Here is a 56370-nt window from a genome sequence, read left to right as displayed (position 1 = left end):
GACCTGGTGACCGCCGCCGTGAAGACCGGCGCCGTCCGCGACGACGTGGATGCCGGCGCCGTCATGATGGCGCTGCACGGCATCGGCGCGGCCCATGACCGCCCCGATTGGCGGGCCGAGGCCGACGGTGTCATCACCCTCCTGCTGGACGGGCTGCGCCGGTCGTACTCAGGCGACGGTCCGCGGGAGCGTGAACAGGAGAGCGCCGACGAGTTGAAGTGAGGCCACTCCGCGATCGGCCGTCAGGTGCCGGCCCACGTCCGCCGGGTTCGTCATGAAGGCTCGGACACGGGGCGCCCGAGCCGACGGCACGCGGCTAGCACGATCACCGGCAGGAGCAGGCACTGGGCGGCGATGGCCGACCAGAATCCGGGAAGATACCCCGCGCTCTCGAACAGCTGGTAGAGGCTCCCGCCGACGAGGCCACTCAAGGACGCGCCGACCCCTTCGGCCAGCCGCTGGTGACCGAAGACGACCGCCGGTGACCGCTTCGTACGGCTGAGCATCTCAAGGACGTTCTTGAGGAAAAGCACCGAGTTGCCCACGCCGATGACGAGGATCCCGGCGGCGACCGTTATCACGTTCCCGCCGGTGAACGCGATCATGCCGACGGCGAGGCAGCAGAAACCGACCGCCATCGCGTGGGTGTAGCGCATCCGCTCGACCCGTCGCGTGAGGAGCGGTTGCAGTACGGCCAGCACCAGCGAGTAGCCCATCATCGCCGCGCCGTAGAACACGGTGGGCAGCCTGCCCTCGGCGTAGGACGACAGGAACTGGTAGAAGTGCATGTACAGATAGAGGGTCATGGCGGTCACGACGAACGGCAGGATCGCGAGGCCGGCCAGTGCCCGGCGCAGTGGCTCGATCACCTCGCCCTCTTCCCGCCGCTCTCGCGGCAGGAGCGCGTGCCCGATCGCCATCGCCGCGTGCAGCACCGTGGCGACGACGAACATCCCGCCTGGGTCGTGAATGAACAGCGCCCCCACCACCGGCCCGACCGCGATGCCGACGTTGCCCGTGGCGTAGCTCGCGGACATCAGCCGCGGCCGGTCGCCGGGACTCGCACCGTGCACGGTGTAACCCCGGACGCTGGGTGAGTAGAGCCCGGTGGCCGCCGATCGCAGGAACAGCGCGGCGACCGTCACCGCCGGCCAGGTGCCGCCGGCGAGGAACCCCAGCGACGCGACGGTCTGCAGGACCATCGCGATCACCAGGCTCCTTTGGAGTCCGATCCGTTCGGCGAGGGCCGCGCCGGGCACCCCTCCGGCGAACTGCACGAATGTCGCCACCCCGAGGATGAGGCCCACCTGATCCATGCCAAGGGCCATCCGGTCGCGGAGCAGGACCGCCAGGTAGGGGTACACGGAGAAGCTGATGAGATTGACGAGGAACCCGCTCCCGAACAGGGCGAGCTGCGTGCCGGTGAACGAGCGGACGCCGGATCGCGCGGGAGAGCCCGACGCCTCCCGGTCGGTGGGTGTCATACCGATCGCGCCTTGGTCTCGATGTCCATGGTGGGAGTGGCCGCGAGCAGGGTGCGAGTGTAGGGGTGGCGCGGGCGGGTGGTGACGTCCCCGGTCGGCCCCTGCTCGACGATCCGGCCATGCCGCATGACGGCGACGCGGTCCGCGAGCTGGGAGATGACGGCGAGGTCGTGGGTGATGAACAGGCAGCCGAACTCGAGCCGGTCGCGCAGATCGCACAACAGGTTGAGCACCGTCGCCTGGACCGACACGTCGAGCGCGGTGACCGGCTCGTCGCAGATCAGCAGGCGCGGCTCCAGAGCCAGTGCCCGGGCGATCGCCACGCGCTGCTGCTGCCCTCCCGACAGCTGCCCGGGTCGGCGATCGCCGACCTGAGGGTCGAGCCCGACGAGGTCCATCAGCTCGCCCACCCGCGTGGACCGGGACCGGGTGTCGCCGATCCGGTGGATGTGCAGCGGCTCGGCGAGGGCCTGGCGTACCGTCTGCCGCGGGCTGAGCGTGAGGTAGGGGTCCTGGAAGACCATCTGGACCTGTCGTCGATGTGCCCGCAGGGCCCGGCCACGGAGCGCGTGCACGTCCGCCCCGGCGACGCGTACCACTCCCGCGCTGGGCCGGTGCAGCCCGGTCACGACCCGCGCCAGCGTCGTCTTGCCGCAGCCCGACTCGCCGACCAGTCCGACGATCTCACCCGCCGCCACGCGCAGCGTGACGTCCTCGATCACCGCCGTGACGTCCCGGCCACCGTAGCCCGCGCTCACCCCGACGATCTCTAACACGGGCCGGTGCTCCTCTCCCCCGCCTCCGCGGGGCGGCTGGGGTGGCGCAGGCAGGCCGACCGGTGTGCGTCGACGCGAGGCGGCGCGTCCAGGACCGGGGCCTCCAGGGCCGGTGGTTCGGACACGCAGGCCACCGCCACGAGCGGGCAGCGGGACGCGAACCCACATCCCTCGGTCTCGTCCGGGCCGATACCCGCCCGGCCTGGCATGGTGCGAAACCGGGTGCCCGGTGCGGCCCCGGGCCGTGGTACGGCGTCCAGCAGGCCACGCGTGTAGGGGTGGTCGGGATCGGTGATCACCGTGGCGAGCGGGCCCGACTCCACGATCCGGCCGCCGTACACGACGGCCACGCTGTCGGCCAGGCGCGACACGACCGCCAGGTCGTGGCTGACGACGACCATGGCCATGCCCAGCTCGTCACGCAGACGCGCCAGCAGCGCGAGCAACTGCGCCTGCACGGTCACGTCGAGGGCCGAGGTGGGTTCGTCGGCGACGAGCAACTCCGGCTCGCCCGCGAGGGCGATGGCGATCTGCGCCCGCTGGCGCATCCCGCCGGACAGCTGGTGGGGAAACTCGCGGGCGACCTTCGCCGGGTCCGGCAGACCGGCCAGGCGCAACAGTTCCTCGGTGACCCGGCGGGTCACGGCGCGGCGGCCGCCCCGGCCGGTGTTGCGGACCGCCTCGTCGACGTGCGCGCCGATCGTCCGCAACGGGTTGAGTACGGAGGCGCTGTCCTGGAAGACGACGCCCACCCGATGCCCGTTGATCCGGCGCCGCTCGCCCGGGGAGAGGTCCACCAGCTGACGGGCGCCGGCACCGGTGCCCAGCACCGCCGATCCGGTGACCGCCGCGTTCGGGTCCAGCAGGCCGAAGGGGGCGAGCGCGGCCGTGGTCTTGCCGCTTCCGCTCTCGCCGACGAGAGCGAGGATCCGCCCGCGCCGCACCTCGTAGGACATCCCGGCGACGACGCGACGGCGCCCGCCGCCGTCCGGGTAGGAGACGGACAGGTCCCGCACGCGCAGTACCGCGTCGTGCTCGGAGGAATCCCGCGCCACCTCCGGCGGGGTGGACGCCACGGGTTCCTTCGTGGTCGCGGCCGCGTGGGCGGGCCGTGGGGCCCGCGCCGGGCGACTCCATCGTGGACGGACCAGGCGCAGGATCGACGGCCGTTCCTCACCGGCCGCCAGTCGCTCACCGAGCAGGTTGGCGGCGAACACCACGGCCGTGATGGCGATGCCGGGCGGGTACGCCAGCCACCACGCCGAGTCCAGGAACGGCCGCCCTTCGATGAGCATCTGGCCCCACTCGGCGTGCGGCGGGGCGACCCCCAGGCCGAGGAAGCTCAGGGTGGCGACACTGAGGACGATCATGCCGATGTCCGTGCTGGCGTAGACCAGGCAGGGTGCGAGCGCCGGGGGCAGCAGGTGCTTACCGATGATGCGCCCGCGCCCCGCGCCCAGCAGGCGCAGGGCGTCCAGATGAGGGCTGCTTCGCATGCCGGCGACGCGGGCACGCGCGATCCGGGCGTACGGTGCCCACGACCACAGCGAGAGCGCGAGGACGAGGTTCTCCACCCCGGGTCCTCGTACGCCGATCACCGCGAGCGCCACCAGCATCCCTGGCAGCGAGACGACGACGTCGATCACCCGGGAGACGAACCGGTCGACCCATCCGCCCAGGTAACCGGCGAGGGCGCCGATCACGGTGCCGGCCGTCAGCGCGATCGCCAGCACGGTCGCGGTGACCGTGAGGGAGATCCGCGCACCGTAGAGCATCCGGCTGAGCTGGTCACGGCCGATCTGGTCGGTGCCGAGCGGGTGCTCCGGCGACGGCGGCAGCAGCCCCGCCGTCAGGTCGCCCACGGTGGGATCGGCCGGGGCGATGACCGGTGCCAGCACCCCGACGACCGCGAAGAGGATCAAGGGCGTCGCGACCAGTGCCGTACGCGTCCACGCCCTGCCGCCCCGCCGGCCGGTCACGTCGTCCCCCGTCGCGACCGGGCGGTGAACCCGCCGACCCGCTCCCGGAGCGGCCTGCCCCGCCCGGAAGGGCTCTTTCCCGAGGGGATCCGGTCTCGCCGGGAGCGGGGGTCGATGAGCCCCTGCAGGACATCGGCGCAGCGGTTGGCCAGGATGAAGCCACCTCCCATGACGAGCGTGCCGGCCTGCAGCGCCGGAACGTCCCTGGCCCCGGCCGCGTGCACGAAGTAGGCCCCGATACCTGGCCAGCCGAAGATCTGCTCCACCACGACGGCACCCACCAGCAGACTCCCGATGCCGAATCCGGCGACCGACAGGATCGGCCCGGCGGCGTTGGGCAGGCCGTCGCGCAGCACGATCGACAGCGGTCCGCTCCCCCTGGCCTGCGCCGCGCGCACGTACGGCCGGTCCAGGGCCTCGCGCAGCGTGACGGCCACCACCCGGCTGAGCACACCGGCGACCGGCAGCCCGAGCACCGCCATCGGCATCACCCACGTCGAGAAACCCGCCATCCCCGACGTCGGAACCACGCGCAGACGCAGGGCCAGGGCCAACACCAGCAGGTAGCTCAGCCAGAACGCCGGCACCGAGGTGATGAGCAGCGCCGCGATTCGCAGGGTTCCGCGCAACAGGCCACGCCGGAGCACCGCCCCTGCGACGCCGACGCTCACCCCGATCACGAGGGCGACCACGGTGGAGCCGGCTACCAGCCCCAGCGTGACGCCCAGCCGGTCGGCGACCTCGGGACCGACCGGCGTGTTCGTCCGCAACGACAATCCGAAGTCGCCGGTGCACACGTCGGCGAGCCACCTCAGGTAGCGCACCGCCGCGGGATCGTCGAGGCCGAGCTCGACGCGGACGGCCTCGATCTGCTCGGGCGTGGCCGGCCGACCGGCCCGGGTCGCCGCGAGCATCGCCGCGGCGTCACCACGGGCGAGCAGGACCAGCGCGAAGACGCCGAGCGACATCGCGAGCAGCACGCCGAAGACGTCGACGGCCCACCGCAGGAGGTAACCGCCCGCGGTGACGAGCCGTCCGCGTGACCTCATTCGACGGTGACTCCGGTGAGTTCCAGATCGACGTCTGTGGGGGGCATCGTGAAGCCTTTCACCGCGGCGCGGGCGGCCCACATCCGTGGGCGGTAGGCCAGCGGCACGAAACCGGCGTCGGCGACGACCGCGTCGTAGAGCTCCTGGTAGGCCGCGCTGCGGGCGGCGGGGTCGTGGGCGAACAGCGCCTTGTCGACCGCCTTTTCGGTGGCCGGGGTCGCCCAGAGGGGGGCGCGCGCTCCGGAGGTGAACAGGGACACGATCGAACTGGAGGGGTCGTAGGGCGCGCCGAGCCCTTCGAAGAAGGTCAGGTCGTAGGTGCCCTCCGCCCGCTCGTCGTAGTACGCGGCGGCGTCGACCGGGGAGATCTCGACGGTGATCCCGACCGTCTTGAGGGAGCCGGCGATCGCCTCGGCCATCGTGCGGGGGTCGAGTTGGCCCGCGGCCGGTTTGGCCGGGACGAGCAGTTTGAGGGAGAGCTTCTTGCCGTTCTTGACCCGGCTGTCGCTCTCGAGCGCGTATCCGGCGGCGTCCAGCGTGGCGCGGGCGCCGGCCTGGTCGAAGTACGGCGGCAGGTCGGTGCCCGAGTCGGGCACGTCCGGCGGGAACACCCGCCGTGCCGGCTCGCCATAGCCCTGGAACAGCGCGCCGACCAGGGAGGTGGTGTCGATGGCCTGACGCACCGCCTCGCGGACGGCCCGGTCGCCGGCCGGGCCGTCGGGGTTGAACCCGAGCATGATCGAGACGTCCGACGCGCCGGTGAGCAGGGTGACGTCGCCGTGCTCGCTCAGCGATTTGGCCTCCAGCGGTGTGATCGGGGCCAGGTAGGAGCCGCCGATGAGGTCGATCTCGCCGTTGGCGAGCGCGTCGACGCGCGCCTGGGAATCGGGGATGACCTTGAACTCCAGCCGCTCCAGCTGTGGCTTGGTCCCCCAGTGGTCGTCGTTGCGTGCCAGTGTCGCGCCGGTGGCGGAGTTCGACACCAGCTTCCACGGCCCGGTGCCGACGGGGGTGGTGAACTCGCCGCCGGTGGCGGACTTCGGGCTGAGCAGCCGCACCGGCCGCACGATCGACATCTCCTGCAGCAGCGGCTCGTACGGTTCCGACAGCGTCAGCCGGACGGTGTCGGAGTCGGGGGTGTCAACGGCGGAGATGACCTGAGAGGCCCGGAAGAAGGTGAACTTCTTGTTGCCCACCCACCGGTCGAAGTTCCACTTGACGGCGGCGGAGTCGAGCGGGGTCCCGTCGGTGAAGCGGACGCCGTCACGCAGGTCGAAGGTGACCTGCCGACCGTCCTCGGCGACGGTCCACGACTCCGCGAGCCCCGGTGCCGGCTTGCCGCCCTCGGTGTAGGCGACAAGCGGCTCGTAGATCGCGTCGAGGAGCAGGAAGTTACCGGTGAAGGCGTGGGGGTCCAGGGCGCCGGACTCTTCGCTCAGGCCGATGCGCAGCACAGGGGTGGGGGCTTTCTCGTCGACCTCGGAGGGGGCGGAAGCACACGCACCGACCAGCATGATCGAGGCGACGAGGATGGTGAAGAGGCGCGATCTTGACACGAACACTCCGGGCAAGTGATAACCATCGACAAGAGGGCGATCGATCGCCCACCCTCAGGTAGTCGGTGGCATCGCGTGCCTGGTTCCCAGCGATATCGAGGAATTTGCCGCACATTACGACACGACGCTGGGCCGGTGAGGGGCCACCGTGATTTCGGACGTTGACCCCTGCCCCGGCGGTGCCGGTGGTGGTCTTGGTGGTGAGGAGATCGTCCTTGTCCCACCCGTAGACGATCTTCGACAACTCGGTGCCGGGGCTGGTGGTTCTTCGGCGGTGATGATCTCACCGCCCTGCTTCACAGCAAAAGGACCCATATATCTGTTTCTTGCAGAGAAAGACAGAGAGTGGTCAGGCCGAGATCCGGACCAGATGGGCCCAGGCGTCGGCAAGTTGGCGAGGCCCATAACAGCGCTCGCGTTTGGCCAGCGCCTCTGCCTCGCCGGACCAGGTGTAGGCGGCGCCGGTGGCCGCCGCCGCCAGCTGCATCCGGCACGCCTTCTCCAGGAAGACGGCCATCATGACCGCGGTCGGCACGTCGGGGCCCACGGTCACGAAGCCGTGCTGCTGCAGGAGGATCGCATTGCGGCCGCCGAGCGCTTCGGCCAGCTGCTTGCCCAGCTCCGCGGTGTGGATGAGGTCGCCGGTGGCGGTGAATCTGGCGACGTCCGGCGGCCAGAACAAGGTTCCCTCGTGTCCTAGGGGCAGCAACGCGAGACCTGTCGCGGCGAAGGTGACGACCGACTCCGCGTGGCTGTGCACGATCGCGCCGACGTCGGGGCGCGCGGCCATGATCTCGGCGTGGATGGGGTATTCCAGATGCACCCGGCCCTGGCCGCTCAGCAGGCGTCCGCCCCGATCGATGTGGACGACCCGGTCAGGGGTGATCTCCTGATATCCGTAGCCGGCCTCCTTCAGCCACAGGCCCCGCCCCTCGGGGTCACGCAGCGACAGGTGACCCCAGACGAGGTCGGAGTGTCCGTGTGCGGCGAGGACTCGGCAGCCGGTGGCGACTTCCTCGGTGGGGTTCACGCGTCCTGCTCGGCCAGGAAGTCGCCGACGATCCGGTTGAACTGCTCGGGCTGCTCGAACATGGGCCAGTGACCGGCGTCGGTGATGAGGTCATAGCTGCCGTTGGGCAGGATCTCGCTGGCCCGCCGTCCGACCTCGGCGGGAGTGGTCGGGTTGTGGTCCGTCCACAGGACCAGCGTCGGGTGCGTGATCTGGGACAGGTCGGACTCGGTGAGCATGTGTTTCCTGTTCTCCTCGCCAGGCTGTTCGGACACGAGCTTGGCCTGGGCCTTCTCGGCCCCCGGCAGGGTGTAGTAGCGGTAGCGGCACTCGACGAGCTCGTCGGTGACGGTGGCCGGGTCGTGCATGAGCCATTCCAGGCGCGCGCGGACACTCTCCCTGGTAGGAGCCGCAGCGGCCTTGGCAGTGACGGCCTTGACCTGCGCGTGGACGCGTTCGCTCTCGTCCTTGTCGCCCTCCCCGTTCAACAGCAGGCCCGCACCGGTGACGGACACGATTTGGCCCACCCGGTCGGGATGCTTCAACGCGGTCTGCAGAGCGGTCCAGCCGCCGAGGGATTGACCGACGAGGTGCGCCCGGTCGGCGCCGATCGCGTCGAGGAAGCGGAGCAGGTGCTCGGTGAACAGGGGGGCGTGGTAGGTGACGTCCGTCGGGCGGGCGCTGAGACCATGCCCGATGGCGTCGATGGCGTACACGCGCAGGCCCCGGGCGGCGAGTGGCAGGACGTTGCGTACGAACGCTTCGGCATGGCCGGTCAGGCCGCCCATCATGACGACGGGCTCGCCCTCACCGGCCTCGATCGAGCGGGTGCGCCAGCCGCCGGCATCGCGAAAACGGATCTCGGCGCCGAGTGTCTCGGTCCAGAAGGTGTTCATAGACTGGTCTCCTTGCGGGTGAAAAAGCGGATGAGAGCGTCCCCGACGTGGATGGGTTGCTCGTATTGGGGCCATTGCCTGGCGTCGGCAATCGTGATGAGGCGTGCGTCGGGGATGGCGGTCGCGGCGGCCTGGACGACTGTGAGCGGGGTGTGGCCGTCGGCACCACGGATCAGCAGGGTGGGCACGGTGAGCCCGGCCAGGACTTCGGGGGTCAGCAGCAGGTCACGGTTGTCGGCGGCGCGCACCAGGCGGTGAACCTGACGTGCCTCGGCGGGCCCGTACAGCCGGGTGCGCACGGCGACCAGTTCGGGATCCACCTGCTCGGGGTCGCTGAGCAGGCCGGCCAGGCGCGCGCGTACGGCCTCGTGGGTGGGAGCGTCGTAGGCCTGGCCGCCGCGTTCGTAGGCTGCGCGTACCCGGTCGTCGGCGAGCCGCTCTTCTTCGGACTGCAATCCGGCGGGTTCGATCAGCGCCAGGCGGCGAACCCGTGCGGGTGAGCGCAGGGCGAGCAGGGTCGCCACCCATCCGCCCAGGGACTGGCCGACCAGGGCGACCTGGCCGAGTCCGAGAGCGTCGAGCACGGCGGTGGCGTGAGCGGTCAGCCGCTCCACCCCGTAGTCGCCGGGGACACGTTCGGTGAGGCCGTGCCCGAGCAGGTCGACGGCGACGGCCTCATAGCCGGCGCCGGCGAGCACCGGCAGCGTGCGCGCGAAGGTCTCGGTGTGCCCGCCGCGCCCGTGGAGCAGTACGACAGGGTCTCCCGAGCCCAGCGAGATGACCCTGGTGGGAACACCGTCCGCGGTGATGCGCCGGACCTCGGCGCCCAGCAGGTCGGTCCACAGTGTCACAGGTAAGCCTTCAGGAAGGCCATGGTGCCGTCCCAGGTCTTCTTCGCGGCCTCGGGATGGTGGTTGGGGTGCGTGTCGTCGTGGTAGGCGTGTCCCGCACCCTCGTACACGTGCACCTCGATGTGCTCGCCGCTGAGCTTGAGCGCCTCTTCGAGCCTGGCGACCTGGTCGAGCGGGATGACCTCGTCCGCACCGCCGAAGTGGGCCTGGATCGGGCAACGCACCTGGTCGGCGATCTCGATGCGGGATCGGGTGGTGCCGGTGGGGCTGTAGGAAGGCGGCAGTTCAGGCAGTCCATAGAGCGGAACGGCGCAGGCCAGGCGGTCTGTCATGGTCGCCCAGGCGAGGACGAGACCGCCGCCGAGGCAGAAGCCGACGGCGGCCGTTCTGGCTGTGTCCACGTCGCCGCGACCAGCCAGGTAGTCGAGGCCCGCCGCCAGGTCGGGGATGGCCTGCTCGTCGCGGGCGGCCAGGAACGCCTTGGCGCGCCGTTCGTCCGCGGTGGTGTAGTCCTGCGGTGGACGGCCGCCGATGCGGCTGTAGAGGTCGACGGTGAGGCAGGCGTAATCGGCTGCGGCGAACAGTTCGGTCACTGCTTGGCGGTGTGAAGTGACGCCGAGATTCTCATGCGCCATGATCACGGTCGGCGGGCGCTCGATATGGGCCGGCCGCGCCAGGTAGCCGCGGATCTCGTCGTCCCCGCTGGGAAATGTCACCCATTCGGCATGGACCTTGGGGGCCATGATCTTCATCCTCCTGATACGGCTTTGTGGGTATGGGGTGGCAGCGCCCTGCTGATCAGCTGCTTGAGGTCGAGGGCGAGAGCGTTGAGCCTGCGCCGGGGCAGGTGAGCGGTCGGGCCGCAGACGGCGACGGCGCCGATCGGGCGCCCGGCGGACATCACCGGTACCGCCACTCCGGCGATGCCGGGGAGGAACTCCTCGATCTCGGTGGCGTGCCCGCGGTTGCGCGCCGCCTCGACCTCCCTCAGGAACTCCTCCGGGTCGGTGATGCTGGCCGCCGTGCGCTGCGCCAAGCGCAGATGGGGAAGCAGCCTTCGCACCTCGTCCATGGGCAGGCCGCTGAGGATGGCCAGGCTGACGCACCCGTTGGCCAGGACGGAGCGGCGGCCGACCGGCGACAGCGCCGCGGGACTGTGTGGGGCCTTGAGCTTGGTCGTGATCATCAGGCTTTTGTCGAGCCAGTCGACCTCCGCGACGAGCAATGCCTCTCCGCCTGCCAGCGGGAAATCCGCTGCCGCGGCTGTCAGCCGGGCCACTTCGGTGGTCGTGGAGACCAGGCTGCCGAGTTCGAGCAGTATGCGGCCGAGAGTGTAGGCGCCGTCGTCGTCCTGGCGGAGAAAGCCACGTTCGACGAGCGTCACCGCGATGCGGTGCGTGCTCGTCTTCGGCAGCCCTGCCGCCTCGGCCAGCTCTGAGAGCTGCAGGCGGGGGTGGGCAGCGCTGAAGGCGGTGAGCACGTCGAGCGCGCGGTCAACGGCGCGTACGCCGCGGCGGCGGGAGGGCATCGTGGTGGGTGTGCGGTCGGCGAATTCTGCGGCCATGGCGTCCCTTACAGGCAGTATGGTGGCGCTTTGTCGGTATTGTCCTGAGTGACCAGCATGTCAGGAACTGTGGCGATTTTCGGCACCCCTTCTGTTTTTTTGAGCAGCCCCACGACGTTGTCGATCGCCATCTCACCGACGCTGCGCGGCGTGTTGCTGACCGTTGCGGCGAACTCGCCGGATTCCACGGCCTTGATCCCCGCCTCGCTGCCACCGTTGGTAACGATCTTGATGCCCGTACGCCCGGCGCTCTTGAACGCCGCCAGCGCACCAAGGGCCATGTCCTCGTTGTGCACGAAGACGTACTTCACCTTGGGGTAGGCCTGGAGCAGGTTCTCGGCGACGTCCTGGGCCTTGGCGCGCTGCCAGAGCGCCGGCTGGTCGAAGACGAGCTTCGCGTGCGAACCCAGACTGGTCTTGAAGGCGTCGTTCATCAGGTCCGCGGCGGCACCGGGGGCGCCGCCGATCACCGCCACCTCGGCAACCGAGTCACCGGTGTCCTCGACGATCCACTCGCCCAGTTCCTGCCCGACCTTCTTGACGTCCGTGATGACCGCACCGAGGATCTTGCTCTGGTCGACCGCTGCGACCGAAGTCAGGAAGATCGGGACGCCGGCGCGGTTGGCCCTCGTCACGCCCCCCTCCAGCGCGTCGATGTTGACGGTCTGCACGATGATCGCATCGACCCGCTTGGCGATCATGTCGTCGATGTTGGAGAGCTCCTTCGCCGGATCCATGGCCGACTGCGCGATCAGCAGGTCGACGCCCGCGCTCTTGGCTCTGGCCTGCATCGACTTCTGCAGGCAGGTGTGGAATTCGATGGTGTTGCCGTTGACGAATCCGATGGTCAGCTGCTTTTCCGGAGCCACGGCCGCCGACTCGGCCCCCGTTGTGGAGGTGCTGACCGAGCAGGCGCCGAGCAGAAGGGTGGACGCGGCCGCTGAAGTGAGGGCCGCCAAGACGCGGTGACTGGGCATGGGAATTCCTTCCGGTGGGGGGTGAGGCTCAGGTTCGCCGGGCGCGCAGGTGGTTGGCGATGGCGGCGACGGCGAGGACGGCGCCGAGCGCGACGTCCTGGTAGTAGGGGTTGATCTGGAGCAGGTTGAGGGAGTTGGCGACCACTCCCAAGAGCAGCACCCCCAGGACGGTGCCGACCATGGTGCCGCTGCCGCCGTGCAGCGCTGTGCCCCCGATGACCACGGCGGCCACGACGGTCAGTTCCAGGTGCAGGCCTCCGGCGCCGGGACTGGCCGCACCGAGCCTGGCCACGAGCATCACGCCGCCCAGGGCGGCAAGCAGCCCACCGAGGGTGTAGAGCAGCAGCTTGGTGCGGACGACCGGGATGCCGGACAGGCGGGCCGCGCTCTCGTTTCCGCCGATGGCGAAGGCGTTACGGCCGAAGGCCGTCCAGCGCATGAGCGCTCCGACGGCTGCGCAGACGGCCGTGGCGATGACGACGAGCACAGGGATGACGCCCAGCACCTCACCGAATCCGATCATCAGCAGGTGGTCGCCGATCGAGACGCTCTGCCCGTCGATGATCAGGAGGGCCGTCCCGCCGAGCGCCGTCGAACTGGCCAGCGTGGCGACAAAGGGTGTCACATTGAACAGCGTTATCATTGCGCCGTTGGCCAATCCGATCACAGCCCCCATGGCGAGCACGAGCACTACCGCCAGCCCGTCGGACAGCCCTGCCACGATGAGCTGCGCGGTGACCCCGTGGGCGACGGCAGCGATGGCACCCAGCGAGAAGTCGATGCCGCCCGCGGTCATCAGCAGCGTCAACCCCGCGGCCAGGACGGCGACGACCGCGATCTGCTGGGACACGTTGAGCAGATTGGGTCCGGTCAGGAAGACGTCGCTGCGGGCGGTCGTGAAAAGGCCGATCAGCAGCAGCACGGCCAGCACGCCCGCGTGCCGCACGAGCCAGGTTGGCGCGGCGAGGCCTACCCTGCGCCATGAGGTGGAGATGGCGGTCATGATGCGGTTCCTCCAACCGTGAGCGAGACGAGGGCGTCCCGGGAGATCCCGTCCACGGGGAGGTCGGCGACGACCCGCCCGGCGCGGACGACGACGACGCGGTCGGCCAGGCGCAGCACTTCTTCCACGTCGGTGGAGGCCAGCAGTACGGCGGTGCCGCGCTCGGCCAGATTGTCGATGAGGTGGTGAATCTCGGACTTGGCGGCCACGTCGACCCCGTTGGTCGGCTCTTCGAGCAGACATGCCCGCACCGACGAGTCCAGCCATTTCGCCAGCAGCACTTTCTGCTGGTTGCCACCTGACAGAGCTGATACGGGCGGGTTTGCCTGGATCGTGGTGACCCCGTAGCGAGAACGCGCCACGGAGGCCTCCCGGTGCAGCCGCTTCCAGCGCACGAGCCAGGGACGATCCAGGCCGCGCCGGGTCAGATCCAGGTTCTCGTCGACGGTGAGGCCGGACACCAGGCCGTGCGCCAGGCGATCGCCGGTGATGCAGCGCAGGCCGGCGCTCAGCGCCGCGCCGACACTGCCGGAGGCGACCTCCGTGCCGGCGATCCGGACGCGGCCGCCGGAAGGACGGCGTTGGCCGCTCAGCAGGGGGAAGAGTTCGGACTGACCGTCACCGGCGGGCCCGAGGACAGCCACCACTTCGCTCGCGCGGACCGAGAGCGTCAGCTCGGCCAGACGCCTGCCCGAGGCAAGGCCGTCGATCTCGATGACGGTCTCTCCAGCGGGGGCGACCCGCTGCGGGCGCTCTTGGTTGAGCCGCTCCCCGGTCATGGCGCGGACCAGCTTCGGCAGGTCCATGTCCGCTCCGGCGACCGTGGTCACCCTGCGGCCGTCACGCAGCACGGTGATCCTCTCGGCCAAGCCGAGGACCTCGTCCAGGTGGTGCGAGATGTAGATGACCGAAATGCCGGTGGAGCTGAGCTTGCGGACCAGATCGTGCACGGTGACGGCGTCCGCGCCGCCGAGGCTGGCGGTGGGCTCGTCCAGGATGAGCACTTTGCCGCCGGTCGCCACCTCACGCGCGATCTCGACCAGGGTCTGCTGGGCCTGCCCCAGCTCACCGGTGATGGCCCGGGTCGATACCTCAACGCCCAGCGTCGACAGAGCCATGGCGGCCTCGGTGTGCGCCCGGCGCCAATCCACCGCGCCCATTCGCTTGGGCAGGCGTCCAAGCAGCATGTTCTCCGCGACCGTGAGCTGGGGAACGAGGGTCCGGTGCTGGTACACGATGCTGACGCCGAGCGTACGGGTACGGCGCGGGGTGAGTGCCCCGTGCCGGCCGCCGTCGATGAGTACCTCGCCCGAGTCGGGGGTGAGCGCGCCCGAAAGGATCTTGACGAGCGTTGACTTGCCCGCTCCGTTCATGCCGACCAGCGCGTGCACCTCACCGCTTCGCACCGCGAAGTCGATCTCCTGGAGCGCGGCGGCACCGCCGAACGACTTGCTGACGCCGACCAACTCGATCCTGGTATCCATGGGAACCCTTTCTCCCCGGCTCATTGGCGGACGGCGGGCAGATCCAACCCCAAGCGGAGCCGGTTGAGATGGTCGATGAGGACTCTCAGCTCGCCGTCGCGGTAGCCGCCGAACGCCCCGGCCATCCGGACGGCGAAGCGTGGCAGCAGCTCGTCCAGCAGTTCGTCGGCGGCGGCCGTTTTGGTGACCCGGACGATGCGCCGGTCCGACGGATCGGCGGAACGGCTGACCAGGCCCCGCTGTTCGAGCAGGTCCACCAGCCCTGTGGCGTTGCGAGCCGTGGTCATCACGTGCGTGGCCAGCGTCCCCATGGCGATCCCGGCGCCCTCGGGGTCGATGCTGCGCAGCACCATGAGGATGTTGAACCGCGGATGGCTCAGGCCATAGGCCATGAGCTCGGCGTCGACGGCGGCCTCCATCGCCGCAGCTGCGGCGAAGAAGGCCAGCCTGGCCTCCATCTGCAGGGGGTCGATACCCGGCAGCCGTAGCCCTTCGCCTTCGGCCATGCGGACGTGGGCTTGGTCGCGGTATCCGCCGGGGCCGTGAACGATGAATCCGGTGGTGCTCATGTCAGACGCCCTCGGAGTACATCTCACGGTGTGCGACACCGAGAGTGACCATGAGATTGCGCAGCGCCACAGGGTTCATGCCGGCCTGCAGGAGCCAGGCCGCGTCCTTCCGCACTACGGCGGTGCGCTCCTGATCAGCCAGCGGGTAGTCCGCAAGGACCTCGGCCGGATCGGAGGCGAACCGCTCACACAACCCCGGAATGTGTTCGAGATCCCGTGCAAGCCGGTTGAGCTCGACGATGCTCATGAGGAACCCTCCACGATGTCGAAGGTGGCGATCCCGATGCCGACCGTCCACGCCGCCATGGGCTCGTACGCCAGCACGCGGGCCGGACCTCCCGCCGCGGCGGCGGTGATCAACCACGTCCGCAGCTCCAGCGCGCCGTTGCCGGCCTCCTCTTCGACCCAGGCGTCGTCCCACCCGGCGATCTCGCCGAGCCGGCCCTGACCGAAAGCCTCCAGGAGCGCATGATCGAACGCCTCGTTGATGTCGCCGAAGCGAGGGAGGCCGACCCAGTGCGAAAGCCCGCCCGTGCCGATCACGCCGATCCGTTGTTCACCCGGCAGGTCGCGGATGCTCTCCCGCAGGGCCCTGCCCAGGTCCAGGCAGCGGCTCAGACTGGGCAGCGGAGGGGTGTTGCAGTTGACGAAGAGCGGGATGACTCCCGCGGCCGCCGCGGACGGCAGCTTGGCGAGCGGCACCATGAAGCTGTGGTCCAGCGCCATGGTGTGCGAGCGAGCCAGGTCGAAGCCGCGTGCGGTGAGGCCCTGGAGCAGATGGGCGGCCGGTTCGGGACGCCCCGCCACGACGCCCGACGGGTTGCCGAACTCGCCCCACGCCTTGTGCTCGGCGGCCAGCCCGAGGCAGAAAACCGGATAGTTCTCCAGCCCGAAGGTCTCATAGTGGTCGGTGGCGATGACGACGACCGCGTCCAGCTCCAACCCGGCGATCTCCTCGTCCAGGCGCTGCCAGGCCCGATGGAGGTTGCCGGACTGCTCGGGAGCGGCGTCCGGGTTCTTGACGATGGCGCCCACGTGGGACGTCGCGGCGCACAAAGCGAGGTGGGCCACGTCAGACCTCCGCGTCCAGAAGCCGGATGTCGTCCAGGTGAGCGGCGTCACGACGCACGACGTCGGTGGCGTGCAACCGGCCGCAACCGGGGCAGGCGTACAGGCGCAACTCCAGTTCCTGATCCAGCCGCGTGGCGTGACCGAGCGCGTGCACGTCCCACACCACGCTCATCCCGGCGTATCGGCGCCATTCCTCCGCGATGGGCGCCAGCACGACGCCGCACTGGCAGGCGACCCAGCGGGCGTCGTTCACCGCGATCACGTCGAGGCCGTCGCCGAGCGGATGGAGCCTGGTCCGGGGCCCCTGCGGTTGCGCGGGCAGCGGCCGTTCCGCCGGCCACGCGCGCCGTTCGCCCCGGATTTTCGCGCGGCGAATCTGCGTCGCCGCCTCGTCGATGCGGTCCTCGGCGTCCAGCACGACGGAGTAGACGCGGACCGCGGCGTCCGGCGTCACCGCGCCGAAGTCCAAGTCGGCCTGCAACGCCTCCAAGGAACGTTCCAGCGGGTCACCCCATCCACCACCCGCCTGCGGAACCGTGGCCAGGAGGTCGTCCTCGCCGAGGTGGTAGAGCCCCTGCCGGCCGTGCATGATCGGGCGGGTGCCCGACAACTCGTCGACGGCCGGGATCCGGCCCGCGGCCAGCTGCTCTCGAACGTCGCTGCCGTGGATCACCGTGCGGGTGTTCTGCGCGCCGGGGTAACCGCCGAAGATTCCGGTGGAGTTGGGCACTTCCCAGCCGTGGGCCGAGTTCAGCGCGGTGACGTCCCGACCGCCATGGACCGTGTACACCGCGCCCATGCTCATGCCACCGCGGGTGCGCCCGGCCCCGCCGGAATCGGCGACCAGGCCGCGCCACAGGTAGAGCAGCGGGGAATCCATCTCCACGGCTTCCACGTTGGAGATCTTTTGCCGCTCGATGTTGTGCTGGCCCTGGGTCCAGACCCCGTCGCGGTGCGCGTAGGCGGCGCCGCCGGTGGCCAGGCAGTCCATGATCACGTACGTCTGCCGGCTGCCGTTCTCTCCCGCCCCGGTCAGGACGAACTTGTCGGGTCCGCCCGCCGGCACGGCCTGTGCTTCGGCCATCAGCTCGTCGGAGCAAGCCGCCAGCTTCGACAGGCACTCGACGGCGGTCATCTCCACCAGCCAGCCCGCCTCCAGCGCGCCTCCGCTGACCGCGGCGGGCCGCGCCGCGTTGCAGATCAAGCCGTCCGGGCAGTGCACATGCACGGGTTTGAACAGGCCCTCGTTCCACGGCGCGTCATAAGCCAGGGTGGGCAGCAGTGCGGCGGCGATTCCCGCCATCATCCCGGAGAAGGCGCAGTTGACATAGCCCTTCACCTGCGGCGAGGAGCCGGAGTAGTCGAAGTGCAGGCTGTCACCGCGCTTGGTGAGGACGAGGTTCACCTCGTAGGTGGCGTTCTCCCGCGACAGAGCCAGTCCACCGTCGTTGTCCAGGAACGCCCGCGAGTGCAGGCGCGCGTCGGGCAGCTTGGCCAGCCGGTTACGCAGCCGTTTCTCCGACAACTCGATGAGGCTGCCCATGACCGCGCGGACCGTCTCGGCACCGTACTTGTCGGCCAGGGCGGTCATCGCCCTGACCGCCGTGTTGTTGGCGGCGATCAGGGCCCTCAGGTCAAGGTTCACCGTCGCGGCCATGCGTGTATGCGCCAGGACGAGGTTCCAGACGTCGCTACGAACCTTGCCGCCGTCGACGAGCTTGGTGGGCGGCATCTGCAACCCCTCCTGGTAGGAGTCGGTGGCGTCGATGCAGAAACTGCCCGGCGTCATCCCGCCCACGTCGACCATGTGGCACATGGCACCCGTCCAGGCGAGCAGCTCGCCCCGGTAGAAGATCGGCGCGACCACGCCCACGTCCTGCGCGTGCACGGTGCCTTTCCACGGGTCGTTGACGATGAACATGTCACCGGGATTGATACCTGGGTCGTCGGCGCAGTCATCGATGACCGACCGGGTGATGGCCGCCATCGACGAGGAGTGGGACAGGATGGTGCGGCCCATCGCGGCCACCGAACCATCAGGCAGGTAAAGGCCGACGTTGTAGTCGCTGGCCTCCACGACATGGGTGGAACCGGAGATGGCGGCCAGGGTGGCGCCCTGCTCGTCGGTGATGGCGAGCAGCCGGTGCCTGATGACCTCGAAGGTCACGGGATCGATGGCGGTCACGCGTTCCCCCTGCAGTCGATGACGAGGTTGTTGTACGGGTCGACGTCGAGTGACTGACCCGGGCCGACCACCACGGTGGTACCGGCGAACTCGAGGATGGCGGGACCGCGGAGCGACGCCCCGGCGCCGAGCCCCTCACCGTGATAGACCGAGGTGTCCACGCGGCCGCATTCGGGGAAGTACACCGGCCGCGAACCGAGTAGCGAAGCGGACGCGTGCGCCGAACCCGGATAGCCGCTCTCGGTGATCCTGGTGATGCCGACCCGGCCCTCGACCCGGAGGGTCTGCAACTCCACGCCGGCGCCGAGCAGTGCGGTCCCCGCCCCGTACAACCGTTCGTAGGCGTCGCGGAACTCGGAGATCAGCGCCCGCAGCACCTCGGTGGTGACCTCACCCTCCGGCACCGCCAGCGGCAACTCGTGCGCCTGACGCCGGAACTTCAGGTAGACGATACGGCTCAGACGCACGCGAGGGTCGTCGTCGAGGTCGGCCAGGCACCGGACCGTCAGCTCGTCCAGTGTCGCGTTGATCCGCGCCGGGTCGAGGTGCTCGGCAGGGTCGGCGGTTCCCGGGGGTGTCCGCTGCACATCGGTCGTCTGCACCGCCCGATATCTGTCGGAGGTGACCGTGCCGTAGGCCGAGTGGACGGTGGATGTGGGGGGCACCACGAGCGTGGCGATGCCGGCGGCCTCGGTGTAGGCATAGGCGTGCGTGGGACCGGCTCCGCCGTACGCGTACACGGTGAAGTCGCGCGGGTCGTGTCCCTGCTCGACGGTGACCTTGCGCAGCAAATCGGCCATGTGGTTGTCTGCCACCTGCCGGATGCCCGCCGCCGCCTCCTCGACGGTCAGTCCGAGCGGATCGGCGACGTGCTGCTGGATGGCCTTCTCCGCCAGCGCCCGCTCCAACGGCATCCGCCCGCCCAGAAACCGCTCCGGATCGATGACGCCGAGAACGACGTCGGCATCGGTGACGGTGGGCCGATCGCCGCCGCGCCCGTAGCAGGCCGGCCCGGGTACCGACCCGGCGCTTTCGGGACCGACGGCCAGCACACCCGCCTCGTCCACCCAGGCGATCGAACCACCGCCGGCACCGATCGCCGTGACCTTGATGCGCGGCAGCGCGAGATGCAGATCGCCCACCTCGCTGACCCGCTCCACCAGCGGCTCGTGGTCCACGATCAGGCCGACATCGAAGCTGGTGCCGCCCATGTCGGAAGTGATGACGTTCGGGTGTCCGAGGCGCCGGGCCAGCGCGGCCGAGGCGAGCACGCCGCCCGCGGGCCCGGAGGTGAGCATCGAGGAAGCGCGCTGGGCGGCGTCGGCCGCGCGCATGACCCCGCCACCAGAATCCATGATCGAAAAGTCGCCGGTGAATCCGGTGTTCCTGAGGCGGCCTTCCAGACCGGCCACGTAGTCGCGGATGACCGGGCCGAGGTAGCTGTTCACCACCGTGGTGGCGGACCGCTCATACTCGCCCAGCACCGGCGCGACCTCATGGGACAGGGTCACATAAGCCTCGGGCCACTCCTCGGCCACGATGCGGCCCACTGCGGTCTCGTGCTCGGCGTTGACAAAGGACCACAGGAAGGACACGGCCAGCGCCTGGACGCCCTCGCCGCGCAGACGCCGCAACAGGCCGCGCACCTCCTCCTCGTCCAGCGCCACCACCTCCGCGCCCGTGGCGTCGATGCGCTCGGTGACGCCGGAGATCCTGTCCCGAGGGACGATGGGATCGGGGTTGCGGCGGCGGCTGTAGTGGCCGGTCGCCGCCCCCATGCCGACCCAGGAGGTCATCGATCGCTGGATGAGCATGGTGTCGGTGAAGCCGCGAGTGGTCAGCAGCGCGGTCGGAGTTCCCTTGCGCTCGATGAGGGCGTTGGTGGCGGCCGTCGTACCGTGCGAGAAGTAAGCGATCGCCGCGCAGAACTCCGGCAGGCTCATGTCATAGGACGCGGCCGCGAGGGCGAGCGCGTTGACCACGCCTTCTGACCGGTCATGCGGCGTTGTCGGCGCCTTGAACAGGCGTGGCGGCTGATTGTCCTGGAGGACCACCAGATCGGTGAACGTTCCCCCGACATCCGTGCCGACGAAGAACCGCACGGCGGTGTCCGTCGTAGTTCCCACACTGGGCTCCCTACAGATTCGCGCTGCGACAGCGAAGATGTCGTGCGTGTGGCCGTTAGGTAACGACCGTTTTGCGTTGCGCCCACTCTGTAGTGACTGGAACGTCACGACAATGGACCAATCCGCACAGCGGAATGGGCCGCCGAACAGTCGCTCAGCCGCAGATGGGCTGGGTGTGACGGAAAGCTCAGACCGACCGGCTCACCTGGACGGCGATCAAGCACAGAGCGGTTGCACGCGTTTGACCTCTTACCTGCGGCAGTTCACCCCGATTGTGCTGAACGCGCTCGACTTCCAGGGCGGTCCGGGAACCGCGGACCTGATGGAGGACTCGCGGATTTCGCGGGAGCCGAACCGGCTGAACGGCCGAAACGGTCGATTACTCAGGTCGGACAACGCGGCTGCGGGCTTGGGGCTTACGAGGCCAATCGTTCACGTGCGTTGCGACCTGATCTCGTGGGTTCGGCCCCGTCGTCAGGCTGGTTGATCTCGGCCCACACCTCGTCGAGGGAAAGGCTGAGGACATCGGCGATCGCCGCGATGGTCGGGAAGGCGGGGGTCGCCACGCGGCCCGACTCGATCTTCCGGAGGGTCTCCGGCGACACACCTGCGTCCAGCGCGGTATCGAGCATCGGGCGCTCCCCCCTGGCGCGACGCAACAGGGCACCGAGACGCTGTCCGCGCTCGACCTCCGCGGGTGTGAGCGGCAACCTGACCATGGCTTCGATTCTAGGGCCTGTACGGGTTTGAGAGCAGAGGGATTTGCTGCGTGGCGCCCGAGGCGGCCGCCTGGTCAGGCATGATCCAGGTCTCCGCAGGCCGCACAAAGGGCTGAGCGGCGCATCGACCGGATCAAGGAGTGGCTGGGACCTGCCTTCTGCTTCGGCGAGACCCCGGCGGCCATCTTGCGAGCCTTCGTCTACGCGGAGCCGTCTTGCGGGGGCGAAGCCTGCAACCCGTTGAAGATCCAAAATCCGTACAGCCCTTGGCGTCGGGATAATATGGCCGGGATAGTTATTGGTTGCATGAGAAGGGCGTCGCATGATCGAGATCCTGACCCCCCCGGACCTGGCCCGAGCGAAGGAGACCGGTGCCCTGGTTGCTCACATCTTGCAGACGCTGAAGAGCCGCAGCTCAGTGGGCACGAATCTCCTGGACATCGATGAATGGGCCCAGGCCATGATCATTGAGGCCGGAGCACTGTCCTGCTACGTCGACTACGAGCCCTCCTTCGGACGCGGGCCGTTCGGCCACTACATCTGCACGTCCGTCAACGACGCCGTGCTGCACGGACTGCCGTACGACTACACCCTCGCCGACGGCGACCTGCTCTCACTCGACCTCGCCGTCTCCAAGGACGGAGTCGCCGCGGACTCCGCCATCAGCTTCATCGTGGGCGGCTCGAAACCCCCGGAGAGCGTCGCGATGATCAGCGCGACCGAACGCGCGTTGAACGCGGGCATCGCGGCCGCCGGGCCCGGAGCGCGCATCGGCGACATCTCCCACGCCATCGGCTCGGTCCTCGGCGAGGCGGGATATCCGATCAACACCGAGTTCGGAGGTCACGGCATCGGATCGACGATGCACCAGGATCCGCACATCTCGAACACCGGGCGGCCCGGCCGTGGATACAGGCTGCGCCCCGGCTTGATGCTCGCCCTTGAACCGTGGGTCATGGCCGACACCGCCAAACTCGTCACCGACGCCGACGGGTGGACGCTCAGGAGCGCGACAGGCTGCCGTACGGCACACAGTGAGCACACGATCGCCATCACCGACGACGGAGCCGAGATCCTCACCTTGCCGAAGTGAGCGGCCGGAATCAGGCGGGCGCGGACCACGGAAGACGACGGCTCTCAGGAGGGCGCCCCGTAGCGGGTGGCGATCGCGGCGGCCCGGTCGTGCAAACGATCGCGCAACCACTGCGGGTCCAGGGCCTCCGCGTTCGTGCCGAGCTGCCACAGCGCCCATTCGGCGTGCCTCGGATCCTGGAAGGTCACCTCCATCCGCAGCCGGCCGTCCGATTCGGCCTCTTCTGCGCGGACGGCCAGTGCCGTGCCGACCAGTTCCTCCCGCCGCTCGGGGTCCACCCGTACCAGCACGGTGACCTGGTCGCCGCCGGTCCGAAACCGGGTGCTGCGTTCCTGCCAGGCCCGGTCCAGATCGACCCGGTCCGGTCGCTGTGCGGGTTCGGGAAGTTCCTCGGCGGCCAGGATCCGGGACAGCCGGTAGGTGCGGTCCGCGCCGGACCTGGTGGCCAGCAGGTAACCCCGATCGCGTACGGTGACCAGGCCGATCGGGTCCACCGTGCGCCACGTCGGGCTCTGGTCCCCGGCCGCGTAGTGGATGCGCAGCCGGTGTCCGGAGAGCACAGCGCGCAGGACTTCGGCCACTGTCGCGTCAGGCGCCTCCTCGGTGACCAGGCGACGTGAGAGAAGGTCGGTCTCCGGGTCGATGAGCAATCGCTCGGCCGCGTCGGCCGCGGTGTCCCGATAGCTTTCCGGTAGCGCGTCGACCACCTTGAGCATCGCCGAAGCGAGCGCCGAGCCGAGGCCGAATGTCTGCGCGCCGCGCCGTGATCCGGCGATCAGGAGGGCGAGGGCCTCATCAGGGGTCAGTCCGGTGAGTTCGGTCCTGAAACCGGGCAACAACGCGAAACCGCCGTGCCGGCCGCGTTCCGCGTAGACCGGGACGCCGGCTGCGGACAGCGCCTCGATGTCGCGCAGCACGGTGCGGGTGGAGACCTCCAGCTCGCGGGCGAGCGCGGTCGCGGACAGCCGGCCGTGCTGCCGCAGCAGGAGCACCAGCGAGACCAGCCGGTCGGCGCGCATGCGAAAACCCTACAGAAATACACGACACAAGATGTCGTGATTTGTCGCGAGGCTTATCACCACAGCGTCGAAGAAGGCGGCTACGAGCCGCTCGGCGTACGTGATGTCAACGAACCGAATGGAGTCGATGTGGCAATGGAGCGAACGGCGGTCAACCCGTGGGCGTGGTCGACGGGGCTGGGATACAACCAGGGTGAGATCGTCTCCGGGCACACCCGGACCCTGTACTGCTCCGGGCAGACCGCGATGAGCGACGAGGGCAAGCCTCAGCACGCCGATGACATGGCGGCGCAGTTGGCGCTGAGCCTCGACAACCTCCAGGCCGTGCTCGCCGAGGCCGGCATGTCCCTCGCGAACCTCGTCCGGCTCAACGTCTACACCACCGACGTCGATCGGCTCTTCGAGCACTACGGCGTGCTGGCGTCCCGGCTGGGCGTCATCGGGGTGGCGCCGACCACCACGATGCTCGGGGTGACGCGGCTGGCGATCCCCGGCCTGATGGTCGAGCTTGAGGGGACCGCCGTCGCGTGACGCGTCCTGACCGCCTCCGGCGGGACCGCCGGAGGCGGCACGAGTGGTGTCGGTCGCCGCGGAGGCGTCGCCCGTAGCGCGGAGCCGACGGCGGGAAGGCGATGCGGCCCGTGCCCTCGCCGGTGGTCGGGGCGGCGAAGGCATAGGGCACGGTGACGACGTTCGCCTACACCAAGCGCGGTCAGCCGGCCTCTACGACGTTGAAGAACTGGACCGGCAGCCCTCTTAACCCGCAGAGCGCCCAGGACGTGGTGCTGACCTCCTCCTCCTACGACCCCGGCGGCCGATTGGCCGGTCAGATCGACGCGTTGGGCCGCAAGACGGCCTACACCTACTGGATGGACGACCACCTGGCCACGACCATCGGCGACGATGTGCGGCTCAACGGCTCGGCCCCCCGGTCGACGTGGTGTCGCAGTCCAATGAGTACGACCCGGCCGGTAATCTCACCCAGCAGATCAACGGCGGCGGCAAAACCACCATCGACTACGTCTGCGACGCCGCCGGCCAGCTCACCTCCGCCACACTGGATCCGGCCGCTCTTGGAACTCCTAACAGAATGCGATCAGTGGTTGAGGCGGCGCCAGCAGATGATGGCGGAGGCCAGGATCATGAAGGCTTCATGGATGTCGTCGCGGATCTCCCAGCGGATGCGTAACCGACGAAACCAGTGCAGCAGGGCGAGCGTCTGCTCCACCACCCACCGATGCACACCCAGGCCAGAGCCGTGCGGAGTTCTTCGGCTGGCAATGATCGGCTCGATTCTCTTCTCCCGCAGCTGACGACGGTAGCGGTCGTGATCGTAGGCGCGGTCGGCATACAGCGCCGTGGGACGTCGGCGGGGTTTGCCGACCTTGCCGCGGACCGGCGGGATCGCCTCGATGAGAGGCATGAGCTGCAGAATGTCGTTGCGGTTGCCGCCGCCGAGGCTGACCGCCAGCGGGATGCCGTTCCCGTCGGTGATCACATGGTGTTTCGAGCCGGTCCTGCCTCGATCGACCGGGCTCGGGCCGGTTTTGGGCCGCCCTTGAGTGCTCGTACATGGGAGCTGTCGACCACCGCCTTGGACCAATCCAGCCGGTCAGCGGCATGCAACTTTATCGCAGGTCAGGAGCGGGTTCGTTGGATTTTCTGCCAAGACTACGGTGACCCCACCATCGAAGACAGCTCCCGTGGCGCACGGTTCGTGCTGCGCCTGCCCAGCCTGGCCACACCCTCCACGGATCACGCTGGCATGCCGACGGAGGAGTGATCTCGGGAATCGCCTGCATCGCGGTCTCGTTGTCGGATCTACTGGCGAGCGACAACGTGGGGCCACGTTGCCGTCTGCCCAGCTGAACCGATGGCCGGTGCCACCGCCCTGCGGAAGCACCGGCCGGTCAGGGAGAAGCGTCAGGTGGCGAGGGTGGCCGCCGGTTCCAGATCGTAGGTGCGGGCGTAGCCGTTCTCGGTACCCACAAGCAGGTCCACGACGTCGAAGTAGCGGTCCCAGAAGGGGGTTTCGCGCAACGCGTCGATGAGCAGCCGGTAGGCGTCGTGGTCATCTGCCTCCCAGACCCAGATGTCGGTGACCCGTGCCGAGTAGAACTCGGTGTCGTAGAAGCGGGAGCGGACACCGCGGGTGCGGGCCTCGACAACCGGGACGACTTGGGTGGTGAAGGCCTTGACGCGTTCGGCCACGGTCATCGCCAGCCACTCGGGCGTGGTCTTGACCAGAATGAACGCGGTGACCGGCGGCTTGGTTCGGTCAGCGGGCATCGACTGCCTCCGGTGTGGCGAGAACGGCGGGCTTGAGAGTCTGCGCGCACCACTGTGCGAATCCGGTGGCCGGGCCCGCCTGCGGCGAGCGGTCGACGCCTGAGTCCAGGCCCTGGTCCTTGGCGCGTTTCATGTCGACCATGCCCTCGACGAACGCCTCGTTGAGGCCGTAGCCGAGCAGGGTGGACCGCAGCTCGTCGAGCGGCTGGCGCCGGTAGCGGACCGGACGACCCAGCTCTTCGGTCATGATGCGGGCCAGGTCGTTGGGTGACAGGTTCTGCGGGCCGAGCACCGGGACACTGCCGACGCCGGTCCAGGAGCGGTCCAGCAGCAGCCCGGCCGCCGTCGCGGCGATGTCGGCGACGGCCACCAGCGGAGCCGGGCGGTCTGCGGCGACGGTGTCGGTGAAGACGCCGTTCTCGCGGATCGAGTCGGCCTCCTCCAGCAGGTTCTCGAAGAAGGACGGGTTGGCCAGGGCGCGGTAGGCGACGCCGGAGTCGGCGATCAGGTCGTCCATGGCCAGGGAGGCGGTGACCAGCCCGGCCTGGGCGGCCTGCGGGGTGCCGCGGCCGAGTGCCGAGACGCCGACGACATGGCCAACACCGTGGGCGGCGAACGCCCGCGCGGCCGGGCGGGTGAAGCCGCTGTACGCCTCGTCGGGCGTGGCCGAGGCGTCTGGCGGCACCAGCCAGAAAACGGCGTCGGCCCCGGTGACGGCGCGCTCGACGGTCGCGGCGTCGCCGTGTGAGCCGGTGACCACCTCGACCTGTCCGCGTACGGACTCGGGAAGCCGGGCAGGATCGCGGACCACGACGCGCAACGCCTCTCCGCGTGCGGGCGCGGCCTCGACCAGCAGCGACAGCAGTCGTCTGCCGATGTTCCCGGTGGGGGCGGTAATGACGATCATGAAAACCTCGCGGTCTGTGTCGGATCGATACGGTCCCTTGATCGTGCAGACCCGAGCCGCATTGCCACAATGGGAACTTCAGCATCCAATCATTGCCCGAAACGGAATTATGCCGGTGAGCAGCCCAGCCCCGAACCTCGACGCCAACCTCGCCGTCGCCCTCGACGCCCTACTGACCGAGCAGAGCGTCACCCGTGCCGCCGCGCGGATGCGCACCTCCCCGGCGGCGATGAGCCGCACCCTGGCCCGGCTGCGCCGGGTGCTCCAGGACCCGCTGCTGGTACGGGCAGGACAGGCGATGGTGCCCACACCCCGCGCCGAGGCGCTGCGGGGCGAGGCCGCCGCGGTGGTGCGCCGGTTGGAGGCACTGCTCACTCCGAGCGGCGGGGTCGACCCCGCCGCGCTGCGGCGCACCTTCACCGTCCAGGTCTCGGACCTGGTCGGTGCGGCACTGGCCCCGGGCCTGCTCGGGCTTGCCCGGCGCCGGGCGCCGGGCGTCTCGCTGCGGGTGCTGGCCGAGGAGTGGGAGGCGGGCCCCGCGCTGCGCGAGGGCCGGATCGATCTGGAGATCGGGGCCATCGACCACGTCGCCCCGGAGACCCGGGTCGAAGAGCTGGTCACGCTGAGGATGGCGGTCGGTGTCAGGGCCGGGCACCCGCTCGCCGAAGGAACCCTGACGCCCACCAGGTTGGCCTCGGCCGAGCACGTGGCGGTCAGCCGCCGTGGACGCTTCACCGGCCCGCTGGACGCGGCCTTGGCCGAGCAAGGACTCAGCCGGCGGGTCAGCGCCGTCCTGCCCGGACATCTGGCGGCGATGGTGCTGGCGGCAGTCGGCGACGTGGTCTGCCTGGTGCCGGCCGCGCTGCCGGGCGAGCCCCCTTCGCCACTCAGCGACGCGGCGCACGCGCTGGGACTACGCCTGCTGGAAATCCCGCTGCCGTTGCCACCACTGACGATCGGCATGGCCTGGCACCCGCGCCACACCGCCGACGGGGCCCACCAGTGGCTGCGCGGCGCCGTGCGCCGGGTACTCCGTCCGGCCCCCCAGGAGAAATAACCCACGCCGCGGGTCCGCGCATACCCCGGTGCCCGGACACAGGCTCGACCTCGATCATGGATGCGGCTGGGGGTGCGCAGGCCATCGTGTGCCGCGATTCCTGCACGGTCAGTCGACCGGAGCCTGAAGGCTCAGGCATGCGAGCACGTTCTCGCATACCGCGTGGCGGGGCAGGGAGGGGGCGAGTGACCCACCCGGACCCTGTACTGCTCCGGGCAGACCGCGATGAGCGACGAGGGCAAGCCTCAGCACGCCGATGACATGGCGGCGCAGTTGGCGCTGAGCCTCGACAACCTCCAGGCCGTGCTCGCCGAGGCCGGCATGTCCCTCGCGAACCTCGTCCGGCTCAACGTCTACACCACCGACGTCGATCGGCTCTTCGAGCACTACGGCGTGCTGGCGTCCCGGCTGGGCGTCATCGGGGTGGCGCCGACCACCACGATGCTCGGGGTGACGCGGCTGGCGATCCCCGGCCTGATGGTCGAGCTTGAGGGGACCGCCGTCGCGTGACGCGTCCTGACCGCCTCCGGCGGGACCGCCGGAGGCGGCACGAGTGGTGTCGGTCGCCGCGGAGGCGTCGCCCGTAGCGCGGAGCCGACGGCAGGAAGGCGATGCGGCCCGTGCCCTCGCCGGTTACGGGGCCGGCGAGGGCACGGACCTTTATGGAGACATATCCGCCTACCTTTAAACCCAAGGAATATCCTAGGCATGTTAGGTTAAGCCTATGGACAATAAGGCATAGGGGGTGGATGCATGGCGCGGGCCGGGTTGACGGCGGACCGGGTGACGCTCGCGGGTGCCGAGCTGGCGGACGAGGTCGGGCTCGACCACGTGACCATGTCGGCGGTGGCGCGGCGGCTCGGGGTGAAGGACGCGAGCCTGTATGTGCACGTGCGCGGCCTGGAGGACCTGCGCGGGCGGATCGCGCTGCTGGCGGCGGACGAGAAGACCATCGGTATCGCCGAGGCCACCGCCGGGCGGGCCGGTAGGGACGCGCTGGTGGCGTTCGCGAACGCCTGGCGGGCATACGCCCATGACCACCCGGGCCGGTACGCGGCGACGCAGATCCCGATACAGATCGATCCCGAGCTCGCGCTCCGAGCGCCCGGACCGCGTCGCGCGGTCGAACTGACCTACAGCATGCTGCGCGCCTACGCGCTGGACGAGCCCGACCTGACCGACGCGGTCCGGCTGGTACGCAGCACGCTCCACGGCTTCGTCAGCCTGGAGGCCGCCGGCGGGTTCGCGCACGCGCGCCCGGCGGAGAGCTCCTGGGCCCGCTGCCTGGACGCCCTGCACGCGCTCCTGGAGCGCTGGCCCTCACCCGGCGAAGGAGACCCCCGTTGACCACCCCGACCATCGGAGGCCTGCGCGTGGACGGTGCCACCTTGCACTACGAGGTGCGCGGAAGCGGCCCGCCCCTGCTGCTGATCCCCGGCGGTGCCGGCGACGCGGCCTCCTACGACGGCATCGCCGACGAGCTGGCCGGCGATCACACGGTCGTCTCCTACGACCCACGCGGCCTGTCCCGCAGCCCGCTGGACGACCCACAGGCCGTTCAACGGGTCGATCAGCATGCCGACGACGCGTTCCGGCTGCTGGATCTACTGTCTCCGGACGCACCCGTCCGCGTGGTCGGCTGCAGTTCGGGGGCGATCGTCGCGCTGCATCTGCTCTGCGCCCACTACGAGCGGATCGAACGCGTGGTCGCGCACGAGCCGCCGGTGGTGGAGGTGTTGCCGGACGCCGCCGAGCACCGCGCACTGCTCGCCCGCGTCCAGGAGACCTTCCGCCGAGACGGGTTGATGCCCGCGGTGGCCGAGTTCGCGGCGGGCCTGCGGCGGCCGGACGACGAGGGGCCCGTCGCCGCCGAGAAGGCCGTCGAGCTGCCGCCGCGGGCCGCCGCGCGAGCCGAGCGGACGATGGCGAACATGCCCTACTTCCTCGGACGCGTCGTGCCGAGTTTCATGGCATACACCCCGGATGTGGATCGCCTGGCGGCCCTGTCGGACCGGCTCGTGCTCGCGGGCGGAGCAGACTCACGCGGCGAACTGCCCTACCGTCCCGCCGCCTTCCTGGCCGAGCGGTTCGGCACGGAGCTCGTTCACTTCCCCGGCGGGCACACGGGACTCAGCACGCACCCCACCGAGTTCGCCGAACTGCTCCGCAAGCTGCTGAGCGGCTGAAGCCGATGACGTACGGGCCGGTGCCTCTCGTGGCCGGACGGGACGAGAAGGGCGGCGCCCGGCCACGGAGACGGTGTGGTCGCGGAGGTTAGTAGAGGGCGCGGATGCTTCCGCCGTCCACGCCCCAGACGGCGCCGGTGACGAAGGCGGCCAGCGGGCTGGCCAGGAAGAGGACGACGTTGGCGACCTCTTCGGGAGTGCCGAGGCGGGCCAGCGGCAGTTGACGGAGTTGCATCTCGTGCTCGACCGCGGCCATGGGCTCCTTGCCGTGCAGGATGGCGAGGTTGTCGGCGAAGCCGCCGGGCTTGGTCCAGAAGGGGGTCCAGATGGGGCCGGGGGCGACGGCGTTGACCCGGATGTGGGGGCCTTCCATGCGGGACAGGCCCTTGGTGACGGCGAGGACGGCGGCCTTGGAGGCGGCGTAGTCGATGGGCTGGGTCTCCGGCTGGCGGGCCAGGTCGGAGGCGTTGTTGACGATGGCCGGTGAGTTCTGGGAGGCCCGCAGGTGGGGCAGGGCGGCGCGGCTGATCCGGACGTAGCTCATGAAGTTGAGGTTCATGGTCTGCAGCCACTCGTCGTCGGTGAGCTGCTCGAAGGTGCGGACGTTGCCGGTGCCGACGTTGTTGACGAGGATGTCCAGGCCGCCCAGGTGGTCGAGCGCGCCGGTGACGGCGTTCTCACAGCCGTCCAGGGTGGACAGGTCGGCGCGGACCGAGCGCAGCGTGCCGGTCAGGCCCTTGGTGTCGGTCTCCAGTTGGTCGAGCAGGGCGGCGTCGTGGTCGGCCGCGACCACGTCGGCGCCTTCGGCGAGCATCGCGCGGACGGTCGCCGCGCCGATGCCGGACGCGCCACCGGTGATCAGGACTTTACGTCCCGCGAGGTGAGTTTGCATGGATACTCCGTTTCGTGTGGTTCAGATGTCGGCGGCGATGTACTTGGTCTCCAGGAACTCGTGGATCCCGTCGAACCCGCCCTCCCTGCCGAGCCCGCTCTGCTTGACGCCGCCGAACGGCGCCGCGGGGTCGGAGAGCACGCCCCGGTTGAGGGCGACCATGCCGGCGTCGAGCTGTTCCGCGACCCGGAGCCCTCGGCGCAGGTCGCCGGTGTAGACGTAGCTGATCAGCCCGTACGGTGTGGCGTTGGCCCTGGTCACCGCCTCTTCGTCGGAGTCGAACACGACGATGGGGGCGACCGGTCCGAAGATCTCCACATCGAGGATGGCGGCGTCCGGCTCGATGCCGGCCAGCACGGTGGGCGGGTAGAACGCCCCGGGCCCGTCCAGGACAGCCCCGCCGGTGACCGGGCGTGCGCCGGCACCGACCGCCTGGTCGACCAGTTCGGCGACCTTGCCGCGTTCGGTCGTGGAGACCAGGGAGCCGATGTGGTTGGCGGGGTCGAGCCCGGAGCCCACCTTCAGTCCGGCCATCGCGTGGGCGAACGCGGCGGTGAACTCCTCGGCGACGGCGCGGTGGACGTAGAAGCGGTTGGCCGCGGTGCACGCCGCGCCGCCGTTGCGGAGCTTGGCGATCATCGCGCCCTCCACCGCCGCCTGGACGTCGGCGTCGGCCAGCACCAGGAACGGCGCGTTGCCGCCCAGTTCCATCGAGGTGCGCACCACCTGGTCCGCGGCCTCGTGCAGGAGGACCCGGCCGACCTCGGTGGATCCGGTGAAGGAGAGGTTGACGACCCGGGGGTCGTGCAGCATCTCCCTGACCCGTTGCGCGGTGGGCGCGGCGACCACCACGTTGACCACACCGTCGGGGACCCCCGCGCGGGCCAGCACGTCGGCCACGGCCAGCGCGGTGAGCGGCGTCTCGGTGGCGGGCTTGAGCACCACCGAGCAGCCCGCCGCCAGCGCCGGGCCGATCTTGCGGGTCGCCATCGCGGCCGGGAAGTTCCACGGCGTGATGAGCAGCGACACCCCGATCGGCTGGTGGGTGACGATGATGCGCTTGTCGCCGCCGGGGGCCAGCCGGTAGTCGCCGGTCACCCGGACGGCCTCCTCGGCGAACCAGCGGAAGAACTCGGCGGCGTAGACGACCTCGGCCTTGGCGTCGGCCAGCACCTTGCCGTTCTCCCTGACGATGAGCCGGGCGATGTCGTCGACCTCCGCCGTCATCAGCTCGTACGCGCGGCGCAGGATCTCGGCGCGCTCCCTGGGGGCACGGGCGGCCCACGGTGCGAGGGCGGCGGCGGCCGCGTCGACCGCCTGGGCGCATTCGCGCTCGCCCGCCACGGCGACCTCGGTGATCGGCTCGCCCAGCGCGGGATCCAGGACCGGCAGCGTGTCGGTCCCGGGGACCCATTCGCCGCCGATGAACAGTTCGGATTTGATTTTCACGAGTTCTCCACGGGAGTGGGGCGGGATTTGGCTCGCTCGTACTGGACCGGCCAGGGCAGGTCGGCGCCGACCTGCCCTGCGGCGGCCAGCGGCCAGCGCGGGTTGCGAAGCGCGGCCCGGCCGATGAGCACGGCGTCGGCCTGGCCGGAGGCGAGCACTTCCTCGGCCTGCCGGGGGTCGGCGATCCGGCCGACGGCGGCGGTGCGTACGCCCGCGCCCGAGCGGATCGTCTCGGACAGGTCGGTCTGGTAGGTGCCGTCGGCCGGGATGGCGGCGTCGGGGAGCAGCCCGCCGGAGGAGCAGTCCACCAGGTCCACGCCGAGCGCGGCGAGTCGCCTGGCCAGCTCGACCGAGGACGGTGGATCCCAGCCGCCGGGCGCCCAGTCGGTGACCGAGATGCGCACCAGCAGCGGGCGGTCGTCCGGCCACGCCTCGCGGACGGCGGCGACGACCTCCAGGGGGTAGCGCATCCGGTTCTCCAGCGAGCCGCCGTAGCGGTCGGTGCGCCGGTTGGTCAGCGGGGAGAGGAACTCGTGCAGCAGGTAGCCGTGCGCGGCGTGGAGTTCGACCACGTCGAAACCGGCGCGCAGGGCGCGTTCCGCTCCGGCGGCGAAGGCGTCCCTCACCGCCGCCAGGTCCTTCTCGGTCATCTCCCGGGGGGCGGGCAGGTCCCCGTACGGGACCGGCGAGGGCCCGATGGTCGGCCAGCCGCCGTCGGCGTAGGGCACCCGGCGCTCGCCGGTCCATGGGGCGGAGGTGGACGCCTTGCGTCCGGCGTGCGCGAGCTGGAGGCCGATGAGCGTGCCCTGCTGGTGGACGAACCGGACGATCCGCGCCCACGCCTCGGTCTGCTCGTCGCTGTAGATGCCCGCGCAGTACGGGCTGATCCGGCCCTCGGGGGTGACCCCGGTGGACTCGGCCACGATCAGCCCGGCCCCGCCGGTGGCCAGGCCGCCCAGGTGGACCAGGTGCCAGTCGGACACCAGGCCGTCCTCGGCGGCGTACTGGCACATCGGGGAGATCCAGACGCGGTTGGGGAAGGTCAGTCCGCGCAGGGTGAGCGGTGTGAAGAGCGGGCTCACCGGTGCCCACCTCCGTCCGGGCTGAGCATGACCTTGGCGTGGCCGCCCGCGTCGCCGGCGGCCGCGACGGCGGCGGCGCAGTCCTCGAAGGCGAACACGTCGGAGACCATGGGTGACAGGTCCAGGCCGGTACGGTCGAGCAGCCGGAGCGTGGGTTCCCAGATCTGCGGCGGCGCGCCGGTGGAGGACGACAACCGCAGGTTGCGGTTCTGGATCTGGTGCAGCGACACCTGCTCGGAGCGCCGGTGCGCCAGGCCCATGAACAGCACCCTGGCGTCCTGGGCGGTGACGTCCAAGGCGGCGGCCTGCGCGGCGGGGGCGCCCGACCCCTCCACGACCAGGTCGGCGCCGCGCGGGCCGAGCACGTCCAGCACGGCGGCGGCCACGTCCACACCGGGGGCGGCCTCGACGCGGTGGTCGGCGCCCAGCCGCGCGGCCAGGGCCAGCCGGTACGGGCTGCGGTCCACAGCCACCACCCGCGCGCCGAGAGTGCGGGCCAGGCCGACCATGGACAGGCCGATGGCACCGCACCCGAAGACGGCCACGGTGTGGCCGGCGTCGGCCCCGCCCGCCGTGCGCAGCGCCTGCAGGCAGCAGGCGAGCGGCTCGACCAGGGCGGCGCGCAGCGAGGAGACGGCGGGCGGGACGGCGAAGCACATCGCCTCGGGGACCAGGAAGGTGTCGGCCATCGCGCCGTCGGTGGACACCCCGAACCAGATGTTGCCGCCGAGCGCGCCGTGCCCGATCACCCGGTCCCCCGGGCGGAACCGGGAGGTGTTGGGGCCCGCCTCGACGACCACGCCGGACCATTCGTGGCCGAGCACGTGCGGGAAGCGGACCTCGAAGCCGGGGTCCATCCCGCCGGAGAGCTGCTCCAGGTCGGAGCCGCAGATGCCGACGTACTCGGGGCGGACCCGCAGGGCGGCGTCCTCCATGGGCGGGACGGGCAGCAGGTCGCAGCTGACCGTCAGGCCGCCGTCCGACCGGTGGACCACCACGGCCCTGCGCGAGGTTTCTGAGATCGTCATGGCTCAGTGCACGATCAGGCCGCCGTCGACGACGAGTTGCGCCCCGGTGATGAAGGACGCCTCGTCGGAGGCGAGGAACAGGACGGCGGCGGCGACCTCGTCGGCCCGGCCTGCCCGGCCGAGCGGCGTCTGCTGTACCAGGTCGGCGGAGATCTCCGGATCCTGGGCGTCGGTCATCGGCGTGGTGATGAGCCCGGGGTGGACCGAGTTCACCCGGATGCCGTCGGCGGCGTAGGACATGGCGGCGTTCTTGGTCATCACCGTGACGGCCCCCTTGGCCGCCTGGTACGCGGCGACCCCCGCCGAGCCGATCAGCCCCCACGCCGAGGACATGTTGACGATCGCCCCGCCCCCGGCCCGCCGCATCGCCGGGATCACCGAACGCATGCCGTAGAAGACGCCGGTCTGGTTGACGGCCACGATGCGGTGCCAGTCGTCCAGAGCGATCTCGGTCAGCGAGTCGTAGGAGCCGACGAATCCGGCGCAGTTGAACAGGACGTCGACGCGTCCGTGCCGGTCGGTGATCTCGGCGACGAGGGCGGCCCACGAGTCCAGGTCGGCGACGTCCAGCCTGCGGTGGTGGGTGCGGCCCTCGTCCCTGGGCCGCGCGGCGATGTCGGCGGCGTAGACGACGGCGCCCTCGGCGGCGAACCGCTCGGCGGTGGCCGCGCCGATACCGCTGGCGGCGCCGGTGACGATGGAGATCTTGTCGGTGAGTGGCATGGCTCAGGCTCCTTCAGACGGCTCGAACTGCCGGGCCGCCGTCGTGTACGCCTCCGGCAGCGCCGACTCCAGCGGGCGCACCCGGTAGGTCTCGGAGAGGATCTCCACACCCCACGGCCCGCTCCAGCCGAGGTCGCGCAGCAGGCCGATGAACTCGGTGACCCGGAAGTCGCCCTGGCCGCAGAGCCTCCGCCTCAGCACGGTGTCGGTGTAGCCGTCGCCGATCTGCTCGGCGGCCCCGTCGTCCAGCTCGACGCCCTTGATCAGGTCGATCGGCAGGCGGGCCAGCTCCTCGAAGGTGGCGGCCCCGCGCTCGACGTGCCACAGGTCGAGCATGAGACCTCCGGCCGGGTGTCCGGCGGTGGTCACCAGCTCGACCGCCCTGGCCAGGGTGTCGATGTTGGAGAACGGCATGAACTCCAGCGCCACGGCGGTCCCGGCCTGGGCGAACGCCTCGCTCACCCGATGGAACCCGGCGGCGGAACGTTCCAGGTCGTACGGGCCGCCGGTGATGTCCGGGCCGATCTTGACGTGGTGCGGGCCGAGGGCCTCGCTCGCCTTCACCAGCAGGTCCAGGACGCGGTCGGACTCGGCCCTCTCCTCCTCGTCCAGCCACCAGTCGGTCAGGAACTCCAGCTCCAGGTGGCGGATGCCGTTGTCGTCGAGGATCCGCCGCAGCGTCGGCAGGTCGGAGGTGCGGAGGAACTCCTCCAGGTCGACGTGCATCAGCCCGAAGCCGGCGAAACCCGCGCGGGCCGCCTGCTCGATCCGTACCGGCAGAGGGATGGGGCTGGCGTCTCGGCCGGGCAGCGGGACGGCGTCTCCCGCGGTGGTCCAGCAGGTGGCCAGCAGGTCGGGGTGGGGCATGGGGTTTGACTCCTAACCGGTCCGTCAGTACGGGTTGGCGACGAAGAGGTCCTGCGCGGGGAAGAGGGTGATGACCTTCGCGCCCTCGCGGGTCACCACGACCTCCTCCTCGATGCGGGCGGCGGACCTGCCGTCGCTCGCCGGGCAGTAGGTCTCCAGCGCGAAGACCATGCCCTCCTCGATCTGGACCGGGTGCTCGATCGAGTTGAGGCGTGAGATGATCGGCCGCTCGTGCAGGCCGAGCCCGAGGCCGTGCCCGAACTGGAGGCCGAAGGCGTCCATCTCGGAGGCGAAGCCGAAGTCCTGCGCCCTCGGCCAGGCGCGGGCGATCTCGTCGGTCCAGGTGCCGGGTTTGACCAGCTCGATCGCGGCGTCGATCCACTCCCTGGCCTTGGTGTAGGCGTCCCGCTGGGCCGGGGTCGAGGAGCCGACGTTGAGCGTGCGGTAGTAGCAGGTCCGGTAGCCGTTGTAGGACTGGATGATGTCGAAGAAGCAGGTGTCGCCCGGCCGGATGATGCGGTCGGTGAAGTTGTGCGGGTGCGGGTTGCAGCGCTCGCCGGAGACCGCGTTGATCGCCTCGACGTCGTCGGAGCCCATCTCGTACAGGTAGGCGTTGGCCATCGCCACCAGGTCGTTCTCCCGGATGCCCGGCTTGAGCGCTTCGGCGATGCGCTGGTAGGCGCCGTCCACCATGGCCGCGGACTGGTTCAGCAGCAGGATCTCGTCGATGTTCTTGATCTGCCTGGCCTCCAGCATCACCTGCTGGCAGTCGGCCATGGTCAGGCCAGCCTGCTGCATGGCGAACAGCAGCGGCGGCTCGGCGATGTCCACGCCGACCGGCGCGTCCTGCTGACCCGCCTCCACCAGCAGGTCCTTGATCTCCTGAACGGCGCGGGTGAACAGGCCGACCTCGGGGGCGACCGCGCCGCGCAGGCCGACCATGCCGGCCCGGCAGTTGTCCGGCAGCAGCCACGGCGCGTACAGCTTGTGGTGCTTGGCGGCCGAGCCGAAGTCCCACAGGATGGGTTCGCGGCCCCGGATCAGCAGGGCGTACCTGGTCATCTTGTCCCGCGACCATTCGCCGATCACCGAACCGGTCAGGTAGCGGATGTTGTTGACGTCGAAGACGAGCATCGCGCCGAGGTCGGAGGCCTCCAGCGCGGCGCGGGCGCGGGCCAGCCGGTAGTCGCGGAGCCGGGTGAAGTCCACCCGGGTCTCGAAGTCCACGCCCATGTGGCCGGGCGCGCCGATGGCGTTCGGGTCCAAGGTCATGCGGTTACTCCTTTTCCGGCCGCTTTCTCCTGCACGGCCAGCAGCGACAGGAAGTCCTCCTCGCCGTGCCCCTGCGCGAGGGCGGCGACCAGCAGCGTGCGCACCATGGCGACGAGCGGCAACGGCACCTGCCCGGCGGTCGCCTCGGCCAGGCCGAGGTCGACGTCCTTGAGCAGCAGCCGGGAGGTGAAGGTGGGGGTGAGGTCCATCGTGCGGACGGCCTCGGTCTTGTAGCGGGTGAACGCCGAGCCGACCACGCTCTCGTTGAGGAACTCCATCAGCGTGCCCCGGTCGACGCCGAGTCGCTCGCAGAGCACGACGACCTCGGCCAGACCCTGGGTGGTGATGGCGAGCAGCAGGTTGTGGCAGATCTTCAGCAGCCGGGACTCGTCGCCCGCGCCCGCGTAGGTGGCGGCCCGCCCGATCGCTTCCAGCACCCCCCGAGCCCGGTCGTAGGCCTCCGGCGAGCCCGAGCAGACGAACGACGCGGTGCCCGCCTCGAGGGCCGACGGGTTGCCGCTGACCGGCGCGGACAGGAACGGCACCCCCGCCTCGGCCGCCGCCTCCCGCACCCGGCGGGAGGATTCCACCGACACGGTGGAGGTGTCCACCAGCACCGACGGGCGGTGCTCGGCGGCCAGCAGCGCGAGCGCCACGTCCTCCAGGTCCGCGGAGGCGGCCAGGCTGGTGACGGTCACCTGGGCGGTCGCCGTCTCCCCCGGCTCCGCGGCGAGCCGCGCCCCCGCCTCGCGCAGCGGCTCGGCCTTGGCCGGCGTGCGGTTCCAGACGGTCACCGGGTGACCGGCGAGCAGCAGCCGGCGGACCATCGCCGATCCCATCCGTCCCGCGCCGATCCAGCCGACGGTGGTCTTCTCACTCATCCGGGTTCCTCCCCCTGGAGTTCCGACAGATCGATGACGAGCTTGGGCCGGGCCCGGCCGGCCTCCCGCATCCGGTCGAACGCCTCGCGCGCCCCGGCCACCGGGAACACCCGCTCGATGAGCGCGGTGGGGGAAACCGCGCCGTCGGCGATCAGGTGCAGTGCCCGGGGCATCAGGTCGACGCCGCCGAGCACACCGGACAGGCGCAGGCCCTTGGTGACGAAGGCCGCCAGGTCCACCCCGTCCACCGGACGGCCCGGGATGCCGACCTGGAGCACGCGCCCGGCGATGCCGGCGACCCTGGTCAGCACCGGGCCGATCGCGGCGGACCCGGTGGCCTCGATCACCACCTGGTAGGCGTCGCTCGGCGCGTCCTGCGGCGTCCAGGCAGCCCGGGCGCCGAGCTGAAGCGCCATCTTCAGCCCTTCGGGGTCGATGCCGATGACGTCCACCGGGCTGCGCATGGCGGCGGCGACCTGCACCGCGAGCAGGCCGAGGGTGCCGGTGCCCAGCACGGCGACGGGCTCGCCCGGCTGGGCGGCGGCCTCCTCGAAGGCGCTGAGCACGGTCACCAGTGGCTCGGCCAGCAGCGCGTGCGCGCTCTCCACCCCGGCGGGCACCACGTGCACGTTGGCGGCCGGGATCCGCAGGTAGCGGGCCGCCGCGCCGGGCACCGCCCCGCGCACACCCAGCTCGTACCGGTCCGGGCAGAGGTTGTAGTGGCCGCCGCGGCAGGTCAGGCACTGACCACAGGACAGGAACGGCTCACCCACCACCCGCTCGCCGACCAGGTCGGCGGGGACCGAGGGCCCGACCGCGACGACCTCGCCGGCCCACTCGTGGCCGAACCTGATCGGGAAGTGGGTCAGCCCGCTCGACACGTACGCGCTGCTGCCGTCGAGCAGGTGCACGTCGGTCCCGCAGATCCCGAGGTAGGCCACCCGTACCAGGACCTCGCCCGCGGCCGGCTCCGGCACGGGCACCCGTTCCACGGAGAGGACCCCCGGGGCGGTGAAGACCAGGGCGGGCATGGTGCCCGCGGGCCACTGTCCGGCGCTCATGCCGGTGTCCTTCGGCCCGAGAAGCGCTGGGTGGAGACCCAGCCGACCAGCAGCGCGGCCAGGATGATCGCCCCGTACGCGGCGTTGATCCAGAACGACGGCACGTTGGAGAGCGTGAGGATGTTCTGGATGACGCCGAGCAGGATCACGCCCAGAGCGGCGCCGATCAGGTTGCCCCGGCCGCCGTTGAGGCTGATCCCGCCGATGACGGCGGCGGCGAACACGGTGAAGATGAGGCCGTTGCCCTGGTTGGCGGTCACCGAGGCGATCCTGCCGGTCAGCATCAGCCCGGCCAGGGCGGCCAGCAGGCTGCCCGCCACGATCACGCCGATGGTGAGCCGGGTGGTCTTGATCCCGGCGGCCCTCGCCGCCTCCAGGTTGCCGCCCATCGCGTAGATGCTCCGGCCGGTCGGGGTGAGCTTCATGAACACGTACGCGCCGGCGAAGGCGAGCACGAAGATCCACGCCTGCACGGGCAGGCCCAGGATGACGCCGTCGCCCAGGTAGGTCATGGCATCGGGCAGCATCGCGTAGGTCTGTCCTCCGGACAGGCCGATGGTCAGTCCCTGCAGCAGGATCAGCATGGCCAGGGTGACGATGAACGCGTTGAGCCTCAGCTTGGCGATCATCAGCCCGTTGGCCAGGCCGATCAGCAACACGGCCGGGATCATGATCAGCAGGCCCGCCCAGAACGGCAGCCCGAACCCGCTGTCGGCCACGCCGGAGACCAGCACGGCCAGCAGCATCGGCGCGAAACCCACGGTGGCCTCAAGGGACAGGTCGAAGTAGCCGCCGATCAGGATGAGGCTCTCCGCGATCACCAGCACGCCGAGCACGGCCGAGGTGGTGATGATGTTGTCGATGATGTTGGTGGTGGTGAGGAAGGCGGGGCTCACCACGGCGCCCACGATCACCGCCAGGATGATGATGGGCAGCAGGGTGAGCACGACGGGGTCGACGGACCTGCGCGCCCGCCGGGTGGCCGGCGGCGAAGGTGACGACGGCGACGACGGCGCGGCGGCCACCGACTCCGGCGCCGGTTTCTTCGGGGATAGTGCACTCACTGTGAATCTTCCTCTCCAGACGGCCGCCGGTCCGGCTCGGCGGTGCCGTCACCCTGCACGGCCGCGGCGATCATGCCTTCGGTGAAGGGGTGCCGCAGTTCCGTCGACACCTCCCCGTGGACCATGACGACGATGCGGTCGCAGATCTCCAGGTCCGCGTCGTCGGAGCTCACGATCAGCACGGCCCGTCCGTCCGCGCGGAGCTCCTCGATGGTGTCGTAGATCGACTTTTTGGCGGACACGTCCACCCCGGCGGTGGGGTTGACCAGGACCAGCACCTTGGGGTCGGCGGCCACCGAGCGGGCCAGCACGACCTTCTGCTGGTTGCCGCCGCTGAGTTCCTCGGTCGGCTGGGTGGCGCCGTAGGCCTTGATGTGCCACTCCCCGGCCAGCCGCGAGTAGAACTCGTCCCGCTTCCTGCCGTTGATCAGCCGGAACCTGTTGACGAATCGCGGCATGATGTTCAGGGTCGCGTTCTCGGCCACGCTCAGTCCGGGCACGTAGCCGCTGATGTGCCGGTCCTCCGGGGTGAAGCCGATGCCGGCCTGGATGCAGCCGCTGATGTCGCCGAGCGGCAGCGGCCTGCCGTCCAGGGTGACGGCGCCCGACTCGGCCGGGCGCTGGCCGGTGAGCACCTCGGCCAGTTGCATGTGCCCGGCGCCGTCCAGGCCGGTCAGGCCGACGCACTCGCCCGGCCGCAGGGCCAGATCCACGTCGCTCACCTTGGGTGCGGTGACGCCGGAGGCGACCAGGACGGGCGGCAGGGTCGGTTCGGCCCTGGCCGCGTGCGGGCCGTCGCCCGCACCGGCCGCCGCCTCGCCGACCATCGCGTCCACCAGGTCGGGCACGGTCATCCGGGAGAGCCGCTCGGTCAGCACCGTCCAGCCGTCGCGCAGCACGGTGACCGAGTCGCACACCTCGAAGACCTCGTGCAGGTGGTGGGAGACGTAGATGATCGTCACGCCCCGGGCGCGGGCCTTCTCGATGTGGTGGAACAGGCGCTGCGAGGCGCCTCGGTCCAGACCGGCGGTGGGTTCGTCCAAGAGCAGCACCCGCGGCCCCTGGGAGAGCACCCGGCAGATCTCGACGACCTTCCGTTCCAGCGGCTCCAGCTGTTCGACCGGGGTGTCGGCCAGGTGCGCGTACTCCCATTCGGCGAGCAGCTCGGTGGCCTGCCGCTGCACCTCGGACCAGCGGATGAACCCTGCCCGAGAGCGGGGGAACCTGGCCAGGGCGATGTTCTCCGCGGCGGTGGCGGCGGGGATCAGCGTGCTGCGCTGGTAGACGCATCCGACGCCGGCGGTTCCCGTGGCGTCGCCGTCGGCGAGCACCCGGACCGAGCCGCTGTCGGGCTGGGTGAGGCCGGTGAGGATCGACATCAGGGTGGACTTGCCCGCCCCGTTCTTGCCGATCAGCGCCCGTGACTCGCCCCGGTTGACGGTGAGGGACACCGCCGACAGCGCCTTGGTCGGCCCGAACGCCTTGGACACCTGGTCCATCACGATGGCCTGCTCCGCGCCGGCCTGTTCTGAAGGGGCCTGTGGCATTGCTCCGCGCCCTCCTTCCTTGGGTTCTGGATCGTCTCCGGTGGCGGGCCCGCGGGCGCGCCACCGGAGATCACCGGGAGGGGGTCAGCCGTTGCCCCACAGGCTGGGGTCGTCCACGTTCTCCTTGGTCACCGTGGGTGAGGGAAGCAGGTCCTGGAGGGACTCCCCGACCTCGACGATGGTGCTGTCGTGGTCGGTGGGGCCCGGCTGGTAGGTCTTGCCCGCGATCGCATCCTGGATGTACTGGATGCCGTACTTGGCGTACAGGTCCAGCGGCTGTGACACGACGGCGTCGAGGGTGCCTTCCCGCACCGCCTCCAGCGCCGCCTTGGAGCCGTCGATGCCGACGGTGACGATGTGGTCGGGGTCGCCGACCTTGGTGAGCTTGCCCTGCTTGCGCAGCGCCTGCTGGACTCCGGCCAGGCAGACCGACTCGCTGCCCATGAACAGACCGGTCAGCTTCTCGGTGCTGAGCACCGTCTGCGCCTGGGTGGCGCACTCGTCCGGCTTCCAGTTCATCGGCTTGGAGATGACCTTGACGTTGGGGAACTTCTCGGCCATGCAGGTGGTGAAGCCCTTGCTGCGGTCCTGGCCGTTCTGGGTGGCCAGGTCGCCCTGGAGGTCGAGGACGGTACCCTCGCCGTTGATCTGCTTGCCCATGTACTCGCAGGCGGCCGTGCCCATGAAGACGTTGTCCGCGCGGACCACCATGTAGATCTTGCCCGAGTCGGCGCCCAGGTCGACGGTGACCACGGGGACGTTCTTGTCGTTGGCCCGGCCGATGGCGGGGGCGACCGCCTTGCTGTCCACCGGGACCACGATGAGGCCCTTGACGCCCCGGCCGAGCAGGGTGGTGATGTCGGCGTTCTGCTTGGCCGCGTCGCCGTCGGCGTTGACCGCGGGCAGCAGGTTGACGCCGGCCGCGGTGGCCTGCTCGCCGAGCTGCTTGACCAGCTGGACCTGGAAGGCGTCGGTGAGGAAGGACTCGGAGAAGCCGATCTCGCCGCTGTCGGCGGCGGCCGGTTCGCCGGTGGCCGCGCCGTCGCCGGTGGCCGTGGTGTCGCCGGAGGAGCATGCGGTGAGGGTGAGGGCTGCCGCGGCGAACAGGGTCAGTACACGCCTGCCCGTTGTGATGTGGTATGACATGAGACCTGCTTTGCTTGGGTGGTGATGTCGTTCTTCGTGTACTGACCGTTCGTTGCGGGACGGCCATGTGGAGGGCGCGTCCGGGAGTTCTGGTCCCGGAGTCACCTTTCGCCGCAGCGTGCCGGACGCGGGTGGAGCCGCGTCCGGTGTGGCTCAGCGGCCCGTGGAGTTGCGTTCGATGACCGGTAGGAGTGCGATCCGGGTCCTGCGGATGTGCCCTGCCAGCAGACGCTCCGCGTCCGTGGTGTCGGCGCGCCGGATCGCGTCGATGAGCAGTCGGTGTTCGGCGTTGATCACCCATTCCCGTTCGTGGCCCGCGCGTTCGACGTACGCGCGCCGGTACGGCTGGGTTATGTTCCACAGCCTTTCGATCATGTCCCGGAGCTCCTTGTAGGGGTTGCCCGAGTAGGACAGCAGGTGCAGTTCACGGTCGAGGTGGAGAAACCTGTCCAGGCTGGTGTTGGCCTCGATCTCGTCCTGGATCCGCTCCAGGCGCCGGATCGTCTCGGCCGGCAGGTGCGGGATGCTCTCGGTGAGCGCGAGCGGTTCCAGCCGTTCGCGGATCTTGTAGGTGACGTCGCACTCCGCCGCGTTCATCTCCGAGACCCAGGCGCCGCTGTTGGCCTTGAGGGTGACCAGGCCCTGGGAGTGCAGGATGCGCAGCGCCTCTCTCACCGGCAGGCGGCTGGCGCCGAAGTCTTTCGCGACCTCCTCCTGACGGATCCTGGCGCCCGGCTTGAGCGCCCCGGACAGGATCTGCTCGCGCAGGTGCTCGGCGATCTGGTGGCTCATCACGCTGGTGGCGGCGCCCGTTTTGTCGTCCGCGGATTCCAGGCCCGAGGTGAGGCCGGTCATCCGCCCACCGCCTGGCTCTGTTCCTCCCGCAGGTACCACGCCCGGCCGCGCGGGTAGGAGACCAGTTCGAACTGGGCACCCCAGGGGGCGAGGAAGTAGATCCAGCGCTGCCCGGCGTGCGGGCCGTCGCTGGCGGTGGGGCCGCCGAGCACGGTCACACCGCGGGAGCGCAGGTAGTCCGCCGCGGCGTCGATGTCCTCCACGTACAGGGCGAGGTGGTGACCGCCGACATCGCTGTTACGCGGCGGGGTCTGCGCCTGGTCGGGGGCCTCGTACTCGAAGACCTCGAAGACCGGCTGGTTGCCGCAGCGGAAGAACCGCAGCTTGTCCACCCGGGCCCGGGGATGCACGTTGAGATGGGTGGTCATCCAGTCCCCGTCGTCGGACTTGGCGCCGAGCGGGTAGAGGTACTCGCACCCGAGCACGTCCACCAGGAACTCGGTGGCCTGGTCGATGTCGGGAACGGTCAGACCGACATGGTCCAGGCCGACGAGCCCCGGCAACCCAGGGGCACCCCCTTCAGCCATGTATCCCACCTCCGAATCCGTTGACGATCTGTTTCTTGGAAGTTTCCACTGCCGCACCTTCACCGAGTATGGATCCAATAAGGCCTGGTGGATCGGTAGCTTGGTCGCCCAAAGTATGGAAAGTCAATGTTGAGAGCACATTCTTCCGTTACGAAGACATAACGGTAGTGTGAGATCGGATCCAATCTGTGCGATGGTCGGTAACAACCGCGGATCGCGGAGGGGGTGCGGCCGACCGGTCCCGGTCGCCCGGCAGAGCGCCGGCGCCCCCGCGCCGGAACCTGCCCGGCCTCTGGCTTGTCCACCTGGAAGAGAACACACATGACCAAACACCAGGACCTCGCCGCGCCCACCCCCTGGCTGGAGTTGACCACCACGGAGGCGGACTGGGACGCGGCCGACCCCGACCTGCTGCGCGCGATGTTCGGGCAACTCGTGCTGATCCGCGCCTTCGAGGAGTACGTCCTCGAACTCGCCGGGTCCGGACTGGTCCACGGGCCCGCCCACTCCAGCGTCGGTCAGGAGGCCGGGGCGGTCGGGTCGATCCTCTCCCTCACCTCGGCCGACACCATCACCGGATCCCACCGGGGCCACCACCAGTTCCTGTCCAAGGCGCTGGGACATGTGCTGCCCGGCGGCTGGGACCCGCGCGGCGACCTGCCCGCCCCGGTCACCGACCTGCTCACCCGGACGCTGGCCGAGATCTGCGGGCTGGCCCGCGGTTTTTGCCGGGGCCGGGGTGGATCCATGCACCTGCAGTGGCCGGAAGCCGGAGCGATGGGCACCAACGCCATCGTCGGCGGCGGCGTCCCGCAGGCGGCCGGCTTCGCGTGGGCACACCGGCGGGCGGGCACCGACGCGGTCTCGGTCGCCTACTTCGGTGACGGCGCCGCCAACATCGGCTCGGTGCTGGAGAGCTTCAACCTCGCCGCCGCCTGGTCCCTGCCGATCTGCTTCTTCATCGAGAACAACCAGTACGCGGTCTCCACCCATGTCCGCGAGGTCACCGCGGAACCTCGGCTCTCGGTGCGCGGTCTCGGCTTCGCCATCCCCAGCTGGCGGGTGGACGGCATGGATCCACTCGCCGTCCACCTGGCGATGGGCGAGGCGCTGGCCCACATGCGGGCGGGCAACGGGCCGGTCATCATCGAGGCCGACCTGTACCGGTACTACCACCAGAACGGCCCCTTCCCCGGCAGCGCGTTCGGCTACCGCTCCAAGGAGGAGGAGCGGCAGTGGCGGCAGCGCGACCCCATCACGCTGATGACCGGCCACCTGCTCCGGCGCGGCGCGCTCACCGAGCAGGAGGCGAGCAGGGCCGTCGACCAGGCCGCCGCCATGATGCGGGTGATCGGCGACCGGCTGCTCGAGCCTCTCCCCGGCGGCAAGCCCGGCCAGCGCCGTATCCGCCCGTCGGAGTGGCCCGAGCCCGGTTTTCGTGACGTCGGCGTACGCGGCGACCTGTCGGAGTTCGGCTCCGAGGTGCGCTACGAGGAGGAGGCCACATTCTCTGGCCGGCTCGACGAGCGCGAGTTCGTCGACGTGGTCGCCGAGGTGATGGCCCGCCGGATGGAGACCGACCCCGCCGTCGTCGTCATGGGCGAGGACGTGCACCGCCTCAAGGGCGGTACCAACGGGGCCACCAAGGGACTGGCCGACGCCTTCCCCGACCGGGTTCTCGGCACCCCGATCAGCGAGAACGCGTTCGCCGGACTGGCCGGCGGACTGGCCATGGACGGCCGCTACCGCCCGGTCGTGGAGTTCATGTACGCCGACTTCCTCTGGGTGGCGGCCGACCAGCTGTTCAACCAGATCGGCAAGGCCAGGCACATGTTCGGCGGCGACCACCCGGTACCGCTGGTGCTGCGCAGCAAGGTGGGCACCGGCACCGGCTACGGCTCGCAGCACTCGATGGACCCGGCCGGAATCTTCGCCACCGCGCCGGGGTGGCGGATCGTCGCGCCCAGCACCCCCTTCGACTACGTGGGCCTGATGAACACCGCGCTCCGCTGCGACGACCCCGTGGTGGTCATCGAGCACGTCGACCTGTACACCAGCACCGGCACCGGGCCGATGGACGACCTCGACTACCACATCCCGGTCGGCCGCGCCGCGGTGCGCCGGGCGGGCCGGGACGTGACCGTGCTCTCCTACCTGTCGATGGTCGCCCACTGCCTGGAGGCGGCCGAGCAGGTCGGTGAGATCGACCCCGAGATCATCGACCTGCGCTGGCTGGACCGGGCCAGCATCGACTGGGACACCATCGGCGCCAGCGTGATGAAGACCGGCACCGTGCTCATCGTCGAGCAGGGGGCGGTCGGCACCTCCTACGGGGGCTGGCTCGCCGACGAGATCCAGCGCCGCTACTTCGACTGGCTCGACCACCCGGTACAGCGGGTGACCGGCGGCGAGGCGTCGCCGAGCATCAGCAAGGTCCTCGAACGGGCGGCCATCGCCCGCACCGAGGAGGTCGCCGCCGCCTTCCGCCGCATGACCACCGACGGCACGCTCGCGCCCCGGCACTGAGCCCACCTTCCGATCTCCCGCACCACGAACCAGGGACCAGGACCAATGGCCACTCTTCTTCGCATGCCAGAACCGGCGGCCGGTGCAACCAGCGCCGTCGTGTCGGAATGGCCGATCGCCGAGAACTCCCCCTACTCCGTCAGCACCGCCATCGTCGTCATCGAGACGGCGAAAGCGTCCATCGAGATCGAGGCGGAGAGCGACGGCGTCCTGCTCAAGCGACTCGTCCCCGCCGGGACCGAGGTCGACGTCGGCACGCCCATCGCCCTGCTCGGCGCGCCCGGGGAACCGCCGGAGAACATCGAGGACCTCCTCGCCGGACTCGGCGTCACCAAACCCACCGCAGAGCCCACCACAGAGTCCGACACGAAATCCGCCGCAGAACCGGACGCCTCCCCGGCGCAGCCCACCGCCGTGAACGGGCATCCCGTACCCGAGGAACCGGGCACGCCGCAGCGGGTCTACGCCAGCCCGCTCGCCCGACGGCTGGCCCGCCAGGGCGGTCTGGCGATCGACCGGATTCCCGGAACCGGACCGGCCGGCCGGATCCTGCGGCGAGACGTCGAGGAGGCACTGGCCCGCGCGAGCGAGCCCACCCCCACCCCCACCCCCGCCCCCGCGCCTGTCGCGGCTCCGGCGGCCGGGGACCACGAGGACATCCCGCACAGCAGGATCCGCCGCGCCATCGCCACCCGCCTGGTGGAGAGCAAGCAGACCACGCCGCACTTCTACGTCAGGGGAACCGCCCGCGCCGAAGGGCTGCTGGCCGTCCGGGCGCAGCTCAACCAGCCGGGATCACCCAAGATCTCGGTCAACGACCTGGTGGTCAAGGCGGTCGCCCGTGCCCACAGGCTCGTCCCCGAGATGAACGTGATCTGGACCCCGGAGGCCGTCCGCCGCTTCACCCAGGTGGACGTGGCGGTCGCCGTGGCCACCGACACCGGCCTGGTGACCCCGGTGCTCCGCGCGGTCGACACCATGCCGATCAGCGTGGTCGCGGAGACCACCCGCCGCCACGCCGACAGCGCCCGTACCGGCCGCCTGCGCCAGGGTGACCTGGAAGGCGGCACCGTCGCCGTCACCAACCTGGGCATGTACGGCACCGAGGAGTTCACCGCGATCATCAACCCGCCGCACTCCTCGATCCTGTCGGTCGGTGCCGTCCGCACCGAGCCCGTCGTGGAGAACGACGTGGTCGTCCCCGGAGCCACGATCCGTTTCGTGCTCTCGATCGACCATCGCCCGATCGACGGCACGGTCGCGGCCCGTTGGATGGGCGAATTCCTGTCCCTGATCGAGAATCCGGTCCGCATCCTCGCCTGAAGGGGCCGGGATGCGAGTGGCGATTTTTCGCGCCGCCCCGTCCCGGCCCAGCCGCCACCTGCCGACGAGGATTCAGCGCCGTGAACCCATGAGGTCACGCTTCACGGCGCCAGGCCGACCGGCTCGGTGCGGTCCTCTCGTGCGGAATCCAAGCCCTGGCGGTTTTCCGGCTCGGGCCGGTCGGGCGCCGGGCGCGGGCCCCGGTCCTGGCGTCGGAGTTGCAGGACGACGACGCAGGACAGCACAAGCGCGCCACCCGCGAGCTGCACCGGGGTCAGGGACTCGCCGAGGACGAGCGCGGCCAGTGCGGCGGTGACCACGGGCTCGAAGGTGGACAGGATGGCGGCGGCCGACGGGCCGATGCGCTTGAGCCCGGCGAAGAAGGTCAGCATCGCCACGACGGTGGAGACCACGGCGATGGCGGCGAGCCAGAACCATCCCGACACCCCGAAGCCGAGGTCGACGCCGCCGGTGAGCAGGGTACGGGCGGCGAGGGTGCCGGCCGCGCCGGTCATCACCAGCGCGGACAGCACCACGGGCGCCAGCCGGTGCACAACGGTGTCGGCGACGAGGATGTAGACGGTGTACGTGACCGCGGAGGCGAAGGCGAGCAGCGCCCCGAGCGGGTGGAAGCTCATGCCGCCGGCGCCGAGCAGGACCAGCAGTGTTCCGCCCGAGGCGGCCGCCAGCGCGGCTGCGCGCGCGAGGGTGAGCCGGTCACGGCCGAGCAGCACCGCCGTCACGGTGACCATGACCGGGTAGGTGTAGAGGATCAGGGCCAGCAGCGAGGCGTCCATCAGCCGCAGCGCGGAGAAGAACAGGCTCGCCTGCGTGGCGTACCCGATGGCGCCCAGGCCGACGGCGATGGCGAGCACTCGGCCGCGCGTCATCGCCGGCCGGCCGGTCGCCCCCTGCTGGGGAGGACCGGAGGCGGCGCGGCGCAGTCCCGGTCGCACCAGCACGACGATCCCGAGCAGGACGGCGGCGAGGGTGAAGCGCACCAGCAGCAGCGCCTCGGGCGAGACGCCGGCGTCGTAGGCGAGTTTGCCGAAAATCGCCATCGCGCCGAAGCAGGCCGCGGACAGAAGACATAGTGCTGCACCCATGCGTACCAGGATCGAGGTCCCGACTCATTGGGTCCAGCGATGATTTCTGGAGGTGAATCGTTAGGATTCTCGCATGATCGAGCTGGATCTTCGGCGGTTGCGCTTCCTGCGGGAGTTCGAGGAGCGCGGCACCCTGGCCGCGGTCGCGGCGGCTCTGGGCTACAGCCCGTCCACGGTCTCCCAGCAGCTCGCCCTGCTGGAGAAGGAGGTCGGTGCCCGGCTGCTCGACAAAGCCGGTCGGGGTGTGCGGCTCACCGACGCCGGACAGCTGCTCGTTCAGCACGCACGGGTGCTGTTGTCGGCCGCCGAGGCGGCGGAAGCGGACCTGGCCGGCCTCGGCGGCGACATCCGGGGCACCGTCCGCGCCGGCGGCCTGCAGTCGGCCGCCCGCCGTCTCCTCATCCCGGCACTGGCCCGTATGAAGGCCGACCACCCGCGAGTCCGTGTGGAGATCTTCGAGCTGGAACTCGAACAGTCCCTGCCGGGCCTGCGCCTCGGCACGGTCGACCTCGTCATCGGCGACGAGTACGACAGCCACCCCCGCCCGCGCCCGGCCGGCCTGCGCTTCACGCCCCTGCTCGAAGAGCCGCTGAAAATCGTGCTCCCGGCCGCGCACCCACTCGCCAGGACCGGCGGACCCGTCCCGGTCACCGGCCTGCGATCCGACATCTGGACCGCCTCCGCCGAAGGCACCGGCCACCACGCCATGGTCATCGGGACCTGCCGCACCCTTGGTGGCTACGAACCGGACCTGCGCCACCGCTCCAACGACGCCGACGTCCAACTCGAACTCGTCCGCGCCGCGGCGGCCGTCGCCCTGCTGCCGGCCCTGACCCTGCCCGGCGACGACCCCGCGCTCGCGTTCAGGGACATCGCAGAAACCACCCTCAAACGCCGCCTGGTCGCCGCCACCCGAGACACGCCCCCCGCTCCCGCACTCAGCGCCCTCCTGACAGCCGTGACGGACCAGGTGCACAGGCTCGACCTGTGGCAGCCTTCCAGACCACCCGCCCGGCGTTCCTGACGATCGACCTTCAGCCCGCGACGCCTTTCTCCCCTGCTCCGGCCACCCACCGTTGACGCCCCGCGGCGCGGCCGCCGGCCAGCAGCAGTGCGGCGACGGCGGCGACGAGCCCGACGGCGATGACCGGCGCGAGCGCCGCGAAGCCGAAGGCGGCCGCGACCTCGCCGAACATCGGCGGGCCGAGCAGCGAGCCGAGGCTGCCCGCCTGGGCGACCAGGCCGCTGCCGACGTCGGCGTGGTCGAGCCGCTCCAGGATCAGTGGCAGGGCGGCGAAGACGAGGGCGGCGAGGAACCCGTTGGCGAGCGAGAGCGTCCCGGCGCCCGCGAGCACGCCGGCGAGCGGGCCGCCGCCGTAGACGAGCCAGGCGGCGGGCACGGCGAGCAGGCCGAACAGCGCGAGGACGCCGACCCGGGTGCCGCGACGCAGCAGCATGCCGACGAGCAGCCCGCCGACCGCGCTGAGCAGCGAGATCACCGAGGTGCTCGCGCCGGCGGCGGCGGCCGAGTTGTCGTGCTGCTCGATGAGGAGCGTGGGAAGCAGCACGATCACCGGTATGGTCACCAGCGCGGTCAGGCAGAACGAGAAGGCCAGCACGCCCGGCCATCGCAGCGCACGCAACCGGGGGACGGGCCCGGCGGCGGCTCGCGGACCCGCCCCGGTGCGGGGCAGCCGCAGTTGCAGGACCACCGCCATGAGAAGGGTGAGAGCGGCGAGCAGGCCGATCCAGCCGCGCCAGCCGAAGGCGTCGCCGGCCGCGCCGCCGACGAGCGTGCTGGCGAACAGGCCCACGGACACGAACGTGGCCCAGACCGACAGGGCGGCGCTGCGGTCGCGTTCGTCGGCCAGGCGCAGGACGAGCACCGGCCCGGCGATGGTGACCATCAGGTAGCCGAAGCCCTCGGCGACGCGGGCGACGAGCAGCCAGGCGAAGTCGCCGGCCAGGACGCTCGCCGCGCCCGCCACGGCGATCAGGGCAAGGCCGTACACCAGCGCCCCCCGCGCGCCGACGCGGCGCATCAGGTAGCCGCCGGGCAGGCCGAAGGCTGCGCCGACGCCGACGACCGCCGAGATGACCCAGCCCAGCTGGGACAACGACAGCGACAGCTGGCCGGTCACCGCCGGCCCGACGGGGGCGAACTTGCCCAGGCTCATCGCGGCGACGACGCCGCCGAGGTAGACGACGCCGATGGTCGCCCACGTCGAGCGCCGCCCGGGCTGCACGGGCGCGTCCGGGGCCGGCTCAGACTTCACACTCTCTCCTTCACACGACGTCGCGGCGGCTCAATGCTCGTCGTGCCCTCGTGTGCCGGTCAACTCGGCGCGGCCTGTACGGCGACGCGGCGCGGGCCGGCGTCATGGCCGCGTCGCGTTCGTGGCGAGGATACCGATTCCGGTCTCGGTGACGGTGACGGCGCCGGCCGACAGCAGGACGTCGATCGTCTCGGGCACGTCCCGGCTCGGCAGCACGCCCTGCAGGACGACCATGTTCTCGTCGCCCAGCTCCGCGCCGGCCCGCCACGAGCGCCCCGGCATGGCCGAGGTGACCTGCGGCAGACACTCGGCGGGGGCGCGGACGGTGAGCAGCACGTTCGCCGGGCCGACCCAGGCGCCGCGCAGCAGCCGGGCGACCTTCCCGATGACGGCGCGTCGCCTCTCGTCGGCGTAGGCGGCGGGGTTGGCGATGAGCTGGGCGCCGCAGGTGCGGATCGTCTCGATGACGCGCAGGTTGTTCTGCCGCAGGGAGTGTCCCGTCTCCACGACGTCGACCATCACGTCGGCCAACTCGGGGATCTTGGCCTCGGTGGCGCCGTAGGAGACGACCACCTCGGCGCGCCGTCCGGCGTCCTGGAAGAAGCGGCGGCCGATGTTGGGGTACTCGGTGGCGACGCGGACACCGTCGGCGAGGTCGGCCACGCTGGTCGCCGGGTGGTCGGCGGGCACGGCGAGGACGAGCCGCCATGGCCTCTCGGTGTTGCGGGAGTAGTCGAACGACTCGACCACCTCGACCTCGGCGCCGGTCTCCTCGACCCAGTCCGCGCCGGTGAGCCCCACGTCGAACGAGCCGTTCTGGACGACGAGCGGGATCTCGCGCGGCTTGTAGAAGGCGACCTGCGCGGTGCCCGCGTACTCGATGGTGCCCCGGTAGGAGCGCTCAAAGGGCCGTCGTACGTCGAGACCGGCGGCCGCGAAGAGTTCCAGCGCCCGCCGTTCCAGGGATCCCGTCGGCAGAGCGAGCGAGATCATGCTTCCTCCTCCGCGCGTCAGATGTGTAACAGCCGGTCGATACCGGTGATCGGCGGCGTCGCCAGGTCGGCGGGGCGCACCTCGATCTCACCGACGACGAGGTCGGTGGGCCAGGAGTCGACGATGCTGCCGACGCAGCGGGCGATCGAGCGGGTGCTCATCTTGTAGGGGTCGGTGTCGCCGTCGAGGTTGGCGATGGCGCCGGGCGAGACGAGACAGGCGCGTACGCCGTTGCGCCGCTCCTCCAGCAGCAGCGTCTCCACCAGCGCCTTCAGGCCGGCCTTGGTGGCGCTGTAGGCGGCCCCGCCCTCGAAGTAGCGGGTGCCCGCGTGGCTGCCCATCGCGACGAAGACGCCGCGGCTGGCTCGCAGCGCCGGCAGCGCGGCCTGAACGAGGTGGAAGCAGGCGCTGAGGTTGATCGCCACCAGGCGTTCCCAGTCGGCCTCGCGCAGGTCGGCGATCGGGTCCAGGACCCGGTCGACGGCGTTGGACACGCAGACGTCCAGCCGTCCGGTCGCGGCCAGGACGTCGGCGACGGCCCATCTGATCTCCGCGGGCCGCGACACGTCGCAGCGCCGTTCGCCGAGCCAGTCCGCGCCGGCGAGGGAGCGGTTCAGGGAGAAGACGCGAAACCCGCGCCCGCGCAACTCCTCGGCGATGGCCCGGCCGCTGCCCCGGTTGGTACCGGTGATCAGCGCCACCCGGCCGTCATCTGATGACATCGAGGATGCGACTCCACTGGTTGACGATCTCGTCGGCGTCGACGCCGTCACGGAACAGGTCCTTGTCCAGCGGGGACCCGTCCTCGTGCCGCAGGCGCATGCAGTCCTGTGAGATCTCGGAGATGACGGTGAGGCCGCCTTCGGCGGTGACGCCGAAGATGAGGCACATGTCCCAGAGGTCCACGGGGTGCAGCCAGGAGCGCAGTGTCTCGTTGACGGCCAGGGCGCGCTCGCGCATCTCCTCGACGGGCAGTCCGAGGACGCGCAGGTAGTCCTCGCCGATCGGCTGGTCCTCGGGGTCGATTCGGTAGTCGAACTTCACGACCGGGCGCGGCAGTGGCGCACCGTCCTCGAACAGGCCGGGGTACTTGCGGGTGGTCGACCCGGTGGCCCGGTTCTTCACGATGACCTCGAAGGGCGGGGCCGGGCAGTAGTCGGCGAGGTAGGAGTCGGGGCCGACCCGCTCACGGAACGCGCACGCCACCCCCGCCGCCTCGATCCGGGCCGCAGCTTTTTCATAAAAAGCCAGCCGTAACGGCCCGGTACGCTCCACCATTTCGTCGCGCTGGTATGTGAAACTGCGCAGGCTGGGGACTATCTGCACCAGACATCGGCCCTCGGGCAGTCGCCACAGCCGTTTACTGCGCCCGACGATATCCGGCTGTACCGTTCCGGGTATTTCGGAGATCGGAATTCGCCGACTCGATCCGTGGTCCACATCGCCTCCATATCGGAGTTCGGCTCGACCCACCGCTTCGACCGTCGCACCCTTATCCAGGCGTTGTAAACCTAGAAGAAGGTTCACTTGACCCTGCTCGCAGGCCGCCGCTACGGTCTCGGAAATTAAGCTCTCGATCTTATTCACGGTTTCCGGAGAGGAGGAAGATCTTGTCGAAAAACGAGCGAATAGCTCACTCGAAGATCACTCGTAAGTTTCGGTCCGAAGGACGCCAACTCCTGTTCACGCAGGGGCAGGGCGGTGAGGTTTCGGATGCGAACGGGATGACGTACATCGACTTCGTCATGGGATACGGGCCGGTGATAATCGGCCACTCGGACGAACTCTTCAATGAAATTCTGTGCGGCTATCTCGGTAACGGCGTGATGATGCCGGGCTACACGACCTTCCACGCGGAGTACTTGGAACGGCTGCTCGGCGAGCGGACCGGGGACCGCGGCGCGTTCTTCAAAACCGCCTCCGAGGCCGTCACCGCGACCCTGCGGCTGGCCGCGATGCGCAACGGCCGGCTGGGAGTGCTGCGCAGCGGTTACATCGGCTGGCATGACGCGCAGATCGCCAACTCCCTGAAGTGGCACGAGCCGCTGCACTCGCCGCTGCGCGGGAAACCGCGCTACACCGAGGCGATGCGCGGCATCGGCGAGAGCGAGCCCGCGGTGAACTGGGTGGACTTGCGGCTGGAGTCGCTGGCGGAGATCCTGGAGCGCTACCGGGACCGGCTGGGCTGTTTCGTCTTCGACGCCTACCTGGCCTCGTTCACCACCCCCGAGGTGCTGCGGCAGGCCGTCGCGATGTGCCGGGACGCCGGTCTGCTCACCGTCTTCGACGAGACCAAGACCGGTGGCCGTATCTCGCCGCTCGGCTACGACCACGACCACGCCATCGGCTCGGACCTCATCGTGATCGGCAAGGCGCTGGCCAACGGGGCGCCGCTGAGCCTGGTGGTGGGTGAGGCCGAACTGCTGGCCGACGCCGAACGGGCCCGGCTCAGCGGTACGTTCTCCAAGGAGATGATCGCCGTGTACGCGGCGCTGGCGACCCGCGACATCTTGGACAAGCCCATCGGTGACGCGCCGGACGGCTGGGCCGAGATCGGCCGGATCGGCACACGGGTGGCGGCCGTCCTGACCGCAGCGGCCGAGGACGCCGGTGTGGCGGCCCTGGTCGGTGCCCGCCCCGTTCTCGGCGGCGGGATGTTCGAGCTGGTCTACCACGATGAAGCGCTGCTGGGTGACAAGGTGCGGCGTGAGGCGCTGCTCGCCGCGCTCACCGGCGCCGGCATCCTGCTCCTCGAAGGGCACCCGTCGTTCGTCAGCCTGGCACACCGGCAGATCGACCCCGATGAGCTGCGCGGCCGGGCGCGCCGAGCCTTCGAGCGGTGGAGCACGAGCGTGGAGGCCGGCCGTGACTGACCTCCCGCGCCTCGCCCTGGTCGGCTGCGGCCGGCAGATGAGCCAGAATCTCCTGCCGTTCCTCCAGCGCGTGCGCGGTCACCGGATCGTGGCCTGCGTCGACCCCGACCTGTCCTTGGCCAAGGAACTGCAGCAGGAGTCCGGGGCCGCGCTCTGCGCCGACTCGATCGAGGCGCTCGACCTGGACACCGTGGACGCGGCCGTCATCGCGGTGCCGCCCGAGCCGTCGTACCGGCTGACCCGCCGGCTGGTGGAGGGCGGCGTCGACTGCTTCGTGGAGAAGCCCGCCGGGCCCTCGACGCCCGCGTTGCAGGATCTGCACCACGTCGTGGACCGCAGCGGCCGCAACGTCCAGGTGGGCTTCAACTTCCGCTACGCCGAGACGCTGCGGCGGCTGCACGAACTGAGCCGCGACGCCCGGGCGACCTCGTGCTCGGTGACGATCGACTTCTACAGCCGCCATCCCTCGGCCCCGCAGTGGGGGGTGGACACCACGCTGGAGGCGTGGATCCGGCACAACGGGGTGCACGCCCTTGACCTGGCCCGCTGGTTCACCCCCTCCCCCGTCGTCCAGGTGAACGCGCACGTCATCCCGGGTGAGGACGACCGCTTCCAGGTGAACGTGTTCCTCCGGCACCGCGACGGGTCCCTGTCGACGTTGCGGATGGGCAACCACGTCAAGCGGTTCCTGGTGGGCGTCATGGTGCAGGGGATGGACGGCAGCCGCTACAGCGCGCCGTCCCTGGAGCGGGTGACCCTCGATCTGGCCGACGGCCTGCCGCTGGGCCAGGAGCTGTACGGCACGAAGAACCTCGATCACGGCTGGGACCGGAGCGGCTTCGGGCCGGAACTGGAGGCGTTCGTGGCATCCTGCGGGAACGACGCCCCCCGTGCGGGTGACACGCCGTCGATCGCCGACGCGCTCGCCGCCTCCGTGCTGGCCGACCAGGTGATGGAGGAGATCGACCGGGACGGTAAGAACGGCCTGGGACACCTGCCGGACGCGGCCCGCGCCTCGGTGTAGGTGAGC

The 56370-nt window shown here is 70.4% G+C and carries 54 protein-coding genes and 1 pseudogene (1 of these 55 running past the window's edge); 13 read left to right on the top strand and 42 right to left on the bottom strand.

Annotated features, from left to right (window positions below; all coding sequences use genetic code 11):
• The coding region annotated (locus AB0B96_RS31595; RefSeq protein ID WP_362904570.1) for a hypothetical protein crosses the window boundary (this coding region is incomplete at its 5' end): on the top strand, nucleotides 1–222 show 222 of its 435 nt. Its footprint begins 213 nt before the window's first position.
• Nucleotides 223–272: 50 nt separating this feature from the next.
• Here AB0B96_RS31595 and AB0B96_RS31590 read toward each other — a convergent pair.
• The 19 genes from AB0B96_RS31590 to AB0B96_RS31500 form a co-directional block, all read right to left on the bottom strand.
• Nucleotides 273–1484, bottom strand: a complete 1212-nt coding sequence (locus AB0B96_RS31590) for an MFS transporter (RefSeq protein WP_362904568.1) — start codon at nucleotides 1482–1484, stop codon at nucleotides 273–275.
• Nucleotides 1481–2260, bottom strand: coding sequence for an ATP-binding cassette domain-containing protein (locus tag AB0B96_RS31585; protein ID WP_362904566.1), 780 nt, complete (start codon nucleotides 2258–2260; stop codon nucleotides 1481–1483). The genes AB0B96_RS31590 and AB0B96_RS31585 overlap by 4 nt, the downstream gene beginning before the upstream one ends.
• Entirely contained in the window at nucleotides 2254–4239 is a 1986-nt protein-coding gene (locus AB0B96_RS31580) for a dipeptide/oligopeptide/nickel ABC transporter permease/ATP-binding protein (protein WP_362904564.1), read from the bottom strand. The genes AB0B96_RS31585 and AB0B96_RS31580 overlap by 7 nt, the downstream gene beginning before the upstream one ends.
• Complete coding sequence (locus AB0B96_RS31575; protein ID WP_362904562.1) at nucleotides 4236–5288, bottom strand: ABC transporter permease; 1053 nt, start codon at nucleotides 5286–5288, stop codon at nucleotides 4236–4238. The genes AB0B96_RS31580 and AB0B96_RS31575 overlap by 4 nt, the downstream gene beginning before the upstream one ends.
• A complete protein-coding gene (locus AB0B96_RS31570) occupies nucleotides 5285–6844 on the bottom strand; it encodes an ABC transporter substrate-binding protein (protein WP_362904560.1) in 1560 nt (519 codons plus the stop codon). The genes AB0B96_RS31575 and AB0B96_RS31570 overlap by 4 nt, the downstream gene beginning before the upstream one ends.
• A gap of 349 nt (nucleotides 6845–7193) precedes the next feature.
• Complete coding sequence (locus tag AB0B96_RS31565) at nucleotides 7194–7874, bottom strand: class II aldolase/adducin family protein (RefSeq protein ID WP_362904558.1); 681 nt, start codon at nucleotides 7872–7874, stop codon at nucleotides 7194–7196.
• Complete coding sequence (locus tag AB0B96_RS31560) at nucleotides 7871–8749, bottom strand: alpha/beta fold hydrolase (protein ID WP_362904556.1); 879 nt, start codon at nucleotides 8747–8749, stop codon at nucleotides 7871–7873. The genes AB0B96_RS31565 and AB0B96_RS31560 overlap by 4 nt, the downstream gene beginning before the upstream one ends.
• Nucleotides 8746–9600, bottom strand: a complete 855-nt coding sequence (locus AB0B96_RS31555) for an alpha/beta hydrolase (protein ID WP_362904554.1) — start codon at nucleotides 9598–9600, stop codon at nucleotides 8746–8748. The genes AB0B96_RS31560 and AB0B96_RS31555 overlap by 4 nt, the downstream gene beginning before the upstream one ends.
• Nucleotides 9597–10343: a dienelactone hydrolase family protein gene (locus AB0B96_RS31550; RefSeq protein ID WP_362904552.1), complete on the bottom strand. Its 747-nt coding sequence runs from the start codon at nucleotides 10341–10343 to the stop codon at nucleotides 9597–9599. The genes AB0B96_RS31555 and AB0B96_RS31550 overlap by 4 nt, the downstream gene beginning before the upstream one ends.
• Nucleotides 10344–10348: 5 nt before the next feature.
• Entirely contained in the window at nucleotides 10349–11164 is an 816-nt protein-coding gene (locus AB0B96_RS31545) for an IclR family transcriptional regulator (protein ID WP_362904550.1), read from the bottom strand.
• Between the two features lie 8 nt (nucleotides 11165–11172).
• The gene (locus AB0B96_RS31540) at nucleotides 11173–12141 is read right to left on the bottom strand and encodes a sugar ABC transporter substrate-binding protein (RefSeq protein ID WP_362904548.1); all 969 of its coding nucleotides are present in this window, start codon (nucleotides 12139–12141) and stop codon (nucleotides 11173–11175) included.
• 28 nt (nucleotides 12142–12169) lie between these two features.
• Nucleotides 12170–13144 (bottom strand): ABC transporter permease, encoded by a 975-nt coding sequence (locus AB0B96_RS31535; RefSeq protein WP_362904546.1) that lies wholly within the window; start codon nucleotides 13142–13144, stop codon nucleotides 12170–12172.
• Nucleotides 13141–14628, bottom strand: coding sequence for a sugar ABC transporter ATP-binding protein (locus tag AB0B96_RS31530; RefSeq protein ID WP_362904544.1), 1488 nt, complete (start codon nucleotides 14626–14628; stop codon nucleotides 13141–13143). Before AB0B96_RS31530 ends, AB0B96_RS31535 begins: the two co-directional genes overlap by 4 nt.
• Nucleotides 14629–14648: 20 nt before the next feature.
• Nucleotides 14649–15197, bottom strand: coding sequence for a MarR family transcriptional regulator (locus tag AB0B96_RS31525; RefSeq protein WP_362904542.1), 549 nt, complete (start codon nucleotides 15195–15197; stop codon nucleotides 14649–14651).
• A gap of 1 nt (nucleotide 15198) precedes the next feature.
• Nucleotides 15199–15444 (bottom strand): hypothetical protein, encoded by a 246-nt coding sequence (locus tag AB0B96_RS31520; RefSeq protein WP_362904540.1) that lies wholly within the window; start codon nucleotides 15442–15444, stop codon nucleotides 15199–15201.
• Entirely contained in the window at nucleotides 15441–16268 is an 828-nt protein-coding gene (locus tag AB0B96_RS31515) for a hypothetical protein (protein WP_362904538.1), read from the bottom strand. Before AB0B96_RS31515 ends, AB0B96_RS31520 begins: the two co-directional genes overlap by 4 nt.
• A gap of 1 nt (nucleotide 16269) precedes the next feature.
• Entirely contained in the window at nucleotides 16270–18453 is a 2184-nt protein-coding gene (locus tag AB0B96_RS31510) for a hydantoinase B/oxoprolinase family protein (protein WP_362904536.1), read from the bottom strand.
• A complete protein-coding gene (locus AB0B96_RS31505; RefSeq protein ID WP_362904534.1) occupies nucleotides 18450–20579 on the bottom strand; it encodes a hydantoinase/oxoprolinase family protein in 2130 nt (709 codons plus the stop codon). Before AB0B96_RS31505 ends, AB0B96_RS31510 begins: the two co-directional genes overlap by 4 nt.
• 416 nt (nucleotides 20580–20995) lie before the next feature.
• On the bottom strand, nucleotides 20996–21298 hold the full coding sequence (locus AB0B96_RS31500; RefSeq protein ID WP_362904532.1) for a helix-turn-helix transcriptional regulator: 303 nt from the start codon (nucleotides 21296–21298) through the stop codon (nucleotides 20996–20998).
• Between the two features lie 322 nt (nucleotides 21299–21620).
• Here AB0B96_RS31500 and map point away from each other — a divergent pair, with 322 nt between their 5' ends.
• On the top strand, nucleotides 21621–22391 hold the full coding sequence (gene map / locus AB0B96_RS31495) for a type I methionyl aminopeptidase (protein WP_362904530.1): 771 nt from the start codon (nucleotides 21621–21623) through the stop codon (nucleotides 22389–22391).
• Nucleotides 22392–22435: 44 nt separating this feature from the next.
• On the opposite strand, the gene AB0B96_RS31490 is transcribed toward map, so the two are convergent.
• The gene (locus AB0B96_RS31490; protein WP_362904528.1) at nucleotides 22436–23410 is read right to left on the bottom strand and encodes a WYL domain-containing protein; all 975 of its coding nucleotides are present in this window, start codon (nucleotides 23408–23410) and stop codon (nucleotides 22436–22438) included.
• A gap of 135 nt (nucleotides 23411–23545) precedes the next feature.
• Here AB0B96_RS31490 and AB0B96_RS31485 point away from each other — a divergent pair, with 135 nt between their 5' ends.
• The gene (locus tag AB0B96_RS31485; protein WP_362904574.1) at nucleotides 23546–23941 is read left to right on the top strand and encodes a RidA family protein; all 396 of its coding nucleotides are present in this window, start codon (nucleotides 23546–23548) and stop codon (nucleotides 23939–23941) included.
• 406 nt (nucleotides 23942–24347) lie between these two features.
• Nucleotides 24348–24599 (top strand): RHS repeat domain-containing protein, encoded by a 252-nt coding sequence (locus tag AB0B96_RS31480; RefSeq protein ID WP_362904526.1) that lies wholly within the window; start codon nucleotides 24348–24350, stop codon nucleotides 24597–24599.
• Here AB0B96_RS31480 and AB0B96_RS31475 read toward each other — a convergent pair.
• From AB0B96_RS31475 to AB0B96_RS31465, 3 genes and pseudogenes are all read right to left on the bottom strand, one after another.
• Nucleotides 24507–25039 (bottom strand): annotated as a pseudogene (locus AB0B96_RS31475) (IS5 family transposase); the annotation flags it as partial. The gene AB0B96_RS31480 and the pseudogene AB0B96_RS31475 sit on opposite strands and share 93 nt — an antisense overlap.
• 294 nt (nucleotides 25040–25333) lie before the next feature.
• A complete protein-coding gene (locus AB0B96_RS31470; protein ID WP_362904524.1) occupies nucleotides 25334–25699 on the bottom strand; it encodes a darcynin family protein in 366 nt (121 codons plus the stop codon).
• Complete coding sequence (locus AB0B96_RS31465) at nucleotides 25689–26606, bottom strand: NAD(P)H-binding protein (protein WP_362904522.1); 918 nt, start codon at nucleotides 26604–26606, stop codon at nucleotides 25689–25691. The genes AB0B96_RS31470 and AB0B96_RS31465 overlap by 11 nt, the downstream gene beginning before the upstream one ends.
• 115 nt (nucleotides 26607–26721) lie before the next feature.
• On the opposite strand from AB0B96_RS31465, the gene AB0B96_RS31460 reads away from it, so the two are divergent.
• The 4 genes from AB0B96_RS31460 to AB0B96_RS31445 all read left to right on the top strand — a co-directional run bounded on the left by AB0B96_RS31460 (nucleotide 26722) and on the right by AB0B96_RS31445 (nucleotide 29849).
• On the top strand, nucleotides 26722–27663 hold the full coding sequence (locus AB0B96_RS31460; protein WP_362904520.1) for a LysR family transcriptional regulator: 942 nt from the start codon (nucleotides 26722–26724) through the stop codon (nucleotides 27661–27663).
• A gap of 201 nt (nucleotides 27664–27864) precedes the next feature.
• Nucleotides 27865–28173 carry a RidA family protein gene (locus tag AB0B96_RS31455; RefSeq protein ID WP_362904572.1) on the top strand — a complete coding sequence of 103 codons (309 nt, stop codon included), beginning with the start codon at nucleotides 27865–27867 and terminating at the stop codon, nucleotides 28171–28173.
• Between the two features lie 243 nt (nucleotides 28174–28416).
• The gene (locus AB0B96_RS31450) at nucleotides 28417–29010 is read left to right on the top strand and encodes a WHG domain-containing protein (RefSeq protein WP_362904518.1); all 594 of its coding nucleotides are present in this window, start codon (nucleotides 28417–28419) and stop codon (nucleotides 29008–29010) included.
• The gene (locus AB0B96_RS31445) at nucleotides 29007–29849 is read left to right on the top strand and encodes an alpha/beta hydrolase (RefSeq protein WP_362904516.1); all 843 of its coding nucleotides are present in this window, start codon (nucleotides 29007–29009) and stop codon (nucleotides 29847–29849) included. Before AB0B96_RS31450 ends, AB0B96_RS31445 begins: the two co-directional genes overlap by 4 nt.
• Before the next feature lie 88 nt (nucleotides 29850–29937).
• On the opposite strand, the gene AB0B96_RS31440 is transcribed toward AB0B96_RS31445, so the two are convergent.
• The 14 genes from AB0B96_RS31440 to AB0B96_RS31375 form a co-directional block, all read right to left on the bottom strand.
• Nucleotides 29938–30741 (bottom strand): SDR family oxidoreductase, encoded by an 804-nt coding sequence (locus AB0B96_RS31440; protein WP_362904514.1) that lies wholly within the window; start codon nucleotides 30739–30741, stop codon nucleotides 29938–29940.
• A gap of 21 nt (nucleotides 30742–30762) precedes the next feature.
• Nucleotides 30763–32190 carry an NAD-dependent succinate-semialdehyde dehydrogenase gene (locus AB0B96_RS31435; RefSeq protein WP_362904512.1) on the bottom strand — a complete coding sequence of 476 codons (1428 nt, stop codon included), beginning with the start codon at nucleotides 32188–32190 and terminating at the stop codon, nucleotides 30763–30765.
• Nucleotides 32187–33272 (bottom strand): NADH:flavin oxidoreductase/NADH oxidase, encoded by a 1086-nt coding sequence (locus AB0B96_RS31430; RefSeq protein WP_362904511.1) that lies wholly within the window; start codon nucleotides 33270–33272, stop codon nucleotides 32187–32189. Before AB0B96_RS31430 ends, AB0B96_RS31435 begins: the two co-directional genes overlap by 4 nt.
• Nucleotides 33269–34300, bottom strand: a complete 1032-nt coding sequence (locus AB0B96_RS31425; RefSeq protein ID WP_362904509.1) for a medium chain dehydrogenase/reductase family protein — start codon at nucleotides 34298–34300, stop codon at nucleotides 33269–33271. The genes AB0B96_RS31430 and AB0B96_RS31425 overlap by 4 nt, the downstream gene beginning before the upstream one ends.
• Nucleotides 34301–34303: 3 nt before the next feature.
• Nucleotides 34304–35023, bottom strand: coding sequence for a glucose 1-dehydrogenase (locus tag AB0B96_RS31420; protein ID WP_362904507.1), 720 nt, complete (start codon nucleotides 35021–35023; stop codon nucleotides 34304–34306).
• A gap of 3 nt (nucleotides 35024–35026) precedes the next feature.
• Complete coding sequence (locus AB0B96_RS31415; protein WP_362904505.1) at nucleotides 35027–35890, bottom strand: sugar phosphate isomerase/epimerase; 864 nt, start codon at nucleotides 35888–35890, stop codon at nucleotides 35027–35029.
• 24 nt (nucleotides 35891–35914) lie between these two features.
• On the bottom strand, nucleotides 35915–37162 hold the full coding sequence (locus AB0B96_RS31410) for a Xaa-Pro peptidase family protein (protein WP_350949650.1): 1248 nt from the start codon (nucleotides 37160–37162) through the stop codon (nucleotides 35915–35917).
• Nucleotides 37159–38043, bottom strand: coding sequence for an NAD(P)-dependent oxidoreductase (locus AB0B96_RS31405; RefSeq protein WP_362904502.1), 885 nt, complete (start codon nucleotides 38041–38043; stop codon nucleotides 37159–37161). The genes AB0B96_RS31410 and AB0B96_RS31405 overlap by 4 nt, the downstream gene beginning before the upstream one ends.
• On the bottom strand, nucleotides 38040–39104 hold the full coding sequence (locus AB0B96_RS31400; RefSeq protein WP_362904500.1) for an alcohol dehydrogenase catalytic domain-containing protein: 1065 nt from the start codon (nucleotides 39102–39104) through the stop codon (nucleotides 38040–38042). Before AB0B96_RS31400 ends, AB0B96_RS31405 begins: the two co-directional genes overlap by 4 nt.
• Nucleotides 39101–40168: an ABC transporter permease gene (locus tag AB0B96_RS31395; RefSeq protein WP_350949647.1), complete on the bottom strand. Its 1068-nt coding sequence runs from the start codon at nucleotides 40166–40168 to the stop codon at nucleotides 39101–39103. Before AB0B96_RS31395 ends, AB0B96_RS31400 begins: the two co-directional genes overlap by 4 nt.
• Nucleotides 40165–41715, bottom strand: a complete 1551-nt coding sequence (locus AB0B96_RS31390) for a sugar ABC transporter ATP-binding protein (protein ID WP_362904498.1) — start codon at nucleotides 41713–41715, stop codon at nucleotides 40165–40167. Before AB0B96_RS31390 ends, AB0B96_RS31395 begins: the two co-directional genes overlap by 4 nt.
• 84 nt (nucleotides 41716–41799) lie before the next feature.
• Complete coding sequence (locus AB0B96_RS31385; protein WP_362904496.1) at nucleotides 41800–42861, bottom strand: sugar ABC transporter substrate-binding protein; 1062 nt, start codon at nucleotides 42859–42861, stop codon at nucleotides 41800–41802.
• Between the two features lie 153 nt (nucleotides 42862–43014).
• A complete protein-coding gene (locus AB0B96_RS31380; protein ID WP_350949644.1) occupies nucleotides 43015–43716 on the bottom strand; it encodes a GntR family transcriptional regulator in 702 nt (233 codons plus the stop codon).
• Nucleotides 43713–44243: a VOC family protein gene (locus tag AB0B96_RS31375; protein WP_350949643.1), complete on the bottom strand. Its 531-nt coding sequence runs from the start codon at nucleotides 44241–44243 to the stop codon at nucleotides 43713–43715. The genes AB0B96_RS31380 and AB0B96_RS31375 overlap by 4 nt, the downstream gene beginning before the upstream one ends.
• Before the next feature lie 321 nt (nucleotides 44244–44564).
• Between AB0B96_RS31375 and AB0B96_RS31370 the strand changes: the two genes are divergently transcribed.
• A complete protein-coding gene (locus AB0B96_RS31370; RefSeq protein WP_362904493.1) occupies nucleotides 44565–46769 on the top strand; it encodes a thiamine pyrophosphate-dependent enzyme in 2205 nt (734 codons plus the stop codon).
• A 63-nt stretch (nucleotides 46770–46832) separates the two neighbouring features.
• A complete protein-coding gene (locus AB0B96_RS31365) occupies nucleotides 46833–48092 on the top strand; it encodes a dihydrolipoamide acetyltransferase family protein (RefSeq protein WP_362904491.1) in 1260 nt (419 codons plus the stop codon).
• A gap of 101 nt (nucleotides 48093–48193) precedes the next feature.
• Here the strand turns inward: AB0B96_RS31365 and AB0B96_RS31360 are convergent, their stop codons facing one another.
• Nucleotides 48194–49198 carry a DMT family transporter gene (locus AB0B96_RS31360; RefSeq protein ID WP_362904489.1) on the bottom strand — a complete coding sequence of 335 codons (1005 nt, stop codon included), beginning with the start codon at nucleotides 49196–49198 and terminating at the stop codon, nucleotides 48194–48196.
• A gap of 73 nt (nucleotides 49199–49271) precedes the next feature.
• On the opposite strand from AB0B96_RS31360, the gene AB0B96_RS31355 reads away from it, so the two are divergent.
• Nucleotides 49272–50222, top strand: coding sequence for a LysR substrate-binding domain-containing protein (locus AB0B96_RS31355; RefSeq protein ID WP_362904487.1), 951 nt, complete (start codon nucleotides 49272–49274; stop codon nucleotides 50220–50222).
• Between the two features lie 10 nt (nucleotides 50223–50232).
• On the opposite strand, the gene AB0B96_RS31350 is transcribed toward AB0B96_RS31355, so the two are convergent.
• The 4 genes from AB0B96_RS31350 to AB0B96_RS31335 all read right to left on the bottom strand — a co-directional run bounded on the left by AB0B96_RS31350 (nucleotide 50233) and on the right by AB0B96_RS31335 (nucleotide 53907).
• Nucleotides 50233–51474: an MFS transporter gene (locus tag AB0B96_RS31350; RefSeq protein WP_362904486.1), complete on the bottom strand. Its 1242-nt coding sequence runs from the start codon at nucleotides 51472–51474 to the stop codon at nucleotides 50233–50235.
• A gap of 102 nt (nucleotides 51475–51576) precedes the next feature.
• Entirely contained in the window at nucleotides 51577–52467 is an 891-nt protein-coding gene (gene hisG / locus AB0B96_RS31345) for an ATP phosphoribosyltransferase (protein ID WP_362904484.1), read from the bottom strand.
• Nucleotides 52468–52484: 17 nt separating this feature from the next.
• Complete coding sequence (locus AB0B96_RS31340) at nucleotides 52485–53189, bottom strand: SDR family NAD(P)-dependent oxidoreductase (RefSeq protein ID WP_362904482.1); 705 nt, start codon at nucleotides 53187–53189, stop codon at nucleotides 52485–52487.
• Nucleotides 53176–53907: a phosphoribosylaminoimidazolesuccinocarboxamide synthase gene (locus AB0B96_RS31335; RefSeq protein WP_362904480.1), complete on the bottom strand. Its 732-nt coding sequence runs from the start codon at nucleotides 53905–53907 to the stop codon at nucleotides 53176–53178. The genes AB0B96_RS31340 and AB0B96_RS31335 overlap by 14 nt, the downstream gene beginning before the upstream one ends.
• Before the next feature lie 170 nt (nucleotides 53908–54077).
• Here AB0B96_RS31335 and AB0B96_RS31330 point away from each other — a divergent pair, with 170 nt between their 5' ends.
• Entirely contained in the window at nucleotides 54078–55340 is a 1263-nt protein-coding gene (locus AB0B96_RS31330) for an aminotransferase class III-fold pyridoxal phosphate-dependent enzyme (protein WP_362904478.1), read from the top strand.
• On the top strand, nucleotides 55333–56364 hold the full coding sequence (locus AB0B96_RS31325) for a Gfo/Idh/MocA family oxidoreductase (protein WP_362904476.1): 1032 nt from the start codon (nucleotides 55333–55335) through the stop codon (nucleotides 56362–56364). Before AB0B96_RS31330 ends, AB0B96_RS31325 begins: the two co-directional genes overlap by 8 nt.
• Nucleotides 56365–56370: the final 6 nt, after the last annotated feature.

It is taken from the genome of Streptosporangium sp. NPDC049046 (assembly GCF_040649155.1).
GTDB lineage: Bacteria > Actinomycetota > Actinomycetes > Streptosporangiales > Streptosporangiaceae > Streptosporangium.
The sequence above is the reverse complement of the archived record's forward strand: the minus strand, read 5'-3'. Positions and strand labels throughout refer to the sequence as shown.

What these genes read in the sequence shown, in the direction of transcription:
- AB0B96_RS31360 (WP_362904489.1), bottom strand. Translation starts at nt 49,198, where the DNA reads ATGGGTGCAGCACTATGTCTTCTGTCCGCGGCCTGCTTCGGCGCGATG.
- AB0B96_RS31520 (WP_362904540.1), bottom strand. Translation starts at nt 15,444, where the DNA reads ATGAGCATCGTCGAGCTCAACCGGCTTGCACGGGATCTCGAACACATT.
- AB0B96_RS31355 (WP_362904487.1), top strand. Translation starts at nt 49,272, where the DNA reads ATGATCGAGCTGGATCTTCGGCGGTTGCGCTTCCTGCGGGAGTTCGAG.
- AB0B96_RS31410 (WP_350949650.1), bottom strand. Translation starts at nt 37,162, where the DNA reads ATGACCTTGGACCCGAACGCCATCGGCGCGCCCGGCCACATGGGCGTG.
- AB0B96_RS31390 (WP_362904498.1), bottom strand. Translation starts at nt 41,715, where the DNA reads ATGCCACAGGCCCCTTCAGAACAGGCCGGCGCGGAGCAGGCCATCGTG.
- AB0B96_RS31540 (WP_362904548.1), bottom strand. Translation starts at nt 12,141, where the DNA reads ATGCCCAGTCACCGCGTCTTGGCGGCCCTCACTTCAGCGGCCGCGTCC.
- AB0B96_RS31420 (WP_362904507.1), bottom strand. Translation starts at nt 35,023, where the DNA reads ATGCCACTCACCGACAAGATCTCCATCGTCACCGGCGCCGCCAGCGGT.
- hisG (WP_362904484.1), bottom strand. Translation starts at nt 52,467, where the DNA reads ATGATCTCGCTCGCTCTGCCGACGGGATCCCTGGAACGGCGGGCGCTG.
- AB0B96_RS31525 (WP_362904542.1), bottom strand. Translation starts at nt 15,197, where the DNA reads ATGAGCACCACCGGATTCATCGTTCACGGCCCCGGCGGATACCGCGAC.
- AB0B96_RS31440 (WP_362904514.1), bottom strand. Translation starts at nt 30,741, where the DNA reads ATGCAAACTCACCTCGCGGGACGTAAAGTCCTGATCACCGGTGGCGCG.
- AB0B96_RS31545 (WP_362904550.1), bottom strand. Translation starts at nt 11,164, where the DNA reads ATGGCCGCAGAATTCGCCGACCGCACACCCACCACGATGCCCTCCCGC.
- AB0B96_RS31535 (WP_362904546.1), bottom strand. Translation starts at nt 13,144, where the DNA reads ATGACCGCCATCTCCACCTCATGGCGCAGGGTAGGCCTCGCCGCGCCA.
- AB0B96_RS31470 (WP_362904524.1), bottom strand. Translation starts at nt 25,699, where the DNA reads ATGCCCGCTGACCGAACCAAGCCGCCGGTCACCGCGTTCATTCTGGTC.
- AB0B96_RS31500 (WP_362904532.1), bottom strand. Translation starts at nt 21,298, where the DNA reads ATGGTCAGGTTGCCGCTCACACCCGCGGAGGTCGAGCGCGGACAGCGT.
- AB0B96_RS31380 (WP_350949644.1), bottom strand. Translation starts at nt 43,716, where the DNA reads ATGACCGGCCTCACCTCGGGCCTGGAATCCGCGGACGACAAAACGGGC.
- AB0B96_RS31560 (WP_362904556.1), bottom strand. Translation starts at nt 8,749, where the DNA reads ATGAACACCTTCTGGACCGAGACACTCGGCGCCGAGATCCGTTTTCGC.
- AB0B96_RS31405 (WP_362904502.1), bottom strand. Translation starts at nt 38,043, where the DNA reads ATGAGTGAGAAGACCACCGTCGGCTGGATCGGCGCGGGACGGATGGGA.
- AB0B96_RS31590 (WP_362904568.1), bottom strand. Translation starts at nt 1,484, where the DNA reads ATGACACCCACCGACCGGGAGGCGTCGGGCTCTCCCGCGCGATCCGGC.
- AB0B96_RS31385 (WP_362904496.1), bottom strand. Translation starts at nt 42,861, where the DNA reads ATGTCATACCACATCACAACGGGCAGGCGTGTACTGACCCTGTTCGCC.
- AB0B96_RS31550 (WP_362904552.1), bottom strand. Translation starts at nt 10,343, where the DNA reads ATGGCCCCCAAGGTCCATGCCGAATGGGTGACATTTCCCAGCGGGGAC.
- AB0B96_RS31450 (WP_362904518.1), top strand. Translation starts at nt 28,417, where the DNA reads ATGGCGCGGGCCGGGTTGACGGCGGACCGGGTGACGCTCGCGGGTGCC.
- AB0B96_RS31340 (WP_362904482.1), bottom strand. Translation starts at nt 53,189, where the DNA reads ATGTCATCAGATGACGGCCGGGTGGCGCTGATCACCGGTACCAACCGG.
- AB0B96_RS31365 (WP_362904491.1), top strand. Translation starts at nt 46,833, where the DNA reads ATGCCAGAACCGGCGGCCGGTGCAACCAGCGCCGTCGTGTCGGAATGG.
- AB0B96_RS31575 (WP_362904562.1), bottom strand. Translation starts at nt 5,288, where the DNA reads ATGAGGTCACGCGGACGGCTCGTCACCGCGGGCGGTTACCTCCTGCGG.
- AB0B96_RS31465 (WP_362904522.1), bottom strand. Translation starts at nt 26,606, where the DNA reads ATGATCGTCATTACCGCCCCCACCGGGAACATCGGCAGACGACTGCTG.
- AB0B96_RS31415 (WP_362904505.1), bottom strand. Translation starts at nt 35,890, where the DNA reads ATGCCCCACCCCGACCTGCTGGCCACCTGCTGGACCACCGCGGGAGAC.
- AB0B96_RS31530 (WP_362904544.1), bottom strand. Translation starts at nt 14,628, where the DNA reads ATGGATACCAGGATCGAGTTGGTCGGCGTCAGCAAGTCGTTCGGCGGT.
- AB0B96_RS31370 (WP_362904493.1), top strand. Translation starts at nt 44,565, where the DNA reads ATGACCAAACACCAGGACCTCGCCGCGCCCACCCCCTGGCTGGAGTTG.
- AB0B96_RS31485 (WP_362904574.1), top strand. Translation starts at nt 23,546, where the DNA reads ATGGAGCGAACGGCGGTCAACCCGTGGGCGTGGTCGACGGGGCTGGGA.
- AB0B96_RS31375 (WP_350949643.1), bottom strand. Translation starts at nt 44,243, where the DNA reads ATGGCTGAAGGGGGTGCCCCTGGGTTGCCGGGGCTCGTCGGCCTGGAC.
- AB0B96_RS31425 (WP_362904509.1), bottom strand. Translation starts at nt 34,300, where the DNA reads ATGACGATCTCAGAAACCTCGCGCAGGGCCGTGGTGGTCCACCGGTCG.
- map (WP_362904530.1), top strand. Translation starts at nt 21,621, where the DNA reads ATGATCGAGATCCTGACCCCCCCGGACCTGGCCCGAGCGAAGGAGACC.
- AB0B96_RS31400 (WP_362904500.1), bottom strand. Translation starts at nt 39,104, where the DNA reads ATGAGCGCCGGACAGTGGCCCGCGGGCACCATGCCCGCCCTGGTCTTC.
- AB0B96_RS31490 (WP_362904528.1), bottom strand. Translation starts at nt 23,410, where the DNA reads ATGCGCGCCGACCGGCTGGTCTCGCTGGTGCTCCTGCTGCGGCAGCAC.